The organism is Hornefia butyriciproducens, assembly GCF_009695915.1.
GTDB lineage: Bacteria > Bacillota > Clostridia > Peptostreptococcales > Anaerovoracaceae > Aminicella > Aminicella butyriciproducens.
This window is the reverse complement of sequence record NZ_VUMZ01000009.1, coordinates 1-57,671: the sequence shown is the minus strand read 5'-3', so window position 1 is coordinate 57,671 and position 57,671 is coordinate 1. Positions and strand designations below refer to the sequence as shown.

Genomic DNA, 57,671 nt, shown 5'->3' with positions numbered 1-57,671 from the left:
AAATAAGGAGGACCCCGGAAATGCAGCATAATATTTACATTTATATCGCCGTCATGGCTCTGGCAACGGCAGCCTGCCGGGTTCTTCCGGTCACGCTGATCCGCCGCCCCATAGAAAATCAGTTTTTTCAATCATTCCTGTATTATGTGCCTTATGTGACCCTGGCAGTCATGACATTCCCGGCTATCCTTACCGCAACCCAGTCACCTCTTTCCGGTGCAGCAGCCATGATCGTCGGCATTCTCGCCGCCTGGTTCGGCGCAAGCCTGTTTCTGGTTGCAGGGATGAGCTGTCTGACTGTATTCATTCTGGAGCTGATCGTGATTTAATTCCGGTACGAAAAAGATGCGGAACGTTTTGTCCGCATCTTTTCGATTCTTTTTCATTCCGTTTCGACTGTACGGCATACGCCTGCCGTCAGTCCGGGCTCCCGCTGCGACTGAGCCTGCTGATATGCAGCTCTGGCCGTGCCCGGGAATTATCTGCGCTTTCGCGAGTTCCTCTGCTCCCGCCGGATACGGCGGCAGGTTTTCGGTTTCATTACCGAATATCCGAACCTTCCGAGCGGCCGGGGCTTCAGCCCGAAATATTCCCCGTGGCTGTAAGCAATGAGACCGGCCTCTTCCAGACAAAACCGCCCGGTCTCGCCGAACAGGTTTTTGTTCCCGTGAACGCAGACAATCTCTGCGACGAACATATCATGGCTGGGATACTCAATCACATCACGCACCACGCACTCCAGATTCACCGGCGATTCCGCCACAAGCGGCGCGGAAACCTGATCCGACGGAACCGGCGTGAAACCGCACTCCGCAAATTTATCCACATCCCTCCCGGAGCGTACGCCGCAGAAATCCACCTTTTCCGCAATCGACTCCGTCGCCAGATTAATAACGAATTCGCCGCTTCGGCGGATTAACTCATGTGAATAACGGGATTTCCGCACCGAAATGTAGGTCGTGGGCGGCTCGGAATTGACGATGCCGGTCCAGGCAATGGTAATCAGATTCTGTTTTCCGTCGGCAGCACAGGAAACCAGCACAACCGGTACCGGATTCAGCATTGTTCCCGGCTTCATCGTCACCTTTCTGACCACCCTGTCTGTCCGCGTATCTCGTGAATCCTGACGAGCCGTCGACTTCTTCGGTGCCTGTGAACATTGCGGTTCCTTCAGTGTCGGTGAGCCTTTCGGCTTCTTTGCCTTCCGCGGATTTCGGGAGGACTTCGACTTCTGCATCATCTGCTGCCTCCGCAAAAACTAAAGCGCCGCCTTGATGGCTGCCAGGAGATCGTTGAACTCTTCATATGCCGGGAGTTCCGGATGCTCTGCTTTGATGGCGTCTGTGCTGCGGAACAGGAATCCGGCTTTGCTCGCCTGAATCATCGCCAGGTCGTTATGACTGTCTCCACTCGCGATGGTTTCATATCCGATAGACTGCAGCGCCTTCACAGTACTGAGTTTGGAGTTTTCCACCCTCATATGGAAATCTGTAATTTCACCGTCCGGCGCGACCTCCAGCGTGTTGCACATAATGGTGGGCCAGTTCAGTTTTTCCATCAGCGGTTTGGCGAACTGCTCGAAGGTGTCGCTGAGGATAATCACCTGCGTGGTCTGGCGCAGTTCATCCAGAAATTCCCGTGCTCCGGGCAGCGGATCGATTTTACCGATGGTTTCCTGAATTTCTTTCAGACCCAGGCCGTGCTCCTTCAGGATGTCCAGGCGATAACGCATCAGTTTGTTATAGTCCGGTTCATCCCGCGTGGTTCTTTTCAGCTCCGGAATTCCGGTCTCCTCTGCAAATGCGATCCAGATTTCCGGAACCAGCACTCCCTCCATATCCAAGCAAACAATATTCATAAGTCTCCCCTTTCTATTGATGGATTCATCAGCGGATTTTTCTTTTCAGATTCAATATTATACTCCTGTAAGAGCGTGATGGCAACTGTTGAAATGACGGAATCACACGGGACCAAGGCACGCAGTTTCCGATTCCATATAGATCCGTTGACATTATGCTCTTTGCCGCTATAATAGACTAAGAAAAATACCGTGTTTAATCTGTAGAAAAAGGAGCATGAAATGCTGAACAACCTCATCTTCTGTCTGAACGCTGTCGTCCCCATATTTTTACTCATGCTCCTGGGGATGTTTTTTATGCGCATAGGAATATTTGATGATGCTTTTGTTTCGAAAATGAATTCTTTTGTATTCAGGGTGGCTCTGCCGGCACTGGTGTTCTACGATCTGTGCAGCGAAGACTTCGGCCGCGTCTGGGATCTGCGGTTCGTGCTTTTCTGTTTTCTGGCGACTCTGGTCTCCATCCTGCTGTGCGTCGCCATCTCCTGTCTGCTGAGGGACCGGCGCGTTCAGGGCGAATTCATTCAGGTCAGCTACCGCAGCAGCGCCGCCATCCTGGGGGTTTCCCTGGTCACCAACCTTTACGGAACCTCCGGCATGACCCCGCTGATGATGCTGGGCGCGGTTCCACTGTATAATGCGGCTGCTGTAGTCGTTCTTACGATTTTCACGCCGGAGAGGAACAAAATGAAACGGACTGGAATGAATCGGGCGCAGGTGAGAAAAACGGCGGTCGGGATCATCACCAATCCGATTCTGATCGGGATATTCGCCGGTCTTTTGTGGTCCGTGCTGCGCCTGCCCATGGGGAACATCCTTGATCATACCGTACAAAATCTGGCCCGGCTGGCTACGCCTCTCGGCATCATGGCCATGGGCGCATCCTTTAATCTGCAGAAAGCGCTCTCCGGCATCCGAACCGCCGGACTCGGTGCGTTCATCAAGCTCATCGGACTGGGACTGATTTTTGTTCCCCTCGCCGTCACACTGGGATTTCGGCAGGACAGGCTCGTCGCAATTCTGATTATGTGCTGTTCCTGCAGCACCGTCAGCTGCTACGTCATGGCGCGCGAAATGGGGCACGAGGGTACACTGACCTCCAGCACAGTGATGCTGACAACATTTTTCTCCGCGTTCACGCTGACAGGCTGGCTTTTCGTGTTGAAAACCCTCGGACTGCTCTGAGTCCGGAGCTTCGTCGGCGCCTGTCGGTGCCGTGGGTGCGTTCGACGCCTTCGCCTTCGCTGTCTCAGGCCTGCGATGTCTTCCGGCGGAAGAATTTCCTCCGGAGGGCTCCGGGGCGGCGGCGATTTCTTTTGTGATAGAAGGCGTCGTAGAGGACCGGCACGATGAACAGTGTCATCAGAGTGGCGTACAGCAGTCCGCCGATGGTGACGATCGCCATGCCCCGGCCCATCTCTGCTCCTTCATCGTGACTCAGCGCCATCACTGACATTGCGAGGATCGTCGTCAGCGCGGTCATCATAATCGGCCTCATGCGATCCCTTCCGGTCTTCACCAGCGCCTCCACCCTGTCCATTCCCGCTTTCCGCATCTGATTCGCATAATCGATGAACACAATTCCGTTATTCACCACAACTCCGGACAGAATCAGAAAACCCATCAGAGAAATCATGGACAGCTCTTCTCCCGTGATCATCAGCGCGAGAAATCCTCCTGTAAATGCCAGAGGAATCGTAAACATGACGATGAATGGCGACAGGAAATTAGCGAACTGTGCCACCATGATCAGATAAATCAGAATCAGTGCCACCAGCATCATCAGTCCCATGTCGCGAAGCATTTTGTTGACGGATTCTGTTTCACCGGCAAGCTTCACCTCATACCCTGCGGGGACATGATATGCGCTCAGTTTCTTTTCCAGCTTCCGGGACAGCAGCGTCGTGTTGTAGCCGTCCTTCGTATCAGCCTTGACGGAAATCATTCTGGAACCGTTGTCATGGCCGATGGATGCGATTCCGTCCTGAACCTTGAAGGTGGCGAAGTCGCCGAGCCTGTATTTTTTCGTGGTCTGAGTGCCGTCCGCACCGGTAGTGGTGCCGGAAATTCTGAAGTCAAGCAGATTTTTCTTTGTGAGCTGACGGCGGCTGTCCTTCAGGTTCACATCGATCTGATCCCCGTTTATCTGAATCTGCGTGGCCGTCCGGGAACCCTTCAGTTTCTCTGCCAATGCCTGATATATCTGTGCGACAGTCAGCCCGCGCCGCATGGCCTTTGCTTTGTCGATGTTCAGAACGATTTCCGGGTCCGCAGCCTCCTGACCGTTGACCACGTTTTCAAAGCCCTTCTCCTTTTTCACCATGCTCATGATGTCGTCGCTTATGTTCAGGATCTTTTCATTGCTGTCGCCGTAAATGTCCACCTGAAGACCGCTCCCCGTCAGGGAGGAGGAGCTCATGGCCTCAGTGCTGACCGTGTAGCTCTTCACGTTCAGGCCGTCGAGAATATTCTCGATCTTTCTGCCGATTTTCCGGTTCTGATCCGCGGCGTCATCCCGCAGCAGTACCAGAGTTGTGAAATTTCTCGAGCTGCTGTCCATCATTCCCATGGACAGTGTCGCAGACTGCATAGCGCCTACGGTCTTCACCCCGTCGATTTCCCGTATCTGCCGGGAGGCCTGATCCATCACTTTGAAATTATCCTCCAGGTCATCCTCCGGGTCCCCTTCCACCGCAACGCTGATCTGTGTTCCGGACATTTCCGGAATTATCACCACGCCGGTGCTCGCTACTCTGGCGGCGCAGACCCCAAGCAGCACGACCGCCAGCAGAACCGGAACCCATTTCTTCCGGAGACAGAACCTCAGAGCCCTTTCATAGCGTACCATGAGCCTTTCCAGAAGCCGGTGCTCCTTCGGCTTCACATTCCGCATCAGCGTCGCCGAAATCGATGGAACAACCGTCAGAGCGACGGCAAGAGAAGCCAGCAGACTGAACGTGATGGTCAGACACATATCCTGCACAAGTTCTCTTGTCAGTCCGTTTGTAAACAGAACCGGCAGGAATACGCAGATGGTCGTCAATGTAGACGAGGCAATAGCTCCTGCGACCTGCCCCGCTCCCTGAACCGCCGCCTGAGCCGCACTGACTCCCTGATTGCGCAGCCGGTAAATATTCTCCATCACAACAATAGAGTTATCCACCAGCATGCCGATACCCAGCGCCAGCCCCGACATGGAGATGATGTTCATGGAAATATCCGAAAAATACATCAGAAGAATCGTGAACAGCACACTCAGCGGAATAGATACCGCCACAACGAGCGTCGGCCGCAAATCTCTCAGGAACAGCAGAAGCACCAGAAATGCCAGAATCGCGCCCCAGATCAGATTAGAAAATACCGAACTGATAATGACATTGATATACTCACCCTGATCCATCAGGGTTGTCACCTCAAGCCCCTTCTGCTCCTTCTGCATCTGGTCAAATGCGGCGTTCACATTATCCGATACCGCTGAGGTTCCGGCCGCACTGGCTTTATACACCGCAAGAACAGCAGCATCCCTTCCGTTTACTCTTGCGTAGGTCTCACTGCCGTTATCCTCAATCTTCACATCGGCCACACTGTCCACCGTGATGTCACCGACTCCGTCTATGCTGGTCAGCACCATGTCTCCGACAGCGCCGGCGCTCTTCGCTTCCTCATCGATGCGGACCAGGTACTGTCGATTCCCTCCGGTGACGTAGCCGGCAGGCATGGAGAAATTCTCCGCCGTGATTAATTTAGAAAGAGTATCCAGAGACAAAAGCTGATTCGCGTTGGCGTTCGCCAGAGCCTTCTTCCGTCCGCTCCGGTAGTTCGCATATCCCTGCTCCAGTTCCTTCTGACTGTCGTTCAGGCTGGCCTCCGCTATAGCGATCTGTGCGCTGGCGCCGCCGAAGGCAGCAGCCGCGGTAATCTTCCCGGCCTCCACTTTATTATAGTTTTTCAGTGCCTTGTCAATCTGTTCATTGCTTTTATCGGCTGCCGCCTGTGCCGCAGCCGACTTCGTCCTGAGATTCCGAAGCTCCGTTTCAATCTCACCTATTCTCGAACTGGATGGATCGTTCTGAGTGTACAGCGCCTTTTCAGCGTTCAGCGCCGCCGTATAAGCGGACAGTGATGTAACCTGTGACTGCTGAGCTGCTTTCGCAGCCAGAAGGGTGTTCATCGTCCGAGTAAATTTTGCCATTTCACCGGCCGACTTCTTCTGCTGTCGGCTCAGGCTGTCCTTCTGCTTCTGCAGCGTGGTTTTCGCCTCATTCAGCTGCGCCTGTCCACGATCCAGCTTTTCTTTTGCCTCCTGCAGTTTCGACAGCGCTGCGGCACGGATTCTTTTATTGACCGCATCAATTTTTTTCTGATTCAACTTCACCTGAACAGAGTCCTGAACCATGCCTTCGGTCTGAACGCTGGCAACGCCGTCCTGACGTTTGATGTCCGGCACGACATTATCCTCAATATAGCGGGACAGTTCGCCGCCCTCCAGTCCTTCTTTGTCAACACTGACGTAGAGAACCGGCATCATGTCCATGGAGACCTCCATCACAGACGGTTTTCCCGCTCCGTCCGGAAGTTCCAGCTGATTCACTGCCGACGTCACCTTGACCATGGCACTGTCCATATTAGTGTCCGTCTCAAACTCCAGCATAACCTGACTGACGTTGCCAGCCGAGGTGCTGGTGACATTTTTGATTCCCGGAAGCGTTGATACTCCGTCCTCCACAGGATTGGTAATTTCGCTCTCCACCTTCTGGGGCGACGCGCCGGGGTCGCTGGTAACGATCACCATGTAGGGCAGGTTCATCTCCGGAAGAAAATCCGTCGTCATACGGGTAAACCCGGTTATTCCGAGGACACAAAGCGCAAGCACCGCCACAAGAACCACGTATGGACGTCTGACACTGAATTCAGGCATAAACTCTCTTTTCCCTTTCTGTTTCCCTCCATAGAGCGAACCGCTATTCGCAGTTCCGGATGGTATCCACCTCAGGCATGAGCTCATCGGCAATGATCTCCAGCATACGATCGAGTTTCTCGCTGTCTGCCGCATCGAAACGCTTCTTTATCCGTCCGGAAACGACGTCAATATAGTTAAAGGCGTCTCCGTAGTTTTCCTGATACTTTCCGGTGGGGCGGAGGTGATATTCCCGCTTATCCTCCTGGCTCTGGATTTTCTCAATATATCCCTTATTGCACAGTTTGCTGACCCGGTACGCCGCGTTGGGCGCCGACATCCTGGCGAATCTGGCGAACTCGTTGACCGTCGGTTCACCCAGCGCCACGATGATTTCCATGCAGATCACCTCCAGAGTGGACAACGCTTCTTCCTTTTTATCATTGAAGTCCTTCAGCACACGGGTGTACAAAAGAAGCTTGAATTTATTATACACACGGGAAAAATTCTGCTCTAACATCTCGGCACTCTCCTTATGTGTCGATTTTACCAAACTCTTTATCATTTTTCAATTGAATCCTTGATGACAAAGGACAGTCTGGCCTGGGCGACGATCTCGCTCCCCACGCTGGCGATAGCCTTTCCGAAGCCCATGGGACCGCGCCGGGACTCGATTTCGCAGTACAGTTCCAGCACATCGCCCGGCAGTACCTCTCTCTTGAAACGGCAGTTGCGGACGCCGCCGAACATGGCCAGTTTGCCTCTGTTTTCCGGCTCGCTGAGAAGCGCCACTGCGCCTGTCTGAGCCAGCGCCTCTATAATCAGCACCCCCGGCATCACCGGATAATCCGGAAAATGTCCTAAGAACTGCATCTCCCCGGCAGAAACACACTTGATCCCGCTGGCCCACTTTCCCTCCTCCATATCCGTTATCCTGTCGATCAGCAGAAACGGGTACCGGTGAGGCAGAATCTTCTGGATCTGACTGATATTCAGCTGCATATTAAACCCTCCTTAAAATCAGCGACGCGTTATGTCCGCCGAACCCGAAGGAGTTCGTCATGGCATACTCCGTGTCGATCTTCCTGCTTTTGTTCGGAACGATATCCAGATCACAATCCGGATCCGCCACCTGATAGTTTATCGTGGGTGGAGCAATCTGGCAAGCCAGCGTTTTTGCGGTCAGAATTGTCTCAAGCGCGCCGGAGGCGCCCAGCGTATGCCCCGTCATAGACTTTGTGGAAGACATGGTCAGTCTCCGGGCGTGTTCCCCGAAGGAAAGCTTCACTGCCGCGGTCTCGCACCGGTCGTTCATCGGAGTTCCCGTTCCGTGTGCATTGATGTATCCCACCTCTTCAGGCCGGATTCCGGCGTCACGGATCGCCTCCGTTATGCTCCGGGCCGCACCGCTTCCATCCTCCAGCGGCGCAGTCATATGATGCGCGTCACAGCTGACCCCGTATCCGGCGATTTCCCCCAGAATTGATGCCCCTCTGTCTCTTGCATGCTCAAGTTCCTCCAGGATCACGATCCCGGCGCCTTCTCCCATAACAAATCCTTCCCGCTCCGCGTCGAAGGGGATGGACGCACGCTGCGGGTCTGTTTCCTCAGACAAAGCCTTCATGGCCGTGAATCCTCCCATGCCCAGATCGGTAATACAGCTCTCTGAGCCGCCGGCCGCCATCACATCCGCATATCCGTCACGAATACTGCGGAACGCCTCCCCAATCGCATTCGCAGAAGACGCACAGGCCGTAAGCACACAGGTGCAGCTCCCTCGAAAACCCAGGCGTATAGCGACGACTCCCGCCGCCATATTGCAGATCGCTGACGGGACAAAGAGTGGCGATACACGGTCAAATCCACGTTTGAGGCCCCTCAGATGTTCCTTCTCGATAACATCCAGTCCGCCGATGCCGCTGGAGATGTTCACCCCGCAGCGGTACGATTCCACTCTGTCCGGTGCGAGGCCACTCTGCAGAAAGGCCTCGTCCGCCGCGCCGATAGCGAGCTGCGTAAAACGTGCGGTCCGCCGCGCCTCCATTTTATCCATATACCGTGCAGGATCAAAATCCTTCACCTCCGCTGCGACCTGCACCTTCATGCCGGTGCTGTCATATTCTGTAACAGGTCCGATTCCGCAGACTCCGGCTTCCGCACTTCTCCACAGTTCCTCAGTCGAATTGCCGATGGGAGAGATCGCTCCCATACCTGTGATGACTACTCTTCTCTTCATTTTGTTCCCCCTACATACACATTCCGCCGTCTACACACAACACCTGTCCTGTGATGTATCCGGCTTCTCTTCCGGCCAGGAAGCACACCGCCGCGGCCACTTCCTCCGGAGTTCCCGGACGACCCTGAGGAATCATTCCTCTCATGATCCCTGCCGCGGCCTCTGTCAGCACGGCCGTCATATCAGTCTCGATGAATCCCGGCGCCACCGCATTTACCGTCACATTCCGGGACGCAAGCTCCCGGGCAAGAGATTTTGTCATCCCAATGACACCGGCTTTGCTGGCCGCATAATTGATCTGTCCGCTGTTTCCCATCAGGCCCACCACCGACGCCAGGCTGACGATTCGACCGTAGCGCTGCTTCATCATCGGCCGCGAGACAAGCTTCATCATATGATAAGTGCCCCGCAGATTTGTGTCGATGACCGCATCGAACTCCTCATCACTCATCCGCATGATGATATTGTCCCTCGTGATCCCCGCATTATTGACCAGAATGTCAATGTGGTCGAAGTTTTCAAGAGCGGCCTGAAGGATTCTCTCGCAGTCCTCCTTCCGCGCGATATCTCCCTGCACGGTCACAGCCGACACACCGTACTCCCGGCAGAGAGCGGCGGTCTCCTCCGCTTTTTCTTTGTTCCCGGCGTAATTTATCACCGTGTCGCAGCCCCTCTCCGCCAGCTTCAGTGCGACGGCTCTGCCTATGCCCCGGCTTCCGCCGGTAATTACTGCTGTTTCTCTGTCCATGCTATCACCTTCCCGAGATCCTCCGTCGTCTCAATACTCATCGTTTCGATGTTCCTATCTGTCTTGCGCACAAAGCCGGAAAGTGCTCTCCTCGGTCCGATCTCCAGAGTTCTGGTCACTCCGCGCTCCGCCATATACCGTATGGTATCCTCAAAATACACACTGCCGGAAACCTGCCTGACCAGCAGTTCTCTGACGGTTTCTGCTCCGGTTTTCTCTCTTCCCAGGCAATTGAATACCACCGGAAACTCCATCCTCCCGAATGTCCTGCCACGGAAATATTCTGCAAGAGCTTTCCCCGCCGGTTTCATATACGATGTATGGAATGGTCCACTGACCTCGAGGCGTATGCACCGCCGTGCTCCCAGTTCCTTCGCATTCCTCTCACAGGCGGTGACTCCCGCTTCCGTTCCGGACACCACGATCTGGCCGGGGCAGTTATAATTGGCGATTTCAACATCCCCCTCACTCTGCGCTTCGCGGCACGCGTTCTCTGCCGCTTCCCGTTCCAGCCCGATTACCGCGCTCATCACGGTATCCGTTCCCTCTGAAGCCTTCGCCATCTGCTTTCCGCGGAACGTAATAAGTTCGACCGCTGTTTTGTCGTCGAAGACTCCCGCAGCAGCGAGTGCGGAATATTCACCGAGGCTGAGGCCTGCAGCCATGTCGGGAACAAAGCCATGTTCCTGCAGCACCCGGTACACGCCGAGAGCGAAGGCCAGCATAATCGGCTGGGTGTTCTCTGTCTTCTTCAGTTCCTCTGCCGGCCCCTCGAAGGCGATCCGCCGCTGCTCCTCCGGAAGCAGGTCGAACACCCGACGGAACCCCGGATATTCGGCATAAAAATCTTTTCCCATGCCGACATGCTGCGCACCCTGTCCGGCAAACAAAATTGCAGTTTTCATTTCGTCAACTCCTTTATCAGTTCATGCACGGTAACCTGTCGGTTCACCCGTCCCACATTGCTCCCGCAGAAAAACAGTCCGTTCTCCAGGTCACCGTGATATGCCGCGATCAGCGCCCGGCTGATACAGTATTTTGTAGTTCCGGGATCACAGGTCACAATGCAGTTCATGCAGCTCTGGGGCGGGATGCGCCCCTGTGTCCGGATTCTTTCAATCAAAGGCGTGCGCAGTGCTCTCCCGGGCATCCCCACCGGACTGTCGATAATCACCGCATCCTCCTCGCCGGCCGCGAGTATCACATCCTTATACCCCTGGCTGGCGTCGCACTCATCCGTCGCGATGAAACGCGTTGCAATCTGAGCTCCTGCCGCGCCGGCCCGGCAAATTTCATCAATGTCCTTTCTGCTGAAAACGCCCCCAGCCGCGAATACAGGTATATCTCCTACCTTCTGTTTCACCGCCTTCACCGTATCCCGCAGGCTTTTGGCTGTGCCATCGAGCAGTTCCTCCTTACGGAACCCGAGATGCCCTCCGGCTTTGCTGCCTTCTACGACAACAAAATCCGGTCGGCATTGGAACTTGCGTTCCCAGTGTTTCAACAGAAGAGCTGCGGCCCTGTCTCCCGACACGACAGGTGCGAGAAGAGCCCCTTCTCCAGCAGCCTCCGGAAGGGTCAGAGGCAATCCGGCGCCGCTGATCACCGCATCGATTCCAGCGCGAACCGCTTCCCGGACCATGACCGCGAACTCCGTTGTCGCCACCATGGCGTTTACCGCGATCAGTCCGCGTCCTCCCGCGATTTCCCGCGCTTTGCGGATCTCCTGCCGCAGTGCCCGAATATTGGCGACAAGCGGATTTTCCCGGAAATCCGGCTCACGAAATCCGATATTCGCAGTGGAGATGACTCCCATTCCGCCCTCCGCAGCCACAGCTCCGGCGAGTCCTCCCATGGAGATCCCGATTCCCATGCCTCCCTGAATTACAGGGACTGACAGCTTATCCAGCAATTTCTTCATATTCCTTCTCCAATTGTTCCAGGATCTCCCGAACCGGGCGGATCTCCTTGATCTGCGACGCCACCTGTCCCGCCATAAGCGAACCGTTTCTGACATCGCCCTCCATCACCGCCTTGCGCAGCGAACCCAGCGTAAAGGCTTCCAGCTCCATTTTCTCCGCACCTGCCCGTTCTTTTCTCAGATATTCCCGGGCCATGGGATTTTTCAATATCCGCACCGGCGCCCCTACGGTTCTTCCTGTAACTACAGTATCGTTGTCCTTCGCCCGGATCAGCGCGTCTTTATAGTTCTGATGAATCGGACATTCCTCACTGGCAAGCAGAATCGTACCGATCTGCACGCCGGAGGCACCCAGAATCTCAGCGGCCGCCATCTGACGGCCTCCGGCGATGCCTCCGGCCGCAATTACCGGAAGATCCACCGCATCAGCGACCTGCGGAACCAGCGTCATCGTGGTCAGTTCTCCGATATGACCGCCGCTTTCACATCCCTCTGCAATCAGTCCGTCCACACCCGAAGCGGCGAGACGTCTTGCCAGCGCCACAGACGATACCACCGGAAAAACCCGTATCCCTGCTTTTTTCCACCGTTCTACGTATTTCCCAGGGTTCCCCGCTCCGGTAGTCACAAGGGAAACCCCCTCCCGGCAGACGATTTCCGCCATCTCGTCCGCACAGGGGTTCATCAGCATGATATTGACGCCGAAGGGGCGAGCCGTTCTGTCTTTACAGCGCCGGATATTCTCCCGTAAATCAGCACTGTCCATACCTCCGACTCCGATAATTCCCATGGCGCCGGCATTGGAAACAGCCGCAGCGAATTCCCCGGTCGCGATGTTCGCCATGCCTCCCTGAAAAATCGGGAATTCTATCCCGAACATTTTGTTGATATCCATATTCCTCCTATTTTGCTTTGCCCTCTATATTCCACCGCGGGCGCTATACTCCGCCGCGCACCTTGTGCTCCGCCGCGGACTCCGTGCTGCATCGCAAGTACTGCGCTCCGCCTCGGACTCCCTGCTGCGTCGCGGACTCTGTGTTTCGTCGCAGGTGCTATACGGTAAGCAGAATCGATCCGCATGTCAGCCCCGCTCCGAAGCCGGTGATGATGACTCTCTGTCCCGGTTTCAGCAATCCTTTTTCCAGCATCTCGCTGAGACAGATAGCGACGCTGGCCGCCGATGTATTCCCATACCGTTGGATATTCACATAAAAGTGTTCCATTCCCACATCCAGTTTCCCCGCGACGCTGCGCAGAATTCTGAGATTTGCCTGATGACAGATAAACCAGTCCACATCCTCCACTCTTCTCCCGGCTCTGCGGAGAACTCCGTAAATGCTTTCCGGAACCGCATTGACAGCAAATCGATAGACCTCCTGTCCCTTCATCATGATCGCCGGATCGAATCGCTCGCAGAAGAGTGTCTCCGACTCCGGGATACAGTCGGAATACGAAGCGAATTCCTTTGTTCCATCTGCCTCCAGCACCACGGCTCCCGCTCCGTCCCCGAAAAGAATCGCGCTTCCCCGCTCCGTCAGATCCATCAGCGGAGAGATCTTCTCACTTCCGATGACCAGTGCACAGCGTGCATCTCCGGCGGTAAGCATGGCGTGTGCCAGAGTGCAGCCGTACACAAATCCCGAGCAGGCACCGTTGATATCCAGACACATAACTTTCTGTGAAAGTCCCAACCTCCCCGCCGCTCCGCACGCCACTGAAGGCGTTGCCAGATCCGGCGTAAATGTGCATACCAGCAGGAGATCCACGGCTCCCCGATCTCCGCCCCAACGCTGAAACGCCATCTCTGCTGCTTCACAGGCCATATCGAGATTCGACCGGTTATCCGCGAAATATCTGCTTTCGATCCCGGTCCTGCTGCGTATCCACGCGTCGCTGCTATCCACAACACGCGCCAGTTCTTCATTTGTTACAGTTCTGTCTCCGTGGGCACAGCCGTACCCGGTTATCTTAATTCCTGCCATTGAAATTTCCTATGTTCCTGAGTTTTCTGTATCTTCCCCGACGAAGTTCCCGGCCGTTGAGTTTCAGAAGCGGCTCAAGCTGCTCCCAGATCACCCGATCCGTATCCACGAAGAGTCGGTCCCGCCCGGCTTCCTCCGCGATATCCCGCTCCTGCACGATAACATCACAGATTCCGAGCCGGCTGAGATCCTCCGCTGTCAGTTTCATCGCCTCCGCCGCCTCTTTCCATAGTCCGGCATCCTTCCACAAAATACTGGCGAAGCCTTCCGGCGACAAAATTGAAAAGATGCTGTTCTCCAGCATGACGATCCGGTCCGCCACAGCCAGTGCCAGCGCCCCGCCGCTTCCACCTTCTCCGATGAAAACGGCGATGCATGGAACCTCAAGCCGGCTCATCACCTCGATGCTCCGCGCGATGGCTTCTCCCTGACCTCTTTCCTCTGCCTCCTTTCCCGGATACGCTCCCGGGGTGTCAACAAAGGTTATCAGAGGGCGGCCGAATTTCTCTGCCTGCTTCATCAGCCGTACAGCTTTCCGATAACCCTCCGGATTCGGCATCCCGAAACGGTACTTCAGATTCTCTTCCAGGCTTCTTCCCTTCTGCTGTCCAATCACCGTAACCGGAACCCCGTGAAAGTTTCCGATTCCGCCGAGAATGCCGGGATCCTCCCCGAAAACCCGATCTCCCGCAAGTTCCGTGAAGTCATGAAAGATACGGTCGATATACTCCCTGCACGTCGGTCTTTTCTGATCTCTGGCTGACAGAACCCGATCCGCAGCCGTGAATTCTCTGTCCATCTGTACTTTTCTCCTCTGGTGCAGGAGTGGATTCCCTGCATCCCCGTGCTTTGTCCTCTGATACGGTCGCGGAGTTCCTGCGCATCTGTGCTTTCACTGTTGATGCAGTCGAAGAAGGCGCGCCAGCGTTTCCCTCATTTCCGGCCGGGAAACTACCACATCCACGAATCCGTGCTCCCGCTGAAACTCCGCATGCTGAAATCCCTCAGGCAGCTTCTCTCCTATCGTCTGCTCGATGACTCTGGGACCGGCGAAGCCGATGAGCGCTCCCGGCTCTGCCAGAATCACGTCCCCCAGGCTCGCAAAACTCGCTGTGACGCCCCCGGTCGTCGGGTTCGTTAGGACGCTGATATACAAAAGACCGGCCTCATCATGCCTTGCGATTGCCGCAGAGGTCTTCGCCATCTGCATTAGAGACAGAATCCCCTCTTGCATGCGAGCTCCTCCGGATGCGGAAAAGATTATCAGCGGAAGCTTCTTCTTGACTGCGTACTCGCAGGCGCGGGTAATTTTCTCTCCCACCGCCATTCCCATACTGGCCATCAGAAACCGGCTGTCCATCACGGCAATAACCACCTTATAGCCGTCGATACGGCAGGTACCAGTGATCACGGCCTCCCGCAGCCCGGTTGTCTCACGAGCCTGCGCTGTCTTTTCGCGGTATCCCGGAAAATCCAACGGATCCGAGCCTTCCAGCGTTCTGGAGAGTTCTCGGAAGCTCCCCTTGTCGGCTATCATGCGTATCCTGCTCCGGGCAGAAACCTTGCTGTGAAACCCACAATGGGGACAGACATACAAATTCTCGCGCAGTTCTCCCTTTGTGGAGCGGCTTCCGCAGGCCCTGCATTCCAGAACTTCCCCGTCGTCACTTCGCTCACCGTTTCCTGTCTCCGGACGAATCACCCGATTGATTGCGTTCAGAATGTCTTTCCGTTCACTGAATGGATTCATTTCGGCCTCCTGCTGCCTCATAGATACTGATCAGTTCCTCCAGATTGTTCTCAATAAACCCCGTGTTGTAGTGCCCCCGGAGAAAGTCCTGATGATACATGATCAAATGCTGGATCGGAAGCGTCGTCCTGACGCCCTTGATGATTGTTTCGCCCAGCGCACGGCGCATTCTGCGGATAGCCTCCAGCCGGGTGTCACCGTAGACTATGATCTTCGCCGCCATGGAATCATAAAACGGGCTGATATCACATCCGCTGTACAAAGCACTTTCCACGCGCACATGGTTGCCGGCAGGGAAGTGCAGAAACCCCACATGTCCCGGACTGGGAGCGAAGTTCCGGAAAATATCCTCCGCATTGATTCTGCACTCGATGGCATGCCCCCGGGTTCGGACGTCCTGCTGACTGATTTCCAGCGGAAGTCCCGACGCGATTCTCAGCTGCTCTCTGACAAGATTGACCCCGGTGATCATCTCTGTAATCGGATGCTCCACCTGCAGTCTCGTGTTCATCTCGATGAAGTAGTAACGATCTCCGTCCACAATGAATTCCACAGTTCCTGCGTTCCGGTACCCCGCGACCCGAGCAGCCTTCACCGCATCCGCTCCCATCCGCGCACGAAGCTCCTCACTCAGACACCAGTCCGGAGCCTCTTCAATCATCTTCTGATTTCTGCGTTGAATCGAGCAGTTCCGTTCGCCCAGATGAATCACGTTGCCATACTGATCAGCGAGAATCTGAAATTCAACGTGCCGGGGATTTCGAACCAACTTTTCCAAGTAGACGGTTCCGTCTCCAAAACACTTCTCAGCCTCCAGCCGTGCGTCCTCAAAGGCCCGGCGCACTTCACCGGAATTCTCCGCCACGCGCATTCCTCGGCCTCCTCCGCCTGCAGAGGCCTTGATCAGCACAGGATATCCAATCTGTTCCGCAATCGTTTCCGCATCCTCCACGGTCTCCACGGGTCCGTCAGATCCCGGCACCACCGGCACTCCGGCCGCTTTCATGGTCTTCCTGGCCTCAGCTTTGTTCCCGAGTTTCTCAATCACCTGCGCCGGAGGACCGACGAAGATCAGTCCGTTTTCCCTGCACAAAGCTGCAAATTCAGGATTTTCCGAGAGAAACCCGAAGCCCGGATGAATCGCCTCACATCCGGTTCCCCTGGCTGCTTCAATAATGTTCTCCATGTTCAGGTAACTCAGGGCAGAAGGGGCCTTCCCGATGCAGACAGCCTTGTCGGCGAGCATTACATGAAGGGCGTTGAGATCAGCCTCCGAATAAACCGCCACCGTACCAATTGATGCGTCCCTGCATTCCCGGATAATCCGAACTGCAATCTCTCCGCGATTGGCAATAAGTACCCTTCTCAGCATTTTTCCACCTCGAACAGTGTCCTTCCGCAATCCACCAGTTCACCGTCGACCCCCAGAACCTTCGTTACTGTCAGATCACAAGGAGCCTTAATTTCATTCATGACCTTCATGGCCTCAATGATGCACATAACCTCCCCTTTTTTGACCGTATCGCCGATTTCCACAAAAGGTTTTGCTCCCGGCGCTGCAGCGCGATAGAAAATTCCAACCAGAGGCGCTTTGACGGTTTCCGGCGTCGCGATCCCACCCGACAAGTCAGGTGATGGAGAAGTGTCCGAAGACTCCGGCGAGATTCCCGGCGAATCGACTCCCCTCAGCAAATCAGAGTCTGGAGAAGCTAGTGGAGCGCCAGAACCCGAAGTATTTTCTGTGGCGCCCGCACAAAGCATACCGCCTCTCATCTCCGACTCTTTTTTTGTGCCTGCCGCCACAAGAGAAAGAAGCTGTCTCAGCAGTTCCTCAGTAACCCCATCTCTCTTCTCCGTCTTTTCCAGGCGAAGCCTATCGCCGTCCGCCTCATATTCCAGCGCAGTCAGCTCAGACCTCTCGAATTTTTTTATAAGATCGAATATCTCTTTCTTTTCCATTTTCCTGCCTGCTTCCCGCCTGACTGTTTCCTGCAAAACCGAGGAACCGCGTTACGCCTGATATCTGGCGACACAGTCCGCGATATCCTGGACAGTTTTCATCTTGCCAAGCTCCTCATCCGGAATCTTGATATCAAACTCTTCCTCCAACGCCATGACCAGTTCCACGGCATCCAGTGAATCAATGGAAAGATCCTCCGCGATTCTCGCCTCAGGCCGGATCTTTTCCTCATCACAGCTCAATGTGTCTACCATAATTTCCTTGATTTTCTCAAAATTCATAACGGGTACCTCCTCGTCTGCCGGTCTCCATGACCGGACGCTCTGTTCCATAAGCAGTTTTTGCTTGTTCCCTCGCGAGATAATCCACGCGGCCTTACACAGTATTTCGCACGGCTCCATAAGATAACTCATGCGGTTGCATGCGATGTTTCGAGTTGTCGCGTGAGATCGCACGATATAATTTAAAAATATTTAATTAAAATATTTTAACTAAATATTTTTAAGTATAATAACAGACGGCGGTTGAACTGTCAACCCCCTTTTTCTGTGTGTCGGATTTCTTTTTTTCTATGGGTTGAATTTCTTATTTTTCTGTTGCCGGATATCCGGGCGCAGCTTTTTGTTGTCGAATCCCCCGACAATTTTTCCATTGCCGGATCGACTTGCCGCATGGTTTCGCATCCAAATATACATGAAACGCTGATGTTCCGAAAGTATTAACGACTGTGGATACACACTCTTACAGTTCGGGATAGGTATATGAGTGTATGTATGGATATATGGGCGTATACACGAATGGAAATATAGTTGCATTCAAGTGCAAGATAAAAAGAGTCGGCGGTGCGCAGCGTCAGGTATGAACATGACGGCATGATACCGGAGATGTCCGGTATGAAGAAGAAAAGTCAAAAGTGAACGGAAAGGGAGTTTATCGCAGATCGCAATGAGAAGTGTGCGGCCTGTGGGATAAAAGATATGCAAATACGATGAATCAGTTGACAACACGACAGGTAGTTTCCGGATTAAGGTTCAGAGCAGAACCGGACAACCTTGAACGACCCCGGACGAGTTAGAGGGCGGTCAGACCTGCCACATTTTTGTTTTTTTGCGAGAAATGTGGCAGATTTCCCGAACAAGGGTCTTTTAAACGGGTTTGTAATCGTTAATTTGCGATTTGATGTTTAACATTCAGCCCCGTCGAAAGGGCTCTCCGGGCTGCCGGCATGATCTTCAGAGAGTTTCAGCAGTTTTCAATGGGCTTCAATGGGTTTCAGTGGGGACGCCTTTGTTCAGCATGCGGATGCTGCGCGGAAGAATTCCTGTCACAAGTGCGATGAGCACGCCATAATTGATGAACGGCACACCTTGTGATACTGTCTGCCGCATACGGCTTTGGATCTCTCGCTCATTCAGCATGCAGCCGCCGCAATGAACCACCAGACGGTATCCGTCCAGTTTTTCCGGGAATTCGCGCCCGGAGCAGGTCTCGACCACGATATCCGCGCCAGAGTATGCACGGAGCCAGCGGGGAATTTTTACCGTGCCGATATCGTTGCACTGTCTGTGATGAGTACATCCTTCCGCAATCAGAACAGGATCGCCGTCAGAAAGTCTGCCGACAGCCGGCACCGCGGCAAGAGCCGCATCCAGAAAGCCTTTGTGCCTCGCCATCAGAATCGAGAAGGATGTCAGCGGCACGGATTCCGGAACGATTTCCGCAACAGCCTTAAATGCCTGGCTGTCTGTGATCACCAGCTCCGGCGGACGGCCCAGACGCTTCAGCGTTTCCGCAAGTTCCGTCTCCCGGCAGGCAAGGGCGGTGGCGCCCGCATCCAGAATATCCCGAACCGCCTGCTGCTGGGGCAGGATCAGGCGACCCTTCGGAGCCGACTCGTCAATAGGGATTACCAGCACCACAAGATCATCGGGGGAAAGCAAATCCCTGACAAGTGGAGGCACGTCCGTTTTTTTCGGTACCAGAGCAGCCAGCGTCTCTTTCAGTCTGTGGATTCCCCGGCCCGTCTCTGTGCTGACACAAAGAATCGCCGGCTGTTTCTTATCAATTGTTTTTTCGCTGTTTGCGGCACCGTCGATCGCTCCGGTTTGGAGGCAGGCCTCGATTTCGGCAGCCGTATCCGGATCCATCAGATCTGCCTTGTTATATACGATGATGAATGGGATCCTCTCCTTGATAAAAATCTGCTGAAGTTCCCTGTCCTCCGGCGTTTCCCCGCGTATTCCGTCAATAACAAGAACCGCGATGTCCGTTTTGCGCAATACTTCTCGGGTTTTTTCAACCCGAAGTTCGCCGAGAGTCCCTTCATCATCAAACCCCGGCGTGTCAATAATTTCCACCGGTCCCAGAGGCAAAAGTTCCATGGCCTTGTACACGGGATCCGTCGTCGTTCCTTCCCGGTCGGAAACGATGGACAGTTTCTGTCCCGTAACGCCGTTGACAATGCTGGATTTCCCGGCATTTCGGCGGCCGAAGAACCCGATATGGATCCGTTCGCCGGAGGGCGTGTCGTTCAAACTCATATATATTCCTCCCGTCGTTCATCGAGGCTTTTCGTATAGCCAGGTTTCGCGAGCCTTCGTCGGCATGACGCAGTGCACTGTCGCGCAAGTCATCGCGGTACGCGGCACTGTCGCAACTCGTAGCGCAAGTTGCCGCAATATCGTCGTGCGCAGTGTACTGTCGCAAGTCGCAGCGGTGCCAACGCGAGTCATGCACGTCGTTACGTCCCGCTCGGCAGCGCCGCAGTTTTAAAATCTGAAATCTCTTTCGCCTGTATGGATGTTATTCAGGTAGGCTTCACACTTCTCCCTTACCACAGGGTTTGTGATTACGTCAAGCTCGCGCGCTATCAGCGCGTCCCCGATTTCCTTTGTTTCCGGTGAGGCATAATCCTCCAGATACTCTTTCAGAGTCATCAGTGCATTGGGATGACAACAGTTGACAATCTGTCCGCTCTTCAGAAGGGACATGAATCGGTCGCCGGTGCGCCCCTCGCGGTAGCACGCCGTGCAGAAGCTGGGAACATAGCCCATTCCCATCAGCCAGTTCACAACTTCGTCCAGCGTCCGCAGATCATTGACATCGAACTGCGCGGTTTCGTCGTGACGTTCCTCATTCACATACCCGCCGACACTGGTTCTGGATCCTCCGCTGATCTGCGAAATCCCCAGATGCAGCACGCGCTCCCGGGTTTTCTGACTTTCCCGCGTGGAAACGATCATCCCGGTGTACGGCACAGCGATGCGGATGCAGGCGACGATTTTTGCAAAGGTATCGTCAGAAATACTGTTGTCGAACACCTCCGGATCGATGTCGTCCGCCGGGCGCACCCTCGGGACACTGATGGTGTGGGGGCCGCAGCCTTTCGCCCCCTCCAGATGCTCCGCATGCATCAGGATCCCGATGAAATCATATTTGTAGTTGTTCAGGCCAAACAGCACCCCCAGCCCCACATCGTCGATTCCGGCGTCCATGGCCCGATCCATTGCCTCCGTATGGTATGCATAGTCGTGCTTAGGCCCCGTGGGGTGCAGCCGCTCGTAGTTTTCCTTGTGGTAGGTTTCCTGGAACAAAATATACGTTCCGATGCCCGCATCCTTCAGTTTTCTGTAGTTCTCAGGCGTTGTAGCCGCGATATTCACGTTCACCCGACGGATCGCCCCGTTCTTGTGTTTGATGCTGTAGATCGTATTGATGGACTCCAGGATGTACTCGATCGGGTTATTCACCGGATCCTCCCCGGATTCGATGGCCAGCCTTTTGTGCCCCATATCCTGCAGAGCGATAACCTCGTCCCGGATTTCCTGCTGCGTCAGTTTTTTCCGCGGGATATCCTTATTCCGCTGGTGGTAGGGACAGTATTCACAGCCGTTCACACAGTAGTTGGAAAGATACAGCGGCGCGAACATCACGATTCGATTTCCGTAAAAATCTTTTTTTATCTGCTCCGCCAAAGCATAAATTTCCTGATTTTTGTCCTCCAGCTCGCAATTCAGAAGTACGATCGCCTCTTTATGAGAAATCCCCTTGCGCAAACGCGCTTTCTCGAGAATTTCGTCAATCAGTTCCCGGTTGTCTTTGTTCTTCTCGCCGTACTCAAGACACTTCAGAATTTCCTCATGGTTAATAAATTCCTCCGCGCGCGGCGACATCATATCATACATCTGCTTCTTCCTTTCTTCTCGATGGATGATCTCCTCTGGATACCGCAATGTGATATCCGATCCGTTCCATTCTCCCTGCCAGGCAGAAGCGGCATTCTGCAGCTTCCTCTCCTGTACAGATTTTGTTATCATAAAGTTCATATTTCTTCCGTACCGCCACCGGCGACAGATTCGGCATCACTACATTGGCTCCGGCAAGTATCCCCTGCTCCCGTCCGTCCGGCGCAATAGTTCCCAGTGCTGTCGTCGCAGGAATCAGAGCCTGAGGGAGCATGAGGCGGAGCACACCTATGCACCACAAAGTCAACTCCACCGAGCCTCCCGGCTCCTTTGCCAAGGGCGTTTCGTGATGGGGTACAAAGGGCCCTATGCCAACCATATGAGGCTCCAGCTCGCGGATAAACAGCATATCCTCAGCCAGACATTCCGCCGTCTGTCCCGGTGCTCCGACCATGAACCCGGTGCCCACCTGATAACCGATTTCTTTCAGATTCCACAAGCATTCCCTGCGGTGCTCCGGAGAAAGTTCCGGAGGATGCAGCCGCCGATAATGGCCGAAATCCGCTGTCTCATGCCGCAACAAATACCGGTCCGCTCCGGCTTCAAAGAAGCGCAGATATGAAGCACGACTTTTCTCCCCGATGGACAGCGTCACCGCGCAGTCGGGGAATCCGGCTTTGATGCTCCGGACGATTTCGACGATATCCTCATCTGAATACGACTCGTCTTCACCGCCCTGGAGCACAAAGGTCCGGAAACCCAGCGTGTATCCGTCTTCACAGCACTGCAGGATCTCTTCCCGGGTCAGACGGTAACGCTCCGCGTTCCGGTTGCTTCGCCTGATTCCGCAGTAGAGGCAGTCATTTCTGCAGTGGTTGGTAAATTCGATGAGCCCGCGGGTATAGATATCCTTCCCGAAATACCGGTCGGCGACGGCGCGGGCCTTCTGTTTCAGGTATTCCAGACTCTTCGCATCTCGATGTTCAAACAGATAGACCCATTCATCCCGGCTGAGACTATGCTCACGCTCCAATCTGCCAAGCAAGATTCGAATCCTGTCGCCGGGCATATCCGGTGAATCAGCAGCGCCCGACACAGTTTTGGCACGTGTCGCATCCGATGAAGCTTTCACGCCTGTTCCGCCGGCTGCGTCCGGCGCTGCTGCGGCAGAGAAACGATTCACGCGTCCTCCGGCAGCTTTGCATATACAGCCTTTGCCGAAACCCCCGGTATCTGTCCAAGTTTTCCGGAAAGGGCGCTGATCGCGTCGGCCGGTCCGTCAATTGCAATGCTGATCAGTGAAATACTGCGATCCCGATAGGGCAGGCCCAGTCTTCCGATAATGTACTCGCTGTATTCATGAAGCACATGATTCAGTTCCTCCGTCCGCTCGTTATCTTCTACAACGATCGCAAGCATAGCGACTCTCTTTTCCATTTTCTCCTCCTGTTCATCACCGCTCCGCATCCGTCCATATTCAAATTTTCACGTTCAGATGCGCCAGAAAAAAACTCCCGCGCCGAAAGGCGCAGGAGCTGTCAGATTCATTAGCTCATCCGCCTTTCCGTTCGGGGCGTACCCTCCCGGTCAGTACAGAGCAGTATTCCTTTGTCCGCGGGCACTCTCAGGTTGTCCGCACCTTAGATTCCCGGGCAGAGCCATCGCTCTTTCCAGTCATCCTTTTCCAATATTCTACACGACCCGCCCCGAAAAGTAAAGGGAGCTTTTATTTCCGCAGGCCCTTATACAGCTTCCGGTTCGCGCTGTGGAGTTTCCGGAAGGTCTGATAATAGGGCTCATAAAGGCGATGCTTCTCTGCGGAGGGGAAATAACTGGCCGCAGCAGGGATGAAGCTTCGTACACAGTCCAGATCCGAAAGGATCCCGAGACCGGCCGCCGCAACGGCGGCAGCCCCCACCGCTCCCGCGTTCTGCGGAGAGCGAACCGTTTCAATCGTCCGTCCGGTGATATCAGCCAGCATCTGACAGGAAACGGGAGACAGCGCCCCGCCGCCCACGAATCTGACGGGATTGGACGTCTTCAGTTTCCGGTCCTGACATTCCAGCATCCAGCGGAGATGGTAAAATACGCCTTCCAGCACCGCATGGATCATTTCCGTTTTACCGGTTTCCAGACGGATGCCGAAAAACATCCCGGTAGCATCCGGATCCTCAAAGGGGCATCGGTTCCCGTGAAGCCAGGGCGTGAAAATCACGCCTCCAGAGCCGGGCGGAACATCCTTTACCGTTTCTGTCATATAATCATAAAGGCTCCTGTACGTACTCTCGTAGCCCTGCGAGATGTCCTTCTTTTCAAGATAAATATTGATCTCGTCCAGAGCCAGGTGATCCTTTACCCATTCCAGCGCTTTTCCGGCAGTCTCCATCTCCGCAAAGTAGTTGAACCGGCCGCTCCGGGCTCCGGTTATCGCGGCAATCATGCAGGAGGTATCAGCCATACGACGATCAGTCACGGTGGATACCCAGCCGGAGGTGCCGGAATAGATATGCGTATCTCCTACGCTGACCGCGCCGGCCCCGATTCCGATCAGACTGCTGTCGCCTCCGCCACCGAACACCGGAGTTCCCGTAGCAAGACCAAGTTCGACCGCCGCTTGGGAGCACAGTTCGCCCGCCTCGTCCTCAGACCGTATGATCGGTGGAAGGAGCTCCCGCCTGACCCCGAACATGGAACACATTTTGTCGCTCCACCCCTCATGCCCCGAACGGTTGTCATAAAGCAGTGTGGCGAAGGCACTGTCCTCTGTCATCGTGAACCGCCCGGTACAGCGAGAAACGAGATAATCCTTCACATCCAGCCACCAGGAAGCCCGCGCAAAGTTTTCCGGCTCATGCGCCTCAACCCATTTATATTTCCACAGCGGATCCTTGACACTGCTGCTGACCGCGCCGGTGATCATCAGACTGGGCAGCAGCTTGAAGATATTAGCGCCGGCAATCTGTATCCCGTAGGCGATGCCCTTTCTAATCTCCTCTACAGCACGCTGATCCATATAACTCATGGGACGCCGAACCGGTACTCCGGAGGCGTCGGTCAGCACCAGCCCCTGCATCTGCGAACAAAAGGAGATCCCCGCGATCTCCGACGGACTGACCTTTGTTCCGGAGAAAAGTTCCCGGGTGGACTCGCACATCCCCCGCCACCAGTCCTCGCCGCTCTGCTCCGCTCCGCCGTCCGGCAGCACGTACAAAGGATAGCTTCGGCTGGCTGCCGCCAGAAGTTCAAAGGTCCTTTCCACGCCGAAAAGGCAGGTCTTGACTCCTGTCGTCCCAATGTCATATGCCAGTAAATACTTCATCCTTCCTCACCTCGGCTCATCTGCCGCAGGATTCGCCGGCGCCCCGGAAACCGGAGTCCTCCGGCGCCTGCACGCTTACATATACTGATATTTTTTTCTCTTTCCGATCACGAAATATATCGACACCGCAAACGCCATAAGCTCCGCAGCCACCGATGCCCACCAGATACCTTCGAGACCGAACAGCACCGGAAGCAGGAGGATACAGATTACCTGGAAAACCAGCGTCCTGATAAAGGACAGAATCGCCGACACCAGCCCGTCCCCCAGCGATGTGAACAGAGAAGATGCGTAAATATTAAAACCGCTGACAAGAAAAACCAGCGAATAGATACGAAAAGCGTGGAGCGTCATCCGGTATAGTTCTGCGTCATAGCCCACGAAGAACCGCGTCACCAGTCCGCTGCTGATTTCCCCGAGACTCAGCATCGCCACCGCAAAGACGGATAGAATCCGAACGGCAATGCGCAAAAGATTTTTCATTTCGTCTTTATTACCGGCTCCGTAGTGGTAACTCATAATCGGCGCAGATCCGAAAGTAAATCCCAGGAAAATCGCCAGGAAAATGAACATGACATACATGATCGCGCCGTAGGCTGCAACGCCGTCCGAGCCGGCGAAGCGCATCAGCTGATAATTATACAGTACGGTGACCAGCGAACCGGAAATGCTGCTCATCATCTCAGAGGAGCCGTTGAAGCAGGCGCGTCCCAGGATTTTCCATTCAATGCGGGCGGGAACGAGCTTCAGAAGACTGTCGTTTTTTCGTGAGAAATAAATCAGCGGAATGCCTCCCCCGATGAACTCACTGCATACTGTAGCGACAGCTGCCCCTGCCACGCCCCAGTGAAAGACGCCCACAAGAATGCCGTCCAGCACCATGTTGGTCAGACCGGCGGCCACCGTTATAAACAATCCGAGCTTAGGCTTTTCCGCAGTATTGAAAAAGGTCTGAAACGCCACCTGCAGCATGAACATGGGAATGGAAATCATCGTGATCCTGCAGTACAGGATGCAGTAGGGCGCCATCGCCGTATCAGCACCCAGCAGGCTCACCAGCCGCGTCAGCAGAAGTTCACAGATTACAGTCACGATAATCCCGACGCCGATCAGCGTATAAATGAACATGGAAAAATACCGGTTCGCTCGGTCACGGTCCCGTTCTCCAAGTGTGATTCCCACTACCGCGCTGCCGCCGGTTCCAATCATGAATCCCAGTGTCGACATGATGGTCAGCACCGGCATCACCAGATTCACCGCAGCAAACGGAATCTTCCCCGCGAAGTTGGACACAAATAACCCATCGACAACCCCATAAATCGATGTGAAAATCATCATGAGGATCGATGGGTATACGAATCGTAAAAGTCTTTTGTATGTAAAATGATCTGAAAGCTGTATTCTCATAGTAATGGTATCAGATAGAGCACTCCCGCCACGACGCAGGCCGCGATCACCACCGTCTTCCAGATCCGGTATTCCCGATCCATCGACGCGCGTTCAGCGTCGCCGGGCAGCTCCTCCTGCAGTACATAGGCATCGAGTTTCTCATTCTCTGCCTCTCCGTATATCCTCCGACAGATATAATATACCACAAGACCGACGATACACCAAATAATTCCTGTCACAATCGCATAACGATCCAGCTGAGTCATCATGATGAAATAGATGACAATGCTGACCGGAACGCCGACCCGGATGCCCGGCGCCGTAAAAGGCCTCTTCAGTTCAGGGTGGCGGATGCGGAGGCCCAGTGCCGCGGCGATTCCGATAATGTAATAGAAGAGATCCGCAAAGAGGCTGACGGACGCCACAAAGTTAATGGGATACACCGTCAGAATCAGCGACAGGATCCCCAGAAACAGAATTGAGACATAGGGCGTCTGATACCTGGGATGCAGCTTCGCAAAAAACTTCGGCATAGAGCCTTCTCTTGCCATGGCGTACAAATAACGGGGCGGCACGGCGATGCTGGCGTTCAGTGTTGAGAAGTCCCCGCCAAAGGCGATTCCCACCGCCAGAAGCGCCATCGGAAGTCCCAGAATCCCCGCCGCGGACATCGCTTCCGCGAAGGGCGCGTTGGCAGACGCCAGGGCTGCTGCTTTGTTCACCGGCGTAATTCCCACCAGGAACCACTGGAACAATGCGTTTACTGCGAATACGATAAAGGGTGACAAAATCAGCGCCCGGGGCAGATTGATCTGTGGATAGCGGATCTCCTCACCCATGGCACAGCAGGTCTCGAAGCCCGCAAAGCACCACCATATCATTGCCACACATCCGATGAATCCCCACGGCGTCATAGTCTTCATCGCATCCGGAAGCACCACATAGGCCGGCATCTGAATGCTGGGAATCATCGCCAGGAACCAGATAATCGCGACGCCCCAGAAGAAGAACATGAATCCGTTCTGCAACTTTCCGGTCATCTCGGTCCCCAGAATATTGGTGACAATGAACAACACGATGGGAATCATCGCAAGCACTGCGTCACTGATCGGCAGTTCGATTCCAAATGCCCGGAAAATGGTTTTGAAATAGAAGGAGAAAGCCAGCGCCTCTCCCGATGTCACCGCGATAAGCGATGCGATGAAATTCCATCCCGCCATAGTTCCAGCCGCCTTTCCCAGCCCCAGCTGGGCATATTTGTAGGTTCCTCCGGCATAGGGCAGAGCCGCACCCATCTCTCCGTACAGCATGGACGGGTACACACTGATCACCATTGCGATAAACGTCGCCACAACCACCATGGAACCCATGGTTCCGACAATCTGGGCTCCGGTGGTGAACAGGCCGACGCCGATGACTGTACCCACAGTGATCGTCACCGCCTCCCTCATTCCGAAGGCCCTCTTCAGAGTCATTCCACTCTGAGGTTCTGCATTCTTAGACATACTGTCCCCTTTCTTTCTCATTTACCTCCTCCTGACTGCGATGCTACTGCTACCGCTGACGCATCTTCAGGCAGGATCTTCCGTGTTTCCCGACATTCCGCCGGTTCAGCCTGCTCAGCGAAGTCTCTTCTCTGCCGCGACTGCGTGTCCCTCCAGACCTTCGCCGCGGGCCATCCGGCTGACCAACGGTGCGATCTTCCCCGATGCCTCCGCTGTCATCCGCTGATCGGTGCATACCTTCAGAAATGTTCCGACCCAGACTCCGCCGGTGTAACGGGATGCTCTGACAGTCGGCAGTGTGTGGTTGGTGCCGGAAGCATAATCCCCGAACACCTCCGCAGTGTTTCCTCCGACAAAGAGCGAACCGTAATTCTCAAGCTGTCCGATAATCTGCTCCGGATCCTCCAGATTGACCTCCAGATGCTCCGGCGCGTATTCATTGGCTACATCCACCGCTTCCTTCAGGCTGTCCACGACTACCACTTCACCGTAATCCTCCCAGGATTTCCGGGCAATTCCTGCAGTCGTCAGACTCTCAAGCTCCCGCTCGACCGCTTCTATGACCCTGTTTGCCAGCGACTCTTCCGTAGCCAGCAGGAATCCCTTCGCGTTTGGATCATGCTCACACTGCGCCAGCAAATCCGCTGCCAGAACCTCCGGATCTGCCTGTCCGTCGGCAATTACGAGCACCTCACTAGGGCCGGCGATGAAATCAATGCCGATCTGTCCGTAACACTGGCGTTTGGCCTCCGCTACAAATTTATTTCCGGGGCCCACAATCATATCCACAGGCCGGATCTGTTCTGTTCCGTAGGCAAACGCGGCAATCGCCTGCGCGCCTCCGACCGCATAGATTTCATCTGCGCCCGCAAGATCCATGGCGACCAGCGTTTTGTAGTGGATGCTTCCTGTTCCATGTACTGCCGGGGAGCACGCCACAATCCGCCTGACACCTGCCACCCGGGCCGGAGTGATCAGCATCAGCGCCGTCGAGTACAGCGGATAGCTCCCGCCCGGCACATAGCAGCAGCAAGAGGAAACCGGGATAATCCTGTGTCCCAGAAAAATTCCCGGAGCGGGGCTGAAGTCCCGTACCTCGCTCATCGACTCTCTCTGTGCTCTGGCAAAGGCCTCTATGTTCTCACAGGCCTCCTTCAGATCCTGTAGTTCCTGCTTACTGATTTTGCTGTATGCCTCGTCAATTTCCCGGCGGCTGACCCTCAGTTCCTCTCTCACGTATCCGTCGAAGCGGTCGCTGTATTCCTTCAGCGCCGCATCGCCGTTCTCACACACGCTATCGATAATTTCCGTTACCGTTCCCCGAAGTCTGCGGTTGTCCTCCGCGGTTCGTTCTTTTGCTTTTTTTATGATTCTCACGATATTCATCTCCTTTACCGCTATACTACTTTATTGAGTTAAATCGATGTCAAGAGGCAATTCCGCAGGATTTTATCAAAAACGTTGAGTGGACTCCATGTTTTTGTTATAATGTTCCTGAGGTGGCACAAATGAAAATCGGACAGGTTTCCCGCCGGTATGGGATTTCAAGAGACAATCTGTACTATTATATCAACTATGGTCTGCTGGTTCCGCCGCGCCGCAACAATCAATACGTTTTTGACGACGATACCCTGCAGGATCTGGAGTGGATTCTGGAACTGAAAAACATGGAATACTCTCTTGCAGAAATCCACCGGATTCTTTCCCTCCGGCGCATCTCGGGGCTGGAAAACCCCCGGGACCGGGCCGATCTCCGGGAGATTTACAGCGCCAAGAGGGACGAATGCGCCCGAAAAATCCGGCATTATGAAACCGTGATACACGATCTGGATTCCCGAATCGTTGAACTCTCCAGCGCCGGTTCAGAGACGCCCGCGCATACCGGTGTTCCTCTGAGGATGCTGGATCTCCTTTGCTGCCCCCGCTGCGGCAGAGAGCTGACTATCGGCGACGTGACGATGGACATGAAATACATCTACGACGGAAGCCTGCACTGCGACTGCGGCTACGAGGCTCACATCGACGACGGAATTCTGATCACACCAAACGGATATGCAGGTGAGGCGGACAAACCCGATCTCGACCGGGACCTGTACAAAGATCTCCCCTCCTCGCTGATCAGCCTGTTCCAGCGCTCTTACAACAACATGAAAAAAGACTTATCTGAAATAGACCTGTCCGGCAAGGTGGTTATGGAAACCTATATCAATGCGTGGTTTTTTCTGCACAACCATCAGCAGTACTTCAGCCCGCAGGGCTTCTACATTGTCGTGGATAAATTTCCCGAGATGCTGCGGATGTACAAAACACTGATCGAGCAGGAAAATTACAGTCTGCCGATTCTGTATCTGGCAGACTCCTCCACCGATTACCCGCTGAAGAAGGGAATCGTAGATCTTAATCTCGATTTCTTTGCCGTCAACGAGCACCTGTTCTATCACGACGATTTTCTGCTGGATCGTCTTTCCCCCTATCTTAAGGAAGACGGACGGATCCTCGGCACCTGGTTCTATTTTAAAAACGGGCAGCGCTCCATGAAGCTCCTGAAGCAGGAGTATCCGGAAAGTTCCCCGAACAATTTCTCTCTTCCCTGGTTCCGGCAGCAGCTCGCCCGCTCCGGATTCGCCCTCGACCGCTCCCAGGTCTGCGGCCACACCACAGATTCCGGCAATAACCTGGGGTTCGGCTTCCATGTCACCGGAGATGAAATGTATCTGATGACGTATCTCGGGCATCGGGAACAGCACCCGCGGCGTGCCGCGTCCAGAACCGCGGCGCAGCCGTCTACCGAATAAATCCGAAACGGAGGTTTCTCATGTGGATTAACGAAAGCAGCCTTTATCAGATCTATCCCCTCGGCTTCTGCGGCGCACCGCCGGAAAATGACGGGAACACCGTTCCGCGGATCCGGAAGGTTACGGAGTGGAGCGGATATCTGCAGGCTCTGGGGATTGACACAGTTCTGTTCAATCCTGTCTTTGAATCTGACAGCCACGGCTACGATACCCGGGACTTCCGCAGACTGGACTGCCGCCTGGGGACCAACGAGGACTTCCGGGCGGTTACAGACGACCTGCACGCTCACGGCATCCGCGTCCTTCTGGACGGCGTGTTCAATCATGTAGGACGGGGGTTCTGGGCATTCCGGGATGTGCGCGAACGCAGACAGAACTCCCCGTACAAAGACTGGTTCTATATTGATTTCGGCAGAGACTCGAACTACGGCGACGGATTTTGGTACGAGGGCTGGGAGGGGCACTACGAGCTGGTCAGGCTGAATCTGCAGAATCCGGAGGTTCGGGATTATCTGACTGATTCCGTCCGGTTCTGGGTCGAGGCCTTTGACATAGACGGTCTGCGGCTGGATGTAGCATACTGTCTGGACGAAAATTTCCTGCGACATCTGCACTGGTTCGTCCGGGAGCCTCTCCGGGAGGTCCTTGCAGGCAGACCGGATCCGGATTTTCCGCTGATCGGTGAAATACTGTTCGGCGATTATCGCCGGATAGTCAACGGCGAAATGCTGGATTCCTGCACCAACTACGAGTGCTATAAAGGGCTGTACTCCTCCTTCAATTCCGGAAACATGTTCGAGATCGCCCATTCTCTGAACCGCCAGTTCGGGCCTGAGGACTGGTGCCTGTACCGGGGAATGCATATGGTTTCTTTTCTGGACAACCACGATGTGAACCGTATCGCCTCCACCCTGATTAATCCGGCTCACCTGAAACCAGCTTACGGTCTGATGACAGGAATGCCGGGAATTCCGTGCATCTACTACGGTTCCGAGTGGGGCGCTGCCGGCGTCCGCCATGACGGTTCTGATGCTGATCTGCGTCCCTGTTTCAGTGCGCCACGTTCCGATGACGAAACCGTCCGGTTCGTGACCCGGCTGCTGACCCTTCGCCACAGTCCGGAAGCGCATCCACTCCGCTTCGGCGACTACCGCAATGTTGTAATCACCAGTCTGCAGCTGGTCTTCGCCAGAACCGACGAGCAGGGACAGATCTACGTCTGCGTCAACGCATCGGACAGTCCCTTTACTGCCGGTTCCGATGAACTGCGCGGTAATTTCCGTGAGCTCATCAGCGGACAGGATCTTGCACTAGACGGCTCCGTTGAAATTCCGGGTTACGAAGTGCTCTGGCTGAGGCGGGCGGATTAGCTTTGGTGATCCGGCAAAAGCGCCGGATCTTCTTTTGTTTCCGGCGAAAACAGACCCCTATTTCCTTCGCTCCGGCCGTGTCAGCATACGAACCGCGTATTCCAGGAACCGCCTGGACGCCGGCGACGCATGCCGGACCGACGGAACAGCGATGCCGAAGGTCAGGTTTTTCTCCGGCTCCAGCGGGAGCTTGACCAGTTTTCTGTTCCAGCCGGTAGTGCAAAGCTCGTTCATGATGCTCATTCCCAGTCCGTTCTGAATCATAGCCAGAGTCGCCGGGTTTTCCAGTGTGGTGAATTTGATGTGCGGACGGATGCGGTTTTCCGTCAGCAGCGCCTCCACGTCTACGTCGTGACCCAGCGCAGGCATGATAAAATCCTCCTCTTCACATCGAGACAAAGGATAAGACTTGCGCCCCGCCAGGGGATGATCTGCGGGAAGCACTGCCACCATCCGATCCTCCGCCAGTGGGATCCACTCATAATCCATGGGCTCCGTATACGTTAAAAATCCCATATCCGCGATTCCCTGATCAATCCATTCCAGCATTTCCTGCCGGATCCCCTCCATCAGCCGGAGTTCTATCTCCGGATACTCCGTCTGAAATTCACGGATCACCGCGGGGAGCCAGTATGTTGCGACACTGGGATAAGATGCGATTGCGACACTTCCCACCACCAGCCCGCGGATCTCCGCCGCCAGTTCATAAATACGATCCTCCTTCCCCAGAAATCCGCGGATCTCGGGCAAAAACCGCTCGCCCTCCCTAGTGAGCGTCACTCCCCGCCTACTCCGATCCAGCAGCGGAAACCCCAGCTCTTTTTCCAGTGCCGTGACCAGCTGACTGACACCCGACGGAGTATATCCCAGTTTTCCGGCAGCCGCAGTGAAGCTCCCGCATTCCGCCGCCGCCACAAAAGCCTTACATCTCGCACTTTCCATAACTCCTCCTTTATGAGCCGCCTGAAATTCCTTGCGGAGACCGCCGAATATACTCTTTGCATTATTGATATTTTGAGCATATCCGATAGCCGAGCGTGTATTAAGTACGGCTTAATATAAATATAAATAATTTTAGTTTTACTTCTTATTGCTCCGATTATATAATAACTGCCGGAATATTTCAAGAAACGATACAAACCCATAAAATTCAGAAACGGAGTAAACCATGAAATTCATTGACAAGCACGGCTGGATTCTCGTCTTCCTCGGGGCGGTCTGCTGGAGTCTGAACTCCCCGCTGGTAAAATACATGACGGCTTCGGCGATGACCATCTGCTGTCTCAGAGCGCTGATCGCCGGTATTGCGCTGCTTCCGTTTCTCCGGCCTTCCCGACTGAAGCCGGATCGCTGGATGGCGGTCTATCTTCTTGCCTTTGCCGGCGTATGCATCACGGTCATCGCATCGCTCTCCATGACTGATGCGGCCATCGCGGTCGGAATGCAGTACACCGCACTGATCTGGCTGACACTGACCGCAGTTCTCCGGACCCGCCGCTTCAGAGGACAGCCCTGGGGACCGGTAATTCTGATTCTGGGGGGCCTTCTTTTGTTCATGAGTTCCGGCAGCGCCGGCTCTCTTTCCGGCAATCTGATCGCCGCCTCTGAAGGGATTCTGTTCGCCGTCATGACCGCCAGCGGGAAGAGGGCGGGACAGGAGAACGCACTGGGACTGACCTGCATCGCCAATCTGTTCACCGGTGCTCTGGTCCTGCTGATTCATCCGCAGACGGCGAGCGAAGCCCTGTCGATGACGCCGTCCCAGTGGGAAATTCTTCTGGTGCTCGGCGTCGTGCAGGTAGCTATGGGATACGGTCTCTACAATCTCGGACTGCAGTACGTTTCCCCGCAGCGGGCGTCCATTCTCGCGCTCTGGGAGATGATTCTGGGGCCGGTATGGGTCGCCCTTTTCCTGCATGAATACTCCTCCGGAATGGTAATCGCAGGTTTCCTGCTGATTCTGGGAGGGATCTGTCTGAATGCCCTGCGCCCTCCCGGGAAGGGTTATATTCTTGTAAAGCCTGACGATATGGCATTGTAATTTTTCGCAAATGTGTTAAATTATTCTCAGAGACTATTTTTGTATTTGGAGGCAGTGAGGTCATGCTGAGATATTATATTACAGAAAAAAGCCGGATTCTGCAGATTTCAGAACCGCTTCCGGGCTCCTGGATTCGTCTGACCGATCCCACCGAGGCAGAGGCGCAGCAGGTCGCCGGCACACTGGGAATCGATCTTGACGATATCCTGGCCGCCACAGATCTGGACGAAAACAACCGGGTAGAGCTTGCCGACGGCTATACCCTGATTATCATCGATATTCCGGCCGAGGAAATCCGACACGAAAAGGAGGTATACAACACCATTCCTATGGGGATCATGCTGACCGGAGATCATATTGTCACCGTCACAATTCAGCAGACACCGGTGCTTCAGGCCTTCGCCGACGGGCGCTACCGCGGTTTTTCCACAAAGAAAAGAATGCGTTTTATCTATCAGATCATGCTGGAGAACACGCTGCGGTTCCAGGACGGGCTGCGGGACATCGACCGCAAGCGCCGCCTGATTGAAGAGGATATCGGCAGCCGCACCGGCGAGGATGACCTGATCGGGCTTCATGAGCTGGAATCCACTCTGGTGTACTTCGCCACCGGACTAAGCGGAAATTCAAACGTACTCAACCGTCTCACCCGCTACGAAAGAATTGAACAGTACCCTGAGGACAAAGACCTGCTGGGCGATGTTATCGTGGAAAATCAGCAGGCGATGGAGATGACCCAGATCTATCAGGGCATCATCGACAGTACGCGTGATCTGATGTCCACGATTCTGGACAAGCGGCTGAATAATGTGATGAAGATCCTGACCTCCATCACTCTGATTCTCGCCATCCCCACTGTCATTTCCGGGCTCTACGGCATGAACGTCAACGGCCGGGGCATGCCCTTCGCCGCCATGGTCAACGGGTTCGGCATCATCTGTCTGATCATCCTGGCCATCTGCGCCGTTCTGTTCTTCCTCCTCCGCCGCCTGCGAATGCTGTGACGCAATCCGGCACACTTCGGCTCAGTGAACACCTGCCGGCGCGATTCCGGCAAAAAGACGTCTGCGAATCAGCAGATAATAAAGGATCAGAATTCCCGCTGTAATTGCCCAGCTTATGGGGAAGCACAGAATCAGAAGCTTGAAATCGGGATGATTTCGGAACACGAAAAACACCCAGAAGATCCGGGTACCACAGATCCCGAACAGCGCCACCAGCGCAGGCGCCAGCGACCTGCCAAATCCCCGGAGCACGCCGGAGAACCCTTCGATCAGCGCGTTTATCACCTCAAAGGACAAAATATATACGATGCGGATCTGCCCGTAATGCACGACAACAGGGTCAGTGTTGAACAGCCGCAGCAGCGGAACAGCGAACCAGATGATGCCCGCGCACAACAGAGCCGTGAAAATCAGGTCCTGCACCAGCCCGATCCGAATCACCCTCCTGCACCGTTCCGGCTTTCGTGCGCCGCTGTTCTGACCGATAAATGTGGTCTCCGCCTGTCCGAAGGCGTTGATGATATAATAGGCCACGATTTCAATATTAAACGCCGCGGAGGATGCCGCGATGACGTCCGGACCCAGACTGTTCAGAGCCGACTGGATACACAGGTTGGAAATGGAAAACACCATGCCCTGCAGCCCGGCGGGCAGCCCGATCTGCAGCATGACCTTCAGGATTCCCCGGTCGATTCGGAAATCCCGGAACCGTATCCGGATCTGCGTCTTTGTCCGGCACAGCACCAGGAACATGAGACCGGAGCTCACGGTATTGGAAATAACCGTCGCAGTGGCTACGCCGTCGGCAGTCATGTTCAGGACGATTACAAAAAACAGATTCAGTGCTACATTAAGAAGCCCCGCTGCAATCAGACAGAGCAGCGGTGTTTTGGTATCCCCCTGGCTCCGAAAAATCGACGATTCAAAGTTATACAGGAGAATCACCGGCATACCCAGCAGATAAATACGCAGGTAAGCCAGCGCCATGGGCATGATGGAAGCCGGAACCCCCAGAAGCTCTAGCATAGGCCGTGAAATCAGCACCCCGAAAACCGCCACAAGCACGCCGGTAATCAGGGCGACCAGAACCGCCGTATGAACGCCCCGTCGAATCCCATCCGGGTTCCTCTGTCCCGTAAACCTGGAAATCACTACATTCGCTCCCAGCGATACGCCCACGAAAAGATTGACCATCAGACCGACAACCGGGCTGTTGCTGCCCACCGCGGCCATGGCATTCTTGCCGGCGAACTGTCCGACAACCGCCACATCCGTGGCGTTGAAGATCTGCTGGAGAATCCCTGTAATCGCCAGCGGCACAGCAAAGCGAAGGATTTTGTCCCCCAGAGACCCCTCAATCATGTTCATCGTCTGCTTCTGTTTTCTGCTCATCGTATACGCACATTCCTCCCACTTCTATGCTTATATTATGAGCGTCCTCCCGGCCCATTTCAAGAGTTTGACAAAATAAATCCGCAAGTCCGGCCAGGCGGTCTTTCCGGCCGGACTCACGGCTTATTTCAGAGGTTTCCCAAAAGCAGTCCCGGCAGTCTATCCTAGCATGAAGGCGCAGTCACATGCGCAGGCGACGCTTGTTTCACAAAAGCAAGCTCCGGCGGTCTATCCCAGCTTGCTCTTGGAGCCGGACAGAGAAGTCTGGTCCAGCAGATTCGTATCGAAGCTGAAGGTCAGCGCTTCCTCCTCGCGCACCCTCTTCAGTGCCAGCCGGATCAGGCGGTCCAGCAGTTCCTCATAGGGAATCCCCAGCGGCTCCCACAGATAAAATGCCAGGGAGCCCGGAATCGTATTGATTTCATTGAAATACAGTTTCCCGTTGGCTTCATCAATCATGAAATCGATTCTGGCCACACCGCTGCATCCCAGGGTCTGAAACGAGCGGACCGCCAGCTGTCTCACTTCTTCCCGCTTCTCCGGCGGAAGCTCTGCCGGAATCTTTCTGGAGACTCCGGCCATTCCTTTGGATCCGCCGCCCTTGGAATTTCCACCGCTCAGGTATTTGTCCTCATAGCTCAGGATATCCTTTGTATGAAGGGGTTCCTCGATTTCCGAAGCGACGGCGTGATTCTCATCGCCCAGCACCGAACAGTTGATCTCCCGAAGCTGAGTGATGGCATGCTCCACAATGATCCTATGAGCGTAGGTAAACGCGTCATCAATGGAATCCACCAGTTCCATACGGTTCTTCGCCACGCTGATACCCACGCTGGAGCCAAGATCTACAGGCTTGACGATGACCGGATATCCCAGTTTTTCCTCAATGCCGCCGATTATTCCGTCGATGTCGCCGTAGTCTGCTGTCGTATAGATGATCCCGTCCAGAACGGGCACACCGTTCTCCTTCAGAACAACTTTGGAGGCGTATTTATCCATGCCGAGAGCGGAGGCCCCCACATCACAGCCTACAAAGGGCAGTCCCAGTGTTCTGAAATATCCCGCCAGCGTTCCGTCCTCCACATTTTTCCCGTGAACCACAGGGAAGGCAAGATCGATTTCCACGCTGCCGCCGCCGAAGCGCTTTTTCGGGTAAGGCTCCAGTCTGACCCTTCCTCCTTCATTGACAAAGATCACCCGCTGCGATCGGGACAGAAGTCCCGGAATATCTTTGTATGCGTCGATCTCGCTGATGTCCGGTCCGGTATACATCACAGAGTCCTTTGTGATATACACCGCCGTCACATCGTATTTTTCTTTGTTCATGCTCATGATCGCCTGGATCCCCGAAATCACCGAGACCTCGTGCTCCACGCTGTTTCCGCCGAACAGAACCGCAATTCTCGTCTTCATTAAATCCCCCTAATAGTTGTCGGGCAGGTCGTTTTCCAGAAGGATGAACTTGTGTCCCTCTGCCCTGATCCCGTATGCGAAGTCCAGAGCGTCCCGGAGGTGCTCATAAACGTGGCAGCGTTCCCCGGGGAAGCCCTTCTCCAGCAGGCCCTTCTCGATCGGCGCCGTATGCCGCCGTCCGATGAGCAGGACGTAATCGCAGCAGTCCGCCGCATAGCCCCCGAACTTATAGTTATATTCTTCTTCCCGGTCGCCCAGTTCCACCATACCCGGCGTAATCAAGATCCGGATGCCGTCGAAATTTTTCAGCGTTTCCACCGCGGCCCTGGAACCTACCGGATTGGAATTATATGCATCGTCGATAATCGTGACTGCGCCGCGCTCGATCATCTCCATACGATGAGGCACCGGCCGGATACGCCGCACCGGAACCCGCAGCTCCTTCAGCGGGATCCCGAAGGTATTCGCCACCGCGATGGCACCGGCGATGTTGATGATATTATGCTCTCCCAGAAGCCGGGTCTGAAATTTCTCCGTCTCCCCGGAAGGCGCAGTAACAGTGAACTCTGTTCCCTTCTGAGACAAATGTATATTCCCCGCGCAGTAGCCTGCGCCCGCGGAATGATTCCGGTAAAATACGACGTTCGGATATTTTCCGCTGTTTTCACTCAGATACTCATTGTCTCCGTTGAGAAACAGCGTTCCGCCCTCCGGCAGCGCATCTGCCAGTTCGAACTTGGTTTTCACGATGTTGTCGATGGAATGAAATGTGTCCAGATGCGCGGGGCCAATGGAAGTGATCAGGCCGTGATCCGGATGGACGAAATCACAGATTTCCTTAATTTCTCCGGTCTTTCGTGCTCCCATCTCACAGACGAAGATCTCATGGGTGGACCGCAGCGACTCCCGGATTGTTTTCACGACGCCCATCGGCGTGTTGTAGCTTTCCGGAGTGACCAGCACACTGTAGCGGCTGGACAGCAGGGTCTGCAGATAGAATTTGACGCTGGTCTTGCCGTAGCTTCCCGTGACACCGATAATCTTCAGATCCGGATTCGCCGCAAGGATCCACTCCGCGTCCCGGATATAGCGGTTCTTGATCATCTTCTCAAAAGGCTTCATCAGAATGTTGATGAGCAGGAAGACGAACATCTGCAGTGCCGTGAGCACCGCCAGCGTTCCGGGAAGCACAGAAATTCCCGATCCCCAGACCGCAGCCGCGGCAATAACAACTGCCAGCACGATATCTGCGCCGATCATCCGCTGCACCCGATGAGTATAGACGATGTTCTTCTTTGTATTGATCTTCTTCAGAAACTGATAATACCGCCAAACCACCAGCGCTGTCACCAACAGCGCCATCAGCGGCAGCGCCGTCGGGAAGACCGCGGAAAGCACGCCGAACACACAGAGAAACAGCAGGCTGCGCTGCTTGCCGTGTTTCTGTTTCAGCCAGTTCCGATGCTCACCGTTGAAATATCCGTTCAGCTGGAACATATGCATATTATATCGCATGACCAGCAGAAACGCCGGCAGCATCACGATGGAAACAACGATCTGAAAAAACTCCATGCTCCCTACTCCTCTTCTAATTCTCTTCTATCTGTTTTCTGTCTGTGCCCTCTGTCCGGAAATATGACTGCATAATCCGCCGGAACACCTGCGGCTGCTCCAGAAAGCAGTAATGACCCGCTCCGTGGATCACTGCCAGACCCGATTCCGGAATTTTCTCCTCCATGATTTTCGCATCCGAAAGCGGCGTCGCATCATCCTGATCTCCCCAGACCAGCAGCGTATCCTGCCGGATTTTCGGCATCAGAGGCGTCAGATCCTCATTGACAGCCTTCACAAGGCACTGCCTCATGATCGGCGTGGCGTTCCGGTAATCCGCAGATCCCTGACTGTTCCGCCACTCTTCAATAAGTTCCGGACAGATCGCCTGCGCCAGTTTCATGCTGACTATCTTCTTCAGAAATTTATACCGGCGGACGCTCCATTTCTGTTTCGCCGTTTTCTCCGGAAGCACGCCCGCGCTGTCCACCAGAACGATTCTATCAATCTCAAAGGGCAGACTCTCCTTCGCCGCCAGCCGGATGATGACCCGTCCGCCGTAGGAATGCCCCAGAAGCGACGCCCTGCGGATCTGCAGCGCGTCCATGAATTTAATGAAAAACTGAGCGTAGTCCTCCACTGACCAGGGTTCCGCCGGCTCCGTACTCTTTCCGAATCCGGGGAAATCAAACTGCACCACACGGTACCGGTCTGATACACAGGCCGCGACGGAATCATACACCGTCAGCTCCGTGCCCCAGCCCTGCAGGATCACCAGAGTCTTCTCTCCTTTCCCGGTCACTGTATAATTGATTTCATAGCCATCGATATTCAAAAACATCCATATACCCTTTCACAGCATCTGCCCCGGCACGGTCGGCGCTGTCAACGCTGCAGACGTTGCCGCTGCTGCAAACCTTACAGGCGCTGACGGTGCTGATACAGTCGCCATGCACGTGATGCAGGCAGACTGATCTCACCTTCCGGTTCGATGCCAAAAATTAAAAATAGCATTTCCATTATAACATAAAACTGCCTGCAATAAGTGTATACATCGGTCAAAATGGCGATATACGTATTGAAAATTTCCGCCCATAAAGGCTTTCACACTCAACATTATTTTTTTGCTTAATTGCAACAACAAGTTGAACATTGATAACTGAATATCCATAGGGGAAGCCGAAAAGGTTGGGGTGCCTGCGCCGGCTACGCCGCTCGATAAATCCGGTCAAGCTCTGCTTCGAAAACTTCATCCGGAGTTCTGTATCCAAGGATCCTCCTCGGCAGGCTGTTGCACCAGACCTCAATATTCGAGATCTCCTCTGCGGTATAGCTGTCGATCCGTTTTCCCTTGGGAATGAATCTCCGTATGATACCGTTGTGCCGCTCGTTCGTACCCTTCTCACAGGACGTGTACGGGTGAGCGAAGTACACCAGTCTTCTGGCCGATCACGAGGTCGCATTCCCAATGACCGAACTCAATGCGCTCATTGATGCCAGGGTCTCGCTTCTCAATGCTGCGCCCAAGCACCTTCTTGTTCTCACGGTCACAATGATGCTTAGTACTGCGGGAGAGTTTCTTTGGCAGCTGATGGTTCCGGGTCTCCATCAGCCCAAGATCCACGTAGTTGTACAGGTCGATCGTGCCTGCGCCGCAGCTCATTGCGCACCGTATTAGGAGCGCAGCCGATCTCAGCAGCGATATGGTTTGGGGAGCAGCCCTCTTTGTGGCGTATTTGGATGATCATTCGTTCATCATACGTAAGATGCTTGCCCTTTACATGCTGTTCTGTGGTAGAATGTACCTGATCCATAGTGATCCTCCTTTGGAGATTGTGTTGTTAGCACTTACATTCTACCAAAAGAGGCATAGCTATGGATTTTCTATTCAATTGTTCAACTTCATTTTACAATCAACCAAAATAATTTTTTTGTGGTATACTTTGTGATATACAAAAAAGCAGCCGCACATACGGGGACGCACAACGCATCATCCGCACCGCAGCACACGGCGCACAAAGCCGGTATACGCGCAGGGCATCGCAGATGCGACACATGGCGCCGGGATGCACGCAGAGCATCGCAGACGCGACACGCAACACGAGGAGGACGCAGCATGAACAAAGGATATTTTCAGATTTATACCGGCAACGGCAAGGGAAAAACCACAGCTGCCCTGGGCCTGGCCCTTCGGGCGGCCGGTGCAGGTCTTCAGGTTTATCTCGGGCAGTTTATGAAAAGCATGGAATACCACGAAATCGGCATTCTGAAGGAGAGGGTTCCGGAAATTCAGGTCGAACTGTTCGGCATGGGCTGCATCGTGGACCGTGACGCGGGAATTCCCGATATCCGGGCTGCCCGTACCGGCGTAAAGCGCGCACTGGAGGTACTGCGCTCCGGAAGCTATGATCTGGTGATTCTGGATGAGATATTCATCGCACTGTATTTCAATCTGATTACTCGTGAAGACCTGGAAAATCTCCTGGAGGCGAAGCCCTCCGGCACCGAGCTGGTCATGACCGGGCGCTACGCTCCGGAATGGCTGTTGGAGAAGGCAGACCTGGTCACTGAAATGAGAGAAGTCCGCCACTATTATGAAGCGGGCGTGGAAGCCCGGGATGGAATCGAACGCTGACGGGGTTTAACGAGCAAACATTATATTATAAAAATAAGAGATATAATACATACTCCCACCAGCGGCGGGAGAAATAATCCATCGGAGCTGCCGGTGAAGGCAGACCGATGAATGAAACAGAGGGCAGCGAAGGCGCTACTGCGCCGCGCCCTCATACGCCTTCTCAAAGATATCGATAATCTGTTCCTTTGTCGCCTTCCGCGGGTTCGTCGCTGCGCAGGCATCCTTCATGGCGTTCTCGGCCAGGATATCAAAATCCTCTCGCCGGACGCCCAGTTCCTTCAGGTTCGCCGGAATCCCGACCTGACCGCTCAGACGCCGGATTGCCCGAATCGCCTTCACTGCCGCATCGTCCGTGGACAACCCGTCAACCTTCTCGCCCATCGCTCTCGCTATATCTCTGAAACGGTTCAGGTTTCCGATAATATTGAATTCCTCCACATACGGCAGCAGAATTGCGTTACAGACGCCATGAGGCAGATTATAAAAACCTCCCAGCTGGTGAGCCATCGCATGGACATATCCGAGAGAAGCGTTATTAAACGCAGCGCCAGCCAGATACTGCGCGTAGGCCATTCGGTCTCTCGCCTTCATATACTCACCGTTTGCAACTGCTTTCGGAAGATACTGTGTGATCATTGTAATCGCCAGAAGCGCAGTAGCGTCCGTCATCGGAGTTGCCATCGTGGAAACATAGGCCTCAATCGCGTGAGTAAGCGCATCCATTCCAGTTGAAGCGGTCAGCGATGGCGGCATGCCAATCATAAGCTCCGGATCATTAATGGAAATATCCGGTGTGACTCTCCAGTCCAGAATGGCCATCTTCACCTTTCTCCTGGTATCGGTAATAATGCAGAACCGCGTAATTTCCGATGCGGTTCCTGCCGTTGTATTAATCGCAAGGATCGGTACCGGGCTGATGGCGGCCTTATCAACTCCTTCATAATCATGAATTGTACCGCCATTGGCGGCCACAAGTCCGATTCCCTTGCCGCAGTCATGAGAAGAACCGCCGCCGAGTGTGACGATGGCATCACACTGCTCTTTGTTGAAAACCTTCAGTCCCGCTTCAACATTCGTATCCTTCGGGTTCGGCTCTGCTCCGCCGAAAATCACCGAATCGATTCCCGCATCTTTCAGATATCCCTGTATATCTGCGGCCATCGGCTGCGTGGCGAGAAATGCGTCAGTGACGATCATCGCTTTTTTCGCATGCATGGTGGCCAGCAGACGTCCGCATTCTTTTACAGCTCCTTCACCAAAAACATTTCGCGCGGGTAAATAATAATACATTGACATAACTGATTCTCCCTTCGTTTATGCGATACGGTTTTATATTTATTCATAACCGCACCTGAATTTTCTGCATTATACCACCCGAAAAGAAGAATGCAAGTACTTTATCTCAAAAAAAATTGTGTTTTTGTGAATTTTTATGCATTTTCGATAGTCAAATGACAAACAACCGTCTATCCTTCGTCCGCTTGTTAAATCTGCGTCAAACAGTTTGATAATTCATTGGCGAAGTATTGCTTGTTACGAATTATTATTCATTTTGTTAGATTTTTAACCGCAGCAGGGTGTGTTAGCGATGAGGAAAAAACGATGGCACTGCCCTGACTGTCCCGGCAAAACAAAGAGGCTATCGCACAATTATCAAAAAGAAGGAGCCGTCGCTCCAGCTGATATTTAAATCAACTGTGCGACAGCCCCTTTTCATGCATTCCGACGCTTCCGCGCCGCGCTTTCATCATTTTTCTATTCCGGCAATTGCCCTGGCAAGGTCTTTCTTTCCCTGAATATTACCCTGTCTGGAAATCATGATGCGCTGTGCCTGAGGCGATCCCGCACCATGCATGGATTCTGTCCGGTACCCCACCGCAGCGGTCCCCAGACACAGATTCTCCAGCAGCCGGAGCACCTTCTGGCGGTCCTCCACATCCACATCTTCCCGGGTCGCAAAGTACTTCCGGCAGATCGCACCGACGGATTCTCCTCCTCTTCCCGCAGGCAGCTCCGATTCAAAGTCCTTCTGGGACGGCATCGTCACCATCAGCCCGCCGGCAATGTCCTCCGCCAGCCGGACGATTTCATACGGAAAACGTGTCACATTCTGCTTGCAGACATTTGCCAGCAGCAGATCGATCTGATAGTTCCCAGCTTTGGTGGGATGTCCTTCAGCCGAGCAGGCGATTCCGCAGCAGAACAGCGTCTCATTCAGATGTGTCATCTCGATAAGCTTGTCTTTGATATGAGAAGCCTTCTCCGCTCCGTTGTATTCCGCTGCCAGCGCCGCCGCACCGATGACCACGTCTCCGACGCCCACCTTGCAGCCGCCGTAGCTCTGACGGTGATATCCGGCAAACCGCTCCACCATCATGCCCGCAAACTCATATTCTCCGGCCATGAACACATATTCATTGGGAATGAACACATCGTCGAAGACAACCAGCGCCTCCTGCCCGCCAAACCTGTTGTTTCCTACATCGACGGAGCAGGGATCCTCCAGTTTCCGGGTATCGCAGGACTGACGGCCGTATACCATGAACAGCCCTTCCGCATCACTGGGGCAGGCAAAGGAAACCGCGTAATCCGCATCCGCCTCCCGCATGGCGATGGTGGGCATGATCAGGTGCCAGTGGGAATTGACCGCACCGGTCTGATGTGCCTTGGCACCCCGCACCACGATTCCGTCCGGCCGCCGCTCCACGATCCGCAGAAACAGATCTTTGTCCGGCTGCGCGTGGGGCGCTTTGCCCCGGTCGCCTTTGGGATCCGTCATCGCGCCGTCCACCACCAGATCCTCGTCCTGGATCATTTCCAGGAACTTCACAAAGTTCTCGTGATATTTTGTTCCCTTCGCCTCGTCCAGCTCATAGGTCGTGGAGAACACCGCGTTAAACGCGTCCATCCCCACACAGCGCTGAAAACATGCACCCGTCTTTTGTCCCAGAAGCCTCTGCATCTTCACCTTGCGGATCAGATCGTCCGTGCTCTGGTGCAGATGGGTGAACCGGTTGATCGTCTTGCCGGTCAGGGAGGATTTCGCGGTCATCAGATCCGCATACTCCGGGTCCTGCGCCAGATCGTAGGTCATCGCAACGCTGTTGATGGACGGGCGGATAATCGGATGATCCACCCAGTTCTCCACCTGCTCGCCGAACATGTACACCCTGGTCTTCAGCCTGCGCAGACTTTCAATATATTGTTCTCCTGTCATTAATGGCATTCTCACACCTCTACTTTCTCTTCAATTCATAAGCAAACAATGCTGCGCCGATTGCTCCGGCCGCCTGGCAGTGAGGCACCACATACACAGGGTACCCGAGCTCTATGGAAAGAGCATTTACGACGTTGCTGTTCAGTGCGACCCCGCCGGTCATTACAATCTCAGGCTCATACTGGATCCGGTTGCACAATCCGGCCACGCGCTTTGAGATCGCCACATGTGCTCCTCTCGCCACATCCGCAGCCGTTTCTCCCGACGCCAGCCTGGAAATCACTTCGCTTTCTGCAAATACGGTGCATACACTGCTGATTGCGACCTCTTTGGTGGACTTTTCCGCAAGAGCGGATAACTCCCCAAGCCCGCATCCCAGTACCCGGGCCATCACTTCCAGAAAACGTCCGGTACCTGCCGCACATTTTTCGTTCATCACAAAGTTCCGAACCTTACCGTCTTCGCCCAGTTTGATGACCTTGGCGTCCTGCCCTCCGATGTCTACAATCGTTCTGGCATCCGGTGCAAGATACGTGACACCCTTCGCATGACAGCTGATTTCCGTGATCTGTCTGTCAGCGTTTTTATAGTTGATCCGACCATAGCCTGTAACTACTGCGGCTTCGATTTCCGCTTCTGTAATTCCGGCCTCCTCCAATGCGCAGCGGCGGGCTTCCTCCGGCGCATTGGTTCCGGTTCCGAGATTGATGATCTGAATTGCTCTCAATTTTTTGTCATCATCCAGAATCGCAACTTTGGACGATGAAGACCCTATGTCAACGCCTAGAAACATTCTTTTACTCCTCGCTCTACAACTACATCAGCATTTCACAGAAGCTCTGAATCCGCGTCCGCAGCTGTTCAAATCCAGTGGTCTGCTGATCCACCTCCATGTACAGGAACGGAATCCCGGCGGCCTCCAGCTCAGCCTTGTAGATCGGATAATCATACTGCTCCGGATCGCAGAATTTCATCATCATCACAACGATTGCATCCGCGTTGTACTGTTCCGCCAGATTCAGCATATACTGCCCGCGCTTTTTCTCCGGCTCATACATGAACGCATACCAGACATGAGTTGTCCCCTGGGAAGACGCAAAATGCAGAGTCACGGTTTTCCCGCTTCCACCTGACGAAGAACTGCCGCCGCAGCCGGTCAGACCGACACTCATTCCAATTGCCATCACTGCGCTCAGCGCAACAATTAAAACTTTCTTCTTCATTACTAACTCCTTTTCTTTCTGCTCACTGAAACTGCCTCGCCGGATATACATCCGCCTGCTTCATATTCTCACTGCTAATTAAGAATATGTCGCCTTACCATTGATAAGCTCTGCTATAATTGACAATTACCGTTATTGCAACTTACGTGCCATCCGGCTTTCATTTGTCAGACAATTCTCCATACTGATTTTTTCAGGGTTTTCTCCGACAAAACCATAGTCCGACCCGGCTGCGCAGCATTTCCCGCATTACAAATGACTGAAATTTCATGCACTTTTGCACGGCTACAGGGGACGTTATGCATCCTTGCATTCGTTCCTAACCATTTTGCGGAAAATCAGATTCCCGGAATCGTCGACTCTGTAATAATAGACCCTTTTCTCGATCTGCTTCGACCCGTCCTTTACCGTCTTAAGAAATACAAGCTTCGCATTCCCATCCGTTTTCGGCGTGAGATACACGCAATATTTGTTTCCTTCTACGCGATCCTCTTTGATATCCAGCACGTCCCGGTTTTCTGCCTCACACTGCCACTGTTCTCCCGAAGAAGCGGAGACAGGAACCCGTATGATAACGTTATCGCCGTCACGCTTTTTTATATACAGTCCCCCGGCAATCAGACACACGATTATAATAACCGAGAAAATCACCTTCAGCACTTCCGTCTGCCTCAGGCTTTCTTCCTGAAATTTTATAAATTCATCTTCATGACTCATTCTTCACACCTCCTGCCATTTCGCTGCCGGTCCACCCTTCATTTATCCTGCCGCGATATATCAGCACTGCATTCCCGGCGTTCTCTGGTACAATACATTAATGCATGATCTGTACCAGCCATATATAATGCACTGTCATTTCTCGGCGAGCCGTCGCTACTTGAATCATCAAAAAATTCTTTCATCTTTAATAAAATTATATTATCGATATACTGGCAGCACAATTGCCGGAATGTACCTGATGCTTCCGATTATTACCAGAAAATGGTTCGCATGTGCCCGATGAATTATTTGTTTATGCACGAAAAAGTTCAGGTATACAGACAGCAAAAAAGTGCCCGCCGTGTTGGCAGACACTTCTCTCAGCCCTTCGGATCCGGTCAACGCCCGGTGTTGAAGTCCGGGCGTTCTCTGATAAAAGTTCCTTCTTCCAGTTCGAGGAAGGCTTCGCTGAGCTCCTGTCGGGAATTCATGACAATGGATCCCGCCCAGGCCACCGGTTCATGGAGCGCTCTGGATTTCATCACCAGAATCTGTGAACCGCCGGCTGCCCCCCGCAGGGACAGACTGTCGCCCTCAGTCAACTTCACTGCAGTCTTCTCTCTGACCGGCTCATCTGCAACGAGCGCGTCTCCCAGAAGGGTGAATACCATTACGGATTCATCCTCCTCTGTGGGAATCACAAGCTCCGCGTCTTCGTCCAGGTGTACGTCATAGTAGTCCAGCGGAAGATGATCCCCGCGATGTCCCTGATACGCTCCGTAAGCGCCGGCAAGCAGGCGGAGGAACCCTCCCTCAAAAGGAATCTCCCTGATTTCATCTTTCCTTATCGCACGATAAGTCGGAACGCTCATCTTATCCTCTTCCGGAAGATTCAGCCAGAGCTGAACGCCAAGCAGACGCTCAGCTGCCGGCACCTGTTCCTCATGAAGGATTCCTGATCCGGAATTCATCCACTGAACCTCGCCGTCAGAGATCTGATCTTCATTTCCCAGCGTGTCTCTGTGCACCATCCTGCCACGGTACAGGTAGCTCACCGTCTCGATACCACGATGAGGATGCATGGGAAATCCCGCGGTATAGTCTGCGGGGTCGGTGCTGTCGAAGGAATCCAGCATCAAAATAGGGTCAAACTCCTCCACATTATCCCGGCCTAGTACGCGTACCAGATTTACGCCTGCACCGTCCACAGTGCGAAAACCTGTTACAGCCTTTCTGATTGTTCTCTTCATCACTACTCTCCTTCTGTATTTCATTTCTGTTTCTGAATTTCAAGTCTGTGTACCATATATTTGCCCCTTTCTCTGAGAAACTAACATATACGTATAATTCAGCGATAGTTTTGTCCTCAGTTCAAAGACGCACGAAAAAATTCACACAAGCATCATAAGAAATGAAAGCAGCCGCGATGGCTTTGTGATACAATTAAAGTCCGGTATGAAACGACCGATATGATTTCGATTTTACTGCAGGAACAAGAACGATAAGAAAGCGAGACTGAATATGATAAAGACCGTAATATTTGACCTGGACGATACCCTCTATGACTTTAAGGACAGTCACCGCATCGCCATGTACGCGATCTGCGCCTATTGCGAGCGCGAGTTCGGGCTGACGACCCGGGAGACCACCGAGGGCATCGACAAAATCATGAAGCAGCAGTTTGACGAAATGGGCCCCATCGCGGCGAGTCACAACCGGATCATCCGGTTCCAGCGATTCCTGGAGGAGCGGGACCTTCCGGTGTTTCCTCACGCGCTGACCATGAGCAATCTCTACTGGAAAACGCTGATGGACACCGCCATCCGCGAGCCGGGCATCCGGGAATGTCTGGCGATGCTGCGGGACAGCGGCATCCGGCTGGGCGTGGGCACCAACATGACCGCACTGATTCAGTATCAGAAGCTGGATCAGCTGAAGCTTGGAGAATACTTTGATTTTATCGTCACCAGCGAGGAGATCGGCATCGACAAACCGGATCCCGCCTTTTTCCAGTGCTGTATAGGGAAAGCAAAGGCGGAGCCGGATGAGATTCTGTTCATCGGTGACAACTATGAATTTGATATCAAGGGCGCACGGAGCGCGGGCATGCATGCTCTTTTGTATGATCCCAAGGATCTGCGGCCGAATGAGGCGCACCGCATCAACGACTACCGGGATCTCACCGCGGATGACATTCAGGCGATGGCGTAAGGCTTCCGACCGCTCCGCAGCCGGACAACGGTACGGATTATCCTCCCGGGCGGCGGCCGGCAGCATGAATCATCCTGCACACCGCTGCCGCCCGGCGGTGCGGACTACCCCAGAAGCTGCAGCAGCTCGTCTCGGTCGATGGCGCTGCTGGAAATATCCTCCGCCCCGAGGATGTCTTCCGACAGTTTCTGCTTACTGTCCTGCATCTCGATAATCCGTTCCTCAATCGTATCCTTGAGAATCAGTTTATAGACGCTGACGATATTTTTCTGCCCGATCCGGTGTGCGCGATCCGTCGCCTGGTTCTGTGCGGCGAAATTCCACCAGGGATCATAGTGGATCACGATATCCGCCCCGACCAGATTCAGACCTGTGCCGCCGGCTTTCAGCGAAATCAGGAAGACCGGTGTATCATCTCCGTTGAACGCGTTCACCATCCGTATCCGTTTTTCCTTCGCCGTAGCCCCCGTGATTTTGTAATATGCGATTCCCTCACCGCGCAGATCTCCCTCGAGAAGTTCCAGCATGGAGGTAAACTGTGAGAAGAGCAGGATTTTATGCCCGCCCTCCATCGCGCTCCGGATCAGCTCTATGCAGCGCTGACGCTTGGCGGAGCCTTTCCGGTAATTTTCAAAGCAAAGGGCGGGGTCGCAGCATATCTGCCGCAACCGTGTGAGCTCTGCCAGAATCCGGAACCGGTCCTTCTGGTAGTCCGCCCCCGCGAGAAGATTCCGGATATGCAGCACCTGCGCGTCATACAGCTGCTGCTGGCGGCTTTCCATAGAGGTGTACTGGATCTCCTCCAGTTTTTCCGGAAGTTCCTTCAGAACGTCCTGCTTCAGCCGGCGTAGAACAAAGGGCGTTACCATTCTTTTCAGCTGCTCCGCCTTCGCCTCATCCCCGCCTCTGACGACCGGAGTCTCGATCTCCCGCCGGAAAGTCTCGTAATCGAACAATAAACCCGGCATCAGGAAATCAAAAATGCTCCACAGATCGCTGAGCCTGTTCTCGATAGGCGTGCCTGTCAGGGCGAACCTGGTCTGCCCCCGCAGAAGTTTCACCGACCGAGCCGCCGATGTTCTGGCGTTTTTAATATATTGTGCCTCATCGAGGACAACAAAGCGAAATTCAGCGTCCTCGTAAGCATCGATGTCTCTTTTCAGAAGATCATACGAGGTGATCAGAACATCCACATCCCGGTTTTCTTTGTTCACCGCCTCAATCACATCACGGCGCGTTCCCGCCGTTCCTGTAACCGTGAGAACCTTCAGCTCCGGTGCGAACCGCCGGAACTCCTCGCGCCAGTTGTAAACCAGAGATGCGGGAGTCACAATCATCGACACCCCGTCCCCCTGCAAAGACGCGAGCAGCGTAATGATCTGCAGCGTTTTCCCCAGACCCATATCGTCAGCCAGAATTCCGCCAAATCCGCAATGATCCAGCATGCGGAGCCACTGATACCCCACTGTCTGATAAGGGCGCAGCACTCCCCGGAGCGCCTCGGGCACCTCATAGTCCGATTCCTCCACCGTTCGGAAATCCCGGACCAGCGAACGGAAGTGCCGGTCCCGGTCGGCATATACATTCTCCATACTCTGCATCATCCGGTCAAGATACAAAGCACGGTACGCAGGGATCTGCATTTTCCCGCGGACGAAGTCCTTCAGACTCACCTGCATCGTATCCAGCATCATGCTGAGCTCCGCCACCGCATTATTTTCCTGTTCAGCAAGTAGCAGGAAATTTCCGTTCTTCAGGCGGAAAAATTTCTTTTTCTCCCGGTAGGCCTGAAGAATATCTAGAAGCTCCTCCTCCGAATATTCATCGCTCGTCACCTTCAGATCCAGCAGATTGTTCTCCATGGAGACACCGATATTGAGCGGAATGGTACGCTTTACGCCGAGGCTCTGGAAACGCTCAGTGCTGCGCACGTCGCCGATGGTGAACAACCGGTCGAGGCCGTCCTGCAGGAACTGACAGATCCCGTCCTCCCGGTCGTTATAAAACAGATCCCGCTCCTCATCATAGTATGGGAAATAGGCTTCCAACGCATCACGCGCTCTGATTTCCGCATCCAGATCACGATAAGGCTCAAGGGGTCTGTTATTCAGCGGTTCCGACAGGCTATGCCTCCTTGTGTTGTACAAAGCAGCCCCGCGGCCGAACACCTGATCCTCCTCTGCATCCAGATAATAAAATATCTTCGCTTCGGGCGGCAGGTATCTCTGTATTTCCTCATCATCCGGCTCGGAAAGCTCTGTCATTTCTCTCAGCTGAGGCACAACCTTGTGGTAAAATTCCGGCAGTTCTCTGCGGCCGATTTCCATTACGATATCTTCCAGCCCTGCTGCCTGCTCCACAGGCTCCATCAACTTCGCCAATCGAATATTCAAAGGCGCAAGCTCGTTATTTCCAAAAGAGTAAGCCCTCCGCTCCCCATAAAAGCATTGTCCCATGCCTCCGGTAAGCCGGACTCCCAGAAATTCCCCCTCCTCGCTGTGATATGCCGTAATCAGAAACGACGGCCGATGTGCCTCCGGAGAAATCGTAAGTTTGCCTTTCTTCTTCTCTTTATAATAATCATAATGATCGGTTTCCAGATAATCAAGCGGCCCGGCATTTTCAGCCACGATACTGAAAAATTCGTCGAGCCAGCGCCCATACAGCGGAAGCTCATCCCGGAATGTCATTTCAAAATGGGAAGTACCCCAGTAACTGTATAAACTGCTCCGGTTTATGAAATTCTCTGCATGAAGCCGTTCTTCATCCAGGATTCTGCGCATCAGATCATACATCCTGCGTGAGTTGTCCTCCAGACGTTCCTCAGTCAGAACAGGCGTCCATTTTTTCCCGAAGGGCATCGGTTCCCGCTTCTTTGTTTTGTCCACAAATTCCGGTACACTCTTGATCTTATACGGGCGTTTACTGCCTGAGACCGGCCCGTACCGAAAGGATACAGTGAGCCTTCCGTCAGATATAGAAAGCTGCGGGATGATTCTGCACGGTTCCTGTCCATCCGGCACGTCGTTCTCGGAAAAGGTCTCCTCCATATGCTCTCCCCTCAAAAAACGCATTCCCGTCGAATCTGTTGCGTCGCCGATATCGTATGTCGTCAGAAACTCCTCCAGCAGAAGCACCGCCGCAGCTTCATGCGCACAAAGCGTCGTGTGCTTTTTGATATCCCGGTCTCCGTAACATCTGCAGCTCAAATCTCCACAGTGAGCATAATGCAGATGATCCCGGTTAAATATCAATCTGACATCCGGAAACCCCTCCCGGTGAGGAACCTCGATCTGCCCCTGCATTTCTCCAAAAATCGGGTTGTTCAGGAAGCCCGTGTTTACACGGAAATGTTTCCGCAGATCATATTTTTCTACGAAGCGCTCAGCCTTGCTCTTCGCAGACGGACTGATCTTCGCTTCGCCGCAAATAGTTTCCGGATGAAAGTAGCGATAGCCGTCCAGCCCCAGCTGGCTCTCGCTGTATTTCAGATCGCCGCTTTCCTCAAGTTCCTGAAAATATTCCTCTTCATTTTCCTTCTGCATCCGATCCAACTCTGCGCCGGCCTGTACCGTTTTCATCATCAATATCGTATCCCCCTATTATCTCAGAACATACCATAAATCAAAGCATACCATAAAAAATCAAAAAATAAAGTTTGGAGAAAATAGTGTGCGAAGTGTACAGAAGTGTACATGGGATACTGTCACAGCAGTATTGGGATTTCAAAGTGCGCAGAACAGCAGAGTTACTCACCGCAAGCAAGGTACTCTCTAATCGCTCTATTATGAACACTCTTTTTTATTGTTGCAATCGCATTTATTATTCCTTTAAAAATAGTTCATTTTATCCCGTATATCACGCACCTGTCCAAACAAATCGAACTTTATTTAGCTGGGGGAACCTTCAAATAACGCCTTCTGTTCGTTTCGGCTGTTTTATTCAACAATCCCTTATCCACAAGATCATTCAGAAGTCTTCTCGTCATTGCGCCTTTCAGTCCGATCATATCTGCAATATCATTGCTGCTGTATTCGGTGCCGATTTCCATCGACGATAGAATTTGTTTTTGGCGCTCGGAGATATCTGCTATATCTGCTACTCGATCTGCTACATCTGCTACTTTATCTGACGGGATTTCTTCTTTCTGCAACTGTTCATAATTCAAATTAGGCAATGTTACAAGAAACTGAGACCGATCTGAATAGAAAACCGGTGCCTTGTCTTGTGAATAATTGGCTGAAAACTCATAGGCTTCCCGTATCTTGCCCAATCCACTCCCGGAACGTTCCATATAGCCAAGTCTTGCGAAGATGTCGGCAAGCACTGGATTCCGACGGATGGAGGGAACCCCTTTGATGTTGCGATCCTGTATGAGTGTCCCGTCCGGCATTCCGCCGGGAGAGTAGATCTCCATGCGGTCATCAAAAATATCTATATGCACTTCACTGCCATTGATCAGATAGTCCCGATGAATCAGGGCATTGACCAATGCCTCAAAATAGCTGCGGTGCACATATTCCGGCAGTTCCAGCCTTGAATCAGGCAATTTCTTCCAAATGGTTTTAGAATTATTCTTAATAAACGATTCCGCGTCGTTCAAAAGAGAGATGAGGCTTCCTGCGTATTCGGCATGATTCAGCGCATCTACAATGCCGCCGCCTTTTGTTTTACCATTCCAGCGGGTGCAGAATACTCTTGACCATCGAATAGGGGATTCATCCGCAAGGAGGGCGCCTGTATTCGTGAGATTCCCATTTGTACCGATCATCCCAAAGGATGATAAGTCTTTCTCCACTAAACTCTTCCCGGTCCAGACCTTGAACCGTTCTCTCAGCTTGGTAAAAGAATAATCCGCCGCTTCGAAAGGTGAATTTTGCGAATCATAACTTGAATTACGACCTCTGAGAACTAGCCGCTTCAAATCGGTCGAATCAGCAGGGACACTTTCGTTGCCGATACGAATATAGGCTTCCGTTGTCCCATCTGCGGAGTAGTAATACGGCGTCTCTTCTCCTTTGAAAACTTGCAGCAGCAAAAGTTTCTTCCCATTTTCTGCCACATGAAAAGACAGGTGGAACTCCGGAACAGGGGACAGGCGGTTTTTCATGATTTCACTGACTGCTTCCGCGTCATGCTCTGCATCCGGCAAACCGATAACAGAATTGTCATTGGCAATTCCAAAGATCAGAATGCCTCCTGATGTATTGGCGAAGGCGCTGACACTTTTGCACCAGCTTTTGGGCTTCTTAAGCTCCACCGCCTGTTTTTTATCATACTCGGTTGCTTCACCGATCAGTTCTTCAAGATTGTTGAATTGCCGCAAATTGATCCCTTCTTTTCTATAATCATTTTTTTACCGCAGCCTGAGAGGAAGAATCACAAATCAAGCCATATTACACCCTCTGCAGTCCCAGATATTTCTTCTCGAGATACCACGCCTAATCAGAGCTTATGGTCTGCTCCATCTCACTCGATGACATTTATGCCGGATTGCAGGTTGCAAAAGTCGCAGTCCCGATCATATCATTCCTCGCCACGGTCCAGCATGACTTCGATGGATGTTTTGAGAAATGGTGACAGTTGTCACTCAAAATATGCCTCATCTTTCGGGCCTGTCTTTCCGTCAATAGAGAGAGGATAATTCCATGATATCTTCCATTGTGCAATCCAGGGCTTTTGCAAGCTGCTGGATTGTTTTTGCCGAACAACGTTCTATCTTGCTGCGTCCTGCGCATATATCCATAATCGTGGTCTTTGGTACCCCGCTGATTTTCGAAAGATGGCATTTGGTGATCTGTTTCTGATTAAGCAGTGTCTGTAAGTCCATATCGTCACCTCCCGATTTTTGCTCATTTTCATTATATCGGTATGCCGACCCAACGTCAATAGAACAGGGAATCAAGAAGTGTACAGAAGTGTACATGGGATACTGTCACGGCAGTATTGGGATTTCAAATATGCTCCGTGCTGCGTCTTAAATTTGCTCCGGCGATTGATGCATCACGACATTTGCGGGTAATTCTCTGATCGACCCATTATGAATGCTCATTTCCTAATACAATGTCTATGAAAATACGGTTTAATCTCGCATAGTCCTTATTGCGATCATTTCTCATATTATTAGCAATTTTCTTCTGACGTGCCGTTTCATTCACGATAAACCCTCTAATAATCGGAATCTGCGGATTTTCTTCTCCCTCTGCCGTTACTTTCTTCACATCCAGCAGTTCATCGACAGCACGCCTCAGCACCTCAGGCATATCCATTTTCAACAGATCGTCAAAAAGTACCGGCGGAGCAGTATGATACGTTTCAATATATCGTGCCGCCAGCAAAGGTCTCAGTGCATAGAAATATTTCTTATATCTGACAAGATCCCCCAGCAGATATTTCTGGAGCGTGTTGTTTGCCGTCCCGTAATAATGGCAGACTGCCGCCTTTTCCGAAAAAAAGTGTTTCGAAATTTCCTTTATCTGCGCCCATTCCGCCGTTGTCCTGTAGACGATTGGAGATTCGCTCCATTCAAAAAGCGTTACGTTCCCTTTTGCAAACTGTCTTAGTGCTTTCTTCAAATCCCAGCCGTTGATATCCAGCACCTCATCCAGCTGCCATTCAATCACATCCTTTGGTTCATCCAGCCTCAAATAGTCTTCCTTCGGTCTGACATATACAAAACGGACATCATAGTCACTATCCGGTGATGCAAATCCCCAGGCCCGGCTTCCGGACTCAACAGCATGCAGAATCCGCACGCCCTCTTTTCTTTCTATTTTATCCAGTTCCTCATTTATTTCGCCAATAATATTTCTCATGTTAATTCTCCCGTAACTGCATACCTGTTGATTCGCTCCACAAAAGCTTCCACCTTCTTCATATCAGGACCGTCCGGCAGCTCTGTCTTTGCAGCAGCCTCATCCAGCCTATGCTCATATTCTTCCAGCATCTCATAAAACTCCGGAGAAAATGTACCGTCAGGGAGCATATAATCGCCTCTCCTTATAGCAAGAAGAGTCGGCAGATCACCCTCTCTGTGAGTGCGTATTTCGCCCTTTTCCAGAATGTCAATCGCCATCATAAACAGTCTGATCAGGTGCATTGCGTGTTTATTCAAATGATCCTCATCCTTTTTTTTATTACGCCTGCCGATCTTGTCATACTCACGGACTACCGATCTCATGGTTCCCCACAGATTCGTATAATCCCGAAGAGGAAAATGTCTGTAGCTTACATCTGCAAAAATCTCTGTTTTCAGTTCAGGATTCTCCGCCCGGTCAATGTACAGCCGGATGCTCCCGTTTTCTTTACCTGCATATCTGCGATTAAAATCATCCAGCACATTCATTACTGATCTCAGGATATGCTTTTCCCTGCCACTCTGTGACAGTGTATCTCTCGCGATGGCATTTTGAAGCCTGCGAAGTTGCGCGCCCGCATATCCCCCGAAGGATTTAACAGCTCTTTTGGAAAGAAAAAGCCTACTGTTATTGATAAGTTCCTGCCCCAATTCCGACTTGATCAGATATTGTTCCTCATCTAACCCAAGCATTTCACAGGCATTCGGATTGCACTCCAATAGCAGCTTTACCATCTTGTTGAATCCATAGATAACTGTATCAGTCTTAGCATCCTCATACTGCTCAAATTTTGTCAGTCCCAGCAGATCGGACGGCATCATAAGCGTGACACCGCGAAAATCGATATCGCTGCCTTCGTTATTTGTGCCGTAAGCATAGCTGCCGCCCAAACCGAGCAGCATAATCCTGTCTCCCAGACGCTTATTCGTTCGCAGAAAATCATACTCTGCCGTGTTCATGAATTCCTTAAAATCCATATGTCTGTTACTCTCCAATATTCCACATCTATGTACAGATCATCCCGTGCTTACCGCTCTCCGACCATATAAGGGAAACTCTCGTTAAACCCCTATAGCGTTTTGTCCACTCAATACCGGAAAACAACAAAAGAAAGACGGACAGCGCTGTAATATCATCGCTGCGTTTCTATTTTATTGACTTTTTCGTCACTGTGCAACAAAAAAGTAAGGCCTCAGTCCGTAGATGGTATTTTTTTACCTACTGAGGCTCCGGCTCCAGACAGCCCCGTCCCGGCGCTGCCTTCCACGCGCTGTCTTCCACAGAAGAATTATAAACGTTAAATATATTTTTAAATTCCATTTGTGTAAGACTAACTTCCACATTGCTGAATTTACTCCTGCACAACTATATAATGAACATATGGTCACCTGTCTGCGCAATGAGGAGGTTTTTATGAGTAAAGATATCAAAAGTGACCACAAGCATCTGACACTGTCAGACCGTATCTACATCGAACAGGCTCTGATTCGCGGAGACAATTTCAGGATGAT

At 53.2% G+C, this 57,671-nt stretch carries 49 protein-coding genes and 1 pseudogene (1 of these 50 running past the window's edge); 9 read left to right on the top strand and 41 right to left on the bottom strand.

Annotation, left to right across the window (positions count from 1 at the left end; genetic code table 11):
- A protein-coding gene (locus FYJ64_RS09395; protein ID WP_154574889.1) for an AzlC family ABC transporter permease crosses the window boundary here: on the top strand, window positions 1-31 show its 3' portion. 713 nt of this gene lie to the left of the window's left edge; the window shows 31 of its 744 coding nt (coding positions 714-744); its start codon lies beyond the left edge, outside the window; its stop codon occupies window positions 29-31.
- Window positions 21-329, top strand: a complete 309-nt coding sequence (locus tag FYJ64_RS09390) for an AzlD domain-containing protein (protein WP_154574888.1) — start codon at window positions 21-23, stop codon at window positions 327-329. The genes FYJ64_RS09395 and FYJ64_RS09390 overlap by 11 nt, the downstream gene beginning before the upstream one ends.
- 149 nt (window positions 330-478) lie before the next feature.
- Here the strand turns inward: FYJ64_RS09390 and FYJ64_RS09385 are convergent, their stop codons facing one another.
- Window positions 479-1,240: a flavin reductase family protein gene (locus FYJ64_RS09385; protein ID WP_328597006.1), complete on the bottom strand. Its 762-nt coding sequence runs from the start codon at window positions 1,238-1,240 to the stop codon at window positions 479-481.
- An 18-nt stretch (window positions 1,241-1,258) separates the two neighbouring features.
- Window positions 1,259-1,858 carry a bifunctional phosphoserine phosphatase/homoserine phosphotransferase ThrH gene (gene thrH / locus FYJ64_RS09380; RefSeq protein WP_154574887.1) on the bottom strand — a complete coding sequence of 200 codons (600 nt, stop codon included), beginning with the start codon at window positions 1,856-1,858 and terminating at the stop codon, window positions 1,259-1,261.
- 222 nt (window positions 1,859-2,080) lie between these two features.
- On the opposite strand from thrH, the gene FYJ64_RS09375 reads away from it, so the two are divergent.
- On the top strand, window positions 2,081-3,043 hold the full coding sequence (locus FYJ64_RS09375) for an AEC family transporter (protein ID WP_407928791.1): 963 nt from the start codon (window positions 2,081-2,083) through the stop codon (window positions 3,041-3,043).
- A gap of 64 nt (window positions 3,044-3,107) precedes the next feature.
- Here FYJ64_RS09375 and FYJ64_RS09370 read toward each other — a convergent pair whose 3' ends face one another.
- The 22 genes from FYJ64_RS09370 to hisD form a co-directional block, all read right to left on the bottom strand.
- Window positions 3,108-6,776, bottom strand: a complete 3,669-nt coding sequence (locus FYJ64_RS09370; RefSeq protein ID WP_206045625.1) for an efflux RND transporter permease subunit — start codon at window positions 6,774-6,776, stop codon at window positions 3,108-3,110.
- Between the two features lie 43 nt (window positions 6,777-6,819).
- Window positions 6,820-7,275 carry a MarR family winged helix-turn-helix transcriptional regulator gene (locus FYJ64_RS09365; RefSeq protein ID WP_075713902.1) on the bottom strand — a complete coding sequence of 152 codons (456 nt, stop codon included), beginning with the start codon at window positions 7,273-7,275 and terminating at the stop codon, window positions 6,820-6,822.
- 41 nt (window positions 7,276-7,316) lie between these two features.
- On the bottom strand, window positions 7,317-7,757 hold the full coding sequence (gene fabZ / locus FYJ64_RS09360) for a 3-hydroxyacyl-ACP dehydratase FabZ (protein WP_154574885.1): 441 nt from the start codon (window positions 7,755-7,757) through the stop codon (window positions 7,317-7,319).
- Between the two features lies 1 nt (window position 7,758).
- Complete coding sequence (gene fabF, locus FYJ64_RS09355; protein ID WP_154574884.1) at window positions 7,759-8,991, bottom strand: beta-ketoacyl-ACP synthase II; 1,233 nt, start codon at window positions 8,989-8,991, stop codon at window positions 7,759-7,761.
- A 10-nt stretch (window positions 8,992-9,001) separates the two neighbouring features.
- Window positions 9,002-9,739, bottom strand: a complete 738-nt coding sequence (gene fabG / locus FYJ64_RS09350) for a 3-oxoacyl-[acyl-carrier-protein] reductase (protein WP_154574883.1) — start codon at window positions 9,737-9,739, stop codon at window positions 9,002-9,004.
- The gene (gene fabD, locus FYJ64_RS09345; RefSeq protein ID WP_154574882.1) at window positions 9,718-10,644 is read right to left on the bottom strand and encodes an ACP S-malonyltransferase; all 927 of its coding nucleotides are present in this window, start codon (window positions 10,642-10,644) and stop codon (window positions 9,718-9,720) included. Before fabD ends, fabG begins: the two co-directional genes overlap by 22 nt.
- Window positions 10,641-11,660, bottom strand: a complete 1,020-nt coding sequence (locus FYJ64_RS09340; protein WP_154574881.1) for an NAD(P)H-dependent flavin oxidoreductase — start codon at window positions 11,658-11,660, stop codon at window positions 10,641-10,643. Before FYJ64_RS09340 ends, fabD begins: the two co-directional genes overlap by 4 nt.
- Window positions 11,641-12,555 carry a nitronate monooxygenase gene (locus FYJ64_RS09335; protein WP_154574880.1) on the bottom strand — a complete coding sequence of 305 codons (915 nt, stop codon included), beginning with the start codon at window positions 12,553-12,555 and terminating at the stop codon, window positions 11,641-11,643. Before FYJ64_RS09335 ends, FYJ64_RS09340 begins: the two co-directional genes overlap by 20 nt.
- A gap of 157 nt (window positions 12,556-12,712) precedes the next feature.
- Window positions 12,713-13,642: a beta-ketoacyl-ACP synthase 3 gene (locus FYJ64_RS09330; RefSeq protein WP_154574879.1), complete on the bottom strand. Its 930-nt coding sequence runs from the start codon at window positions 13,640-13,642 to the stop codon at window positions 12,713-12,715.
- A complete protein-coding gene (locus FYJ64_RS09325; protein WP_154574878.1) occupies window positions 13,629-14,441 on the bottom strand; it encodes an acetyl-CoA carboxylase carboxyltransferase subunit alpha in 813 nt (270 codons plus the stop codon). Before FYJ64_RS09325 ends, FYJ64_RS09330 begins: the two co-directional genes overlap by 14 nt.
- Window positions 14,442-14,534: 93 nt before the next feature.
- Window positions 14,535-15,392 (bottom strand): acetyl-CoA carboxylase, carboxyltransferase subunit beta, encoded by an 858-nt coding sequence (accD, locus tag FYJ64_RS09320; RefSeq protein WP_154574877.1) that lies wholly within the window; start codon window positions 15,390-15,392, stop codon window positions 14,535-14,537.
- Window positions 15,376-16,764 carry an acetyl-CoA carboxylase biotin carboxylase subunit gene (gene accC / locus FYJ64_RS09315; protein WP_154574876.1) on the bottom strand — a complete coding sequence of 463 codons (1,389 nt, stop codon included), beginning with the start codon at window positions 16,762-16,764 and terminating at the stop codon, window positions 15,376-15,378. The genes accD and accC overlap by 17 nt, the downstream gene beginning before the upstream one ends.
- Window positions 16,758-17,351, bottom strand: a complete 594-nt coding sequence (locus FYJ64_RS09310; protein ID WP_154574875.1) for an acetyl-CoA carboxylase biotin carboxyl carrier protein — start codon at window positions 17,349-17,351, stop codon at window positions 16,758-16,760. Before FYJ64_RS09310 ends, accC begins: the two co-directional genes overlap by 7 nt.
- A gap of 51 nt (window positions 17,352-17,402) precedes the next feature.
- Window positions 17,403-17,633 (bottom strand): acyl carrier protein, encoded by a 231-nt coding sequence (gene acpP / locus FYJ64_RS09305; RefSeq protein WP_154574874.1) that lies wholly within the window; start codon window positions 17,631-17,633, stop codon window positions 17,403-17,405.
- 981 nt (window positions 17,634-18,614) lie between these two features.
- Complete coding sequence (gene hydF, locus FYJ64_RS09300; RefSeq protein WP_154574873.1) at window positions 18,615-19,892, bottom strand: [FeFe] hydrogenase H-cluster maturation GTPase HydF; 1,278 nt, start codon at window positions 19,890-19,892, stop codon at window positions 18,615-18,617.
- Between the two features lie 228 nt (window positions 19,893-20,120).
- Entirely contained in the window at window positions 20,121-21,536 is a 1,416-nt protein-coding gene (gene hydG, locus FYJ64_RS09295) for a [FeFe] hydrogenase H-cluster radical SAM maturase HydG (protein ID WP_154574928.1), read from the bottom strand.
- Window positions 21,529-22,581, bottom strand: coding sequence for a [FeFe] hydrogenase H-cluster radical SAM maturase HydE (gene hydE / locus FYJ64_RS09290; RefSeq protein WP_465250642.1), 1,053 nt, complete (start codon window positions 22,579-22,581; stop codon window positions 21,529-21,531). Before hydE ends, hydG begins: the two co-directional genes overlap by 8 nt.
- Before the next feature lie 134 nt (window positions 22,582-22,715).
- On the bottom strand, window positions 22,716-22,973 hold the full coding sequence (locus tag FYJ64_RS09285; RefSeq protein WP_154574872.1) for a TM1266 family iron-only hydrogenase system putative regulator: 258 nt from the start codon (window positions 22,971-22,973) through the stop codon (window positions 22,716-22,718).
- A gap of 289 nt (window positions 22,974-23,262) precedes the next feature.
- Entirely contained in the window at window positions 23,263-24,855 is a 1,593-nt protein-coding gene (locus FYJ64_RS09280; protein WP_154574871.1) for a xylulokinase, read from the bottom strand.
- A 75-nt stretch (window positions 24,856-24,930) separates the two neighbouring features.
- Window positions 24,931-26,193, bottom strand: a complete 1,263-nt coding sequence (locus FYJ64_RS09275; protein ID WP_328597005.1) for an MATE family efflux transporter — start codon at window positions 26,191-26,193, stop codon at window positions 24,931-24,933.
- A 65-nt stretch (window positions 26,194-26,258) separates the two neighbouring features.
- Window positions 26,259-27,770, bottom strand: coding sequence for an APC family permease (locus FYJ64_RS09270; protein ID WP_235897165.1), 1,512 nt, complete (start codon window positions 27,768-27,770; stop codon window positions 26,259-26,261).
- A 93-nt stretch (window positions 27,771-27,863) separates the two neighbouring features.
- Window positions 27,864-29,135 carry a histidinol dehydrogenase gene (gene hisD / locus FYJ64_RS09265; RefSeq protein WP_154574869.1) on the bottom strand — a complete coding sequence of 424 codons (1,272 nt, stop codon included), beginning with the start codon at window positions 29,133-29,135 and terminating at the stop codon, window positions 27,864-27,866.
- Between the two features lie 122 nt (window positions 29,136-29,257).
- Here hisD and FYJ64_RS09260 point away from each other — a divergent pair, with 122 nt between their 5' ends.
- Window positions 29,258-30,544 (top strand): MerR family transcriptional regulator, encoded by a 1,287-nt coding sequence (locus FYJ64_RS09260; RefSeq protein ID WP_154574868.1) that lies wholly within the window; start codon window positions 29,258-29,260, stop codon window positions 30,542-30,544.
- Between the two features lie 20 nt (window positions 30,545-30,564).
- Entirely contained in the window at window positions 30,565-31,914 is a 1,350-nt protein-coding gene (locus FYJ64_RS09255) for an alpha-amylase family glycosyl hydrolase (RefSeq protein WP_154574867.1), read from the top strand.
- A gap of 57 nt (window positions 31,915-31,971) precedes the next feature.
- Here the strand turns inward: FYJ64_RS09255 and FYJ64_RS09250 are convergent, their stop codons facing one another.
- The gene (locus FYJ64_RS09250; RefSeq protein WP_154574866.1) at window positions 31,972-32,856 is read right to left on the bottom strand and encodes a LysR family transcriptional regulator; all 885 of its coding nucleotides are present in this window, start codon (window positions 32,854-32,856) and stop codon (window positions 31,972-31,974) included.
- Between the two features lie 226 nt (window positions 32,857-33,082).
- On the opposite strand from FYJ64_RS09250, the gene FYJ64_RS09245 reads away from it, so the two are divergent.
- Both FYJ64_RS09245 and FYJ64_RS09240 read left to right on the top strand, forming a co-directional pair.
- Window positions 33,083-33,955: a DMT family transporter gene (locus FYJ64_RS09245; RefSeq protein WP_154574865.1), complete on the top strand. Its 873-nt coding sequence runs from the start codon at window positions 33,083-33,085 to the stop codon at window positions 33,953-33,955.
- A gap of 62 nt (window positions 33,956-34,017) precedes the next feature.
- Window positions 34,018-34,959: a magnesium transporter CorA family protein gene (locus tag FYJ64_RS09240; protein WP_075713856.1), complete on the top strand. Its 942-nt coding sequence runs from the start codon at window positions 34,018-34,020 to the stop codon at window positions 34,957-34,959.
- Between the two features lie 21 nt (window positions 34,960-34,980).
- Here FYJ64_RS09240 and FYJ64_RS09235 read toward each other — a convergent pair whose 3' ends face one another.
- The 5 genes and pseudogenes from FYJ64_RS09235 to FYJ64_RS09215 all read right to left on the bottom strand — a co-directional run bounded on the left by FYJ64_RS09235 (window position 34,981) and on the right by FYJ64_RS09215 (window position 41,129).
- Entirely contained in the window at window positions 34,981-36,351 is a 1,371-nt protein-coding gene (locus FYJ64_RS09235; protein ID WP_154574864.1) for an MATE family efflux transporter, read from the bottom strand.
- Window positions 36,352-36,579: 228 nt separating this feature from the next.
- Window positions 36,580-37,764 (bottom strand): D-alanine--D-alanine ligase family protein, encoded by a 1,185-nt coding sequence (locus tag FYJ64_RS09230; protein WP_154574863.1) that lies wholly within the window; start codon window positions 37,762-37,764, stop codon window positions 36,580-36,582.
- Between the two features lie 9 nt (window positions 37,765-37,773).
- Window positions 37,774-39,336 carry a UDP-N-acetylmuramoyl-tripeptide--D-alanyl-D-alanine ligase gene (locus tag FYJ64_RS09225; RefSeq protein WP_154574862.1) on the bottom strand — a complete coding sequence of 521 codons (1,563 nt, stop codon included), beginning with the start codon at window positions 39,334-39,336 and terminating at the stop codon, window positions 37,774-37,776.
- 16 nt (window positions 39,337-39,352) lie between these two features.
- The gene (locus tag FYJ64_RS09220; protein ID WP_154574861.1) at window positions 39,353-40,156 is read right to left on the bottom strand and encodes an alpha/beta fold hydrolase; all 804 of its coding nucleotides are present in this window, start codon (window positions 40,154-40,156) and stop codon (window positions 39,353-39,355) included.
- Window positions 40,157-40,521: 365 nt separating this feature from the next.
- A pseudogene (locus tag FYJ64_RS09215) lies at window positions 40,522-41,129 on the bottom strand (transposase).
- A gap of 119 nt (window positions 41,130-41,248) precedes the next feature.
- Here FYJ64_RS09215 and FYJ64_RS09210 point away from each other — a divergent pair.
- Window positions 41,249-41,950, top strand: a complete 702-nt coding sequence (locus tag FYJ64_RS09210; RefSeq protein WP_328597004.1) for a cob(I)yrinic acid a,c-diamide adenosyltransferase — start codon at window positions 41,249-41,251, stop codon at window positions 41,948-41,950.
- A 135-nt stretch (window positions 41,951-42,085) separates the two neighbouring features.
- On the opposite strand, the gene FYJ64_RS09205 is transcribed toward FYJ64_RS09210, so the two are convergent.
- From FYJ64_RS09205 to FYJ64_RS09180, 6 genes are all read right to left on the bottom strand, one after another.
- A complete protein-coding gene (locus tag FYJ64_RS09205; RefSeq protein WP_427811307.1) occupies window positions 42,086-43,243 on the bottom strand; it encodes an iron-containing alcohol dehydrogenase in 1,158 nt (385 codons plus the stop codon).
- 457 nt (window positions 43,244-43,700) lie between these two features.
- Window positions 43,701-45,179 (bottom strand): 4-hydroxyphenylacetate 3-hydroxylase family protein, encoded by a 1,479-nt coding sequence (locus tag FYJ64_RS09200; protein WP_154574859.1) that lies wholly within the window; start codon window positions 45,177-45,179, stop codon window positions 43,701-43,703.
- 10 nt (window positions 45,180-45,189) lie between these two features.
- Window positions 45,190-45,963 (bottom strand): acyl-CoA dehydratase activase, encoded by a 774-nt coding sequence (locus FYJ64_RS09195; RefSeq protein ID WP_154574858.1) that lies wholly within the window; start codon window positions 45,961-45,963, stop codon window positions 45,190-45,192.
- Between the two features lie 22 nt (window positions 45,964-45,985).
- A complete protein-coding gene (locus FYJ64_RS09190; protein ID WP_235897164.1) occupies window positions 45,986-46,393 on the bottom strand; it encodes a 2-hydroxyacyl-CoA dehydratase family protein in 408 nt (135 codons plus the stop codon).
- A 297-nt stretch (window positions 46,394-46,690) separates the two neighbouring features.
- Window positions 46,691-47,110 (bottom strand): hypothetical protein, encoded by a 420-nt coding sequence (locus FYJ64_RS09185; protein WP_154574856.1) that lies wholly within the window; start codon window positions 47,108-47,110, stop codon window positions 46,691-46,693.
- Window positions 47,111-47,490: 380 nt separating this feature from the next.
- Window positions 47,491-48,342: a pirin family protein gene (locus tag FYJ64_RS09180; RefSeq protein ID WP_154574855.1), complete on the bottom strand. Its 852-nt coding sequence runs from the start codon at window positions 48,340-48,342 to the stop codon at window positions 47,491-47,493.
- Between the two features lie 271 nt (window positions 48,343-48,613).
- On the opposite strand from FYJ64_RS09180, the gene FYJ64_RS09175 reads away from it, so the two are divergent.
- The gene (locus tag FYJ64_RS09175; RefSeq protein ID WP_154574854.1) at window positions 48,614-49,303 is read left to right on the top strand and encodes an HAD family hydrolase; all 690 of its coding nucleotides are present in this window, start codon (window positions 48,614-48,616) and stop codon (window positions 49,301-49,303) included.
- Window positions 49,304-49,407: 104 nt separating this feature from the next.
- Here FYJ64_RS09175 and FYJ64_RS09170 read toward each other — a convergent pair whose 3' ends face one another.
- From FYJ64_RS09170 to FYJ64_RS09150, 5 genes are all read right to left on the bottom strand, one after another.
- Entirely contained in the window at window positions 49,408-52,887 is a 3,480-nt protein-coding gene (locus tag FYJ64_RS09170) for a DEAD/DEAH box helicase (protein WP_154574853.1), read from the bottom strand.
- Window positions 52,888-53,189: 302 nt separating this feature from the next.
- Window positions 53,190-54,629, bottom strand: a complete 1,440-nt coding sequence (locus tag FYJ64_RS09165) for an ATP-binding protein (RefSeq protein ID WP_154574852.1) — start codon at window positions 54,627-54,629, stop codon at window positions 53,190-53,192.
- Window positions 54,630-54,929: 300 nt separating this feature from the next.
- Window positions 54,930-55,133 (bottom strand): helix-turn-helix domain-containing protein, encoded by a 204-nt coding sequence (locus FYJ64_RS11580; protein ID WP_235897163.1) that lies wholly within the window; start codon window positions 55,131-55,133, stop codon window positions 54,930-54,932.
- Between the two features lie 208 nt (window positions 55,134-55,341).
- Window positions 55,342-56,118 carry a nucleotidyltransferase domain-containing protein gene (locus FYJ64_RS09155; protein WP_154574851.1) on the bottom strand — a complete coding sequence of 259 codons (777 nt, stop codon included), beginning with the start codon at window positions 56,116-56,118 and terminating at the stop codon, window positions 55,342-55,344.
- Entirely contained in the window at window positions 56,115-57,137 is a 1,023-nt protein-coding gene (locus FYJ64_RS09150; protein WP_154574850.1) for a nucleotidyltransferase domain-containing protein, read from the bottom strand. The genes FYJ64_RS09155 and FYJ64_RS09150 overlap by 4 nt, the downstream gene beginning before the upstream one ends.
- Between the last annotated feature and the right edge of the window lie 534 nt (window positions 57,138-57,671).

What these genes read in the sequence shown, in the direction of transcription:
- FYJ64_RS09200 (WP_154574859.1), bottom strand. Translation starts at nt 45,179, where the DNA reads ATGCCATTAATGACAGGAGAACAATATATTGAAAGTCTGCGCAGGCTG.
- FYJ64_RS09375 (WP_407928791.1), top strand. Translation starts at nt 2,081, where the DNA reads ATGCTGAACAACCTCATCTTCTGTCTGAACGCTGTCGTCCCCATATTT.
- FYJ64_RS09180 (WP_154574855.1), bottom strand. Translation starts at nt 48,342, where the DNA reads ATGAAGAGAACAATCAGAAAGGCTGTAACAGGTTTTCGCACTGTGGAC.
- accD (WP_154574877.1), bottom strand. Translation starts at nt 15,392, where the DNA reads ATGAATCCATTCAGTGAACGGAAAGACATTCTGAACGCAATCAATCGG.
- fabG (WP_154574883.1), bottom strand. Translation starts at nt 9,739, where the DNA reads ATGGACAGAGAAACAGCAGTAATTACCGGCGGAAGCCGGGGCATAGGC.
- FYJ64_RS09190 (WP_235897164.1), bottom strand. Translation starts at nt 46,393, where the DNA reads ATGAAGAAGAAAGTTTTAATTGTTGCGCTGAGCGCAGTGATGGCAATT.
- FYJ64_RS09225 (WP_154574862.1), bottom strand. Translation starts at nt 39,336, where the DNA reads ATGGAGTTTTTTCAGATCGTTGTTTCCATCGTGATGCTGCCGGCGTTT.
- FYJ64_RS09155 (WP_154574851.1), bottom strand. Translation starts at nt 56,118, where the DNA reads ATGAGAAATATTATTGGCGAAATAAATGAGGAACTGGATAAAATAGAA.
- FYJ64_RS09390 (WP_154574888.1), top strand. Translation starts at nt 21, where the DNA reads ATGCAGCATAATATTTACATTTATATCGCCGTCATGGCTCTGGCAACG.
- FYJ64_RS09170 (WP_154574853.1), bottom strand. Translation starts at nt 52,887, where the DNA reads ATGATGAAAACGGTACAGGCCGGCGCAGAGTTGGATCGGATGCAGAAG.
- FYJ64_RS09310 (WP_154574875.1), bottom strand. Translation starts at nt 17,351, where the DNA reads ATGGAAAAGAAAGAGATATTCGATCTTATAAAAAAATTCGAGAGGTCT.
- FYJ64_RS09285 (WP_154574872.1), bottom strand. Translation starts at nt 22,973, where the DNA reads ATGGAAAAGAGAGTCGCTATGCTTGCGATCGTTGTAGAAGATAACGAG.
- fabD (WP_154574882.1), bottom strand. Translation starts at nt 10,644, where the DNA reads ATGAAAACTGCAATTTTGTTTGCCGGACAGGGTGCGCAGCATGTCGGC.
- FYJ64_RS09385 (WP_328597006.1), bottom strand. Translation starts at nt 1,240, where the DNA reads ATGATGCAGAAGTCGAAGTCCTCCCGAAATCCGCGGAAGGCAAAGAAG.
- FYJ64_RS09195 (WP_154574858.1), bottom strand. Translation starts at nt 45,963, where the DNA reads ATGTTTCTAGGCGTTGACATAGGGTCTTCATCGTCCAAAGTTGCGATT.
- FYJ64_RS09270 (WP_235897165.1), bottom strand. Translation starts at nt 27,770, where the DNA reads ATGAGAAAGAAAGGGGACAGTATGTCTAAGAATGCAGAACCTCAGAGT.
- FYJ64_RS11580 (WP_235897163.1), bottom strand. Translation starts at nt 55,133, where the DNA reads ATGGACTTACAGACACTGCTTAATCAGAAACAGATCACCAAATGCCAT.
- FYJ64_RS09365 (WP_075713902.1), bottom strand. Translation starts at nt 7,275, where the DNA reads ATGTTAGAGCAGAATTTTTCCCGTGTGTATAATAAATTCAAGCTTCTT.
- FYJ64_RS09150 (WP_154574850.1), bottom strand. Translation starts at nt 57,137, where the DNA reads ATGGATTTTAAGGAATTCATGAACACGGCAGAGTATGATTTTCTGCGA.
- FYJ64_RS09205 (WP_427811307.1), bottom strand. Translation starts at nt 43,243, where the DNA reads ATGTATTATTATTTACCCGCGCGAAATGTTTTTGGTGAAGGAGCTGTA.
- FYJ64_RS09275 (WP_328597005.1), bottom strand. Translation starts at nt 26,193, where the DNA reads ATGATGATTTTCACATCGATTTATGGGGTTGTCGATGGGTTATTTGTG.
- acpP (WP_154574874.1), bottom strand. Translation starts at nt 17,633, where the DNA reads ATGAATTTTGAGAAAATCAAGGAAATTATGGTAGACACATTGAGCTGT.
- hydG (WP_154574928.1), bottom strand. Translation starts at nt 21,536, where the DNA reads ATGTATGATATGATGTCGCCGCGCGCGGAGGAATTTATTAACCATGAG.
- FYJ64_RS09255 (WP_154574867.1), top strand. Translation starts at nt 30,565, where the DNA reads ATGTGGATTAACGAAAGCAGCCTTTATCAGATCTATCCCCTCGGCTTC.
- FYJ64_RS09245 (WP_154574865.1), top strand. Translation starts at nt 33,083, where the DNA reads ATGAAATTCATTGACAAGCACGGCTGGATTCTCGTCTTCCTCGGGGCG.
- FYJ64_RS09335 (WP_154574880.1), bottom strand. Translation starts at nt 12,555, where the DNA reads ATGGATATCAACAAAATGTTCGGGATAGAATTCCCGATTTTTCAGGGA.
- hisD (WP_154574869.1), bottom strand. Translation starts at nt 29,135, where the DNA reads ATGAATATCGTGAGAATCATAAAAAAAGCAAAAGAACGAACCGCGGAG.
- hydF (WP_154574873.1), bottom strand. Translation starts at nt 19,892, where the DNA reads ATGAGTTTGAACGACACGCCCTCCGGCGAACGGATCCATATCGGGTTC.
- FYJ64_RS09260 (WP_154574868.1), top strand. Translation starts at nt 29,258, where the DNA reads ATGAAAATCGGACAGGTTTCCCGCCGGTATGGGATTTCAAGAGACAAT.
- FYJ64_RS09325 (WP_154574878.1), bottom strand. Translation starts at nt 14,441, where the DNA reads ATGGACAGAGAATTCACGGCTGCGGATCGGGTTCTGTCAGCCAGAGAT.
- thrH (WP_154574887.1), bottom strand. Translation starts at nt 1,858, where the DNA reads ATGAATATTGTTTGCTTGGATATGGAGGGAGTGCTGGTTCCGGAAATC.
- FYJ64_RS09240 (WP_075713856.1), top strand. Translation starts at nt 34,018, where the DNA reads ATGCTGAGATATTATATTACAGAAAAAAGCCGGATTCTGCAGATTTCA.
- FYJ64_RS09185 (WP_154574856.1), bottom strand. Translation starts at nt 47,110, where the DNA reads ATGAGTCATGAAGATGAATTTATAAAATTTCAGGAAGAAAGCCTGAGG.
- fabF (WP_154574884.1), bottom strand. Translation starts at nt 8,991, where the DNA reads ATGAAGAGAAGAGTAGTCATCACAGGTATGGGAGCGATCTCTCCCATC.
- fabZ (WP_154574885.1), bottom strand. Translation starts at nt 7,757, where the DNA reads ATGCAGCTGAATATCAGTCAGATCCAGAAGATTCTGCCTCACCGGTAC.
- FYJ64_RS09250 (WP_154574866.1), bottom strand. Translation starts at nt 32,856, where the DNA reads ATGGAAAGTGCGAGATGTAAGGCTTTTGTGGCGGCGGCGGAATGCGGG.
- FYJ64_RS09220 (WP_154574861.1), bottom strand. Translation starts at nt 40,156, where the DNA reads ATGTTTTTGAATATCGATGGCTATGAAATCAATTATACAGTGACCGGG.
- FYJ64_RS09340 (WP_154574881.1), bottom strand. Translation starts at nt 11,660, where the DNA reads ATGAAGAAATTGCTGGATAAGCTGTCAGTCCCTGTAATTCAGGGAGGC.
- FYJ64_RS09370 (WP_206045625.1), bottom strand. Translation starts at nt 6,776, where the DNA reads ATGCCTGAATTCAGTGTCAGACGTCCATACGTGGTTCTTGTGGCGGTG.
- FYJ64_RS09235 (WP_154574864.1), bottom strand. Translation starts at nt 36,351, where the DNA reads ATGAGCAGAAAACAGAAGCAGACGATGAACATGATTGAGGGGTCTCTG.
- FYJ64_RS09175 (WP_154574854.1), top strand. Translation starts at nt 48,614, where the DNA reads ATGATAAAGACCGTAATATTTGACCTGGACGATACCCTCTATGACTTT.
- FYJ64_RS09280 (WP_154574871.1), bottom strand. Translation starts at nt 24,855, where the DNA reads ATGAAGTATTTACTGGCATATGACATTGGGACGACAGGAGTCAAGACC.
- accC (WP_154574876.1), bottom strand. Translation starts at nt 16,764, where the DNA reads ATGCTGAGAAGGGTACTTATTGCCAATCGCGGAGAGATTGCAGTTCGG.
- FYJ64_RS09330 (WP_154574879.1), bottom strand. Translation starts at nt 13,642, where the DNA reads ATGGCAGGAATTAAGATAACCGGGTACGGCTGTGCCCACGGAGACAGA.
- FYJ64_RS09230 (WP_154574863.1), bottom strand. Translation starts at nt 37,764, where the DNA reads ATGAAGACGAGAATTGCGGTTCTGTTCGGCGGAAACAGCGTGGAGCAC.